General features: G+C 72.0%; 48 protein-coding genes and 1 pseudogene (1 of these 49 running past the window's edge). 29 read left to right on the forward strand and 20 right to left on the reverse strand.

What is annotated here, in order from left to right; translation table 11 throughout:
• Window positions 1–1,259: pseudogene (locus IO29_RS11365) on the reverse strand (hypothetical protein); the annotation flags it as partial.
• A 271-nt stretch (window positions 1,260–1,530) separates the two neighbouring features.
• On the opposite strand from IO29_RS11365, the gene IO29_RS11370 reads away from it, so the two are divergent.
• A complete protein-coding gene (locus IO29_RS11370; protein WP_051707820.1) occupies window positions 1,531–2,658 on the forward strand; it encodes a glycoside hydrolase family 18 protein in 1,128 nt (375 codons plus the stop codon).
• Between the two features lie 10 nt (window positions 2,659–2,668).
• Here the strand turns inward: IO29_RS11370 and IO29_RS11375 are convergent, their stop codons facing one another.
• From IO29_RS11375 to IO29_RS11390, 4 genes are all read right to left on the reverse strand, one after another.
• Window positions 2,669–3,445 carry a succinate dehydrogenase/fumarate reductase iron-sulfur subunit gene (locus IO29_RS11375; protein WP_030381072.1) on the reverse strand — a complete coding sequence of 259 codons (777 nt, stop codon included), beginning with the start codon at window positions 3,443–3,445 and terminating at the stop codon, window positions 2,669–2,671.
• Window positions 3,442–5,400 carry a fumarate reductase/succinate dehydrogenase flavoprotein subunit gene (locus IO29_RS11380; RefSeq protein ID WP_030381071.1) on the reverse strand — a complete coding sequence of 653 codons (1,959 nt, stop codon included), beginning with the start codon at window positions 5,398–5,400 and terminating at the stop codon, window positions 3,442–3,444. Before IO29_RS11380 ends, IO29_RS11375 begins: the two co-directional genes overlap by 4 nt.
• A 69-nt stretch (window positions 5,401–5,469) precedes the next feature.
• The gene (locus IO29_RS11385) at window positions 5,470–6,306 is read right to left on the reverse strand and encodes a hypothetical protein (protein WP_030381070.1); all 837 of its coding nucleotides are present in this window, start codon (window positions 6,304–6,306) and stop codon (window positions 5,470–5,472) included.
• Window positions 6,303–6,575: a hypothetical protein gene (locus IO29_RS11390; protein WP_030381069.1), complete on the reverse strand. Its 273-nt coding sequence runs from the start codon at window positions 6,573–6,575 to the stop codon at window positions 6,303–6,305. Before IO29_RS11390 ends, IO29_RS11385 begins: the two co-directional genes overlap by 4 nt.
• Window positions 6,576–6,912: 337 nt before the next feature.
• Here IO29_RS11390 and IO29_RS11395 point away from each other — a divergent pair, with 337 nt between their 5' ends.
• The 7 genes from IO29_RS11395 to IO29_RS11425 all read left to right on the forward strand — a co-directional run bounded on the left by IO29_RS11395 (window position 6,913) and on the right by IO29_RS11425 (window position 18,009).
• On the forward strand, window positions 6,913–9,132 hold the full coding sequence (locus IO29_RS11395) for an ABC transporter family substrate-binding protein (protein ID WP_030381068.1): 2,220 nt from the start codon (window positions 6,913–6,915) through the stop codon (window positions 9,130–9,132).
• A 446-nt stretch (window positions 9,133–9,578) separates the two neighbouring features.
• The gene (gene typA / locus IO29_RS11400; RefSeq protein WP_030381067.1) at window positions 9,579–11,495 is read left to right on the forward strand and encodes a translational GTPase TypA; all 1,917 of its coding nucleotides are present in this window, start codon (window positions 9,579–9,581) and stop codon (window positions 11,493–11,495) included.
• A 648-nt stretch (window positions 11,496–12,143) separates the two neighbouring features.
• A complete protein-coding gene (locus tag IO29_RS11405) occupies window positions 12,144–13,763 on the forward strand; it encodes a peptide ABC transporter substrate-binding protein (protein ID WP_030381066.1) in 1,620 nt (539 codons plus the stop codon).
• Between the two features lie 162 nt (window positions 13,764–13,925).
• On the forward strand, window positions 13,926–14,858 hold the full coding sequence (locus IO29_RS11410) for an ABC transporter permease (protein WP_030381065.1): 933 nt from the start codon (window positions 13,926–13,928) through the stop codon (window positions 14,856–14,858).
• Window positions 14,851–15,798 (forward strand): ABC transporter permease, encoded by a 948-nt coding sequence (locus IO29_RS11415; RefSeq protein ID WP_030381064.1) that lies wholly within the window; start codon window positions 14,851–14,853, stop codon window positions 15,796–15,798. The genes IO29_RS11410 and IO29_RS11415 overlap by 8 nt, the downstream gene beginning before the upstream one ends.
• Before the next feature lie 11 nt (window positions 15,799–15,809).
• Window positions 15,810–16,868, forward strand: coding sequence for an ABC transporter ATP-binding protein (locus tag IO29_RS11420; protein ID WP_030381063.1), 1,059 nt, complete (start codon window positions 15,810–15,812; stop codon window positions 16,866–16,868).
• A complete protein-coding gene (locus tag IO29_RS11425; RefSeq protein WP_030381062.1) occupies window positions 16,861–18,009 on the forward strand; it encodes an ABC transporter ATP-binding protein in 1,149 nt (382 codons plus the stop codon). The genes IO29_RS11420 and IO29_RS11425 overlap by 8 nt, the downstream gene beginning before the upstream one ends.
• 205 nt (window positions 18,010–18,214) lie before the next feature.
• On the opposite strand, the gene IO29_RS11430 is transcribed toward IO29_RS11425, so the two are convergent.
• From IO29_RS11430 to IO29_RS11450, 5 genes are all read right to left on the reverse strand, one after another.
• A complete protein-coding gene (locus IO29_RS11430) occupies window positions 18,215–19,207 on the reverse strand; it encodes an ABC transporter ATP-binding protein (RefSeq protein ID WP_030381061.1) in 993 nt (330 codons plus the stop codon).
• Window positions 19,204–20,205, reverse strand: coding sequence for an ABC transporter ATP-binding protein (locus IO29_RS11435; protein ID WP_030381060.1), 1,002 nt, complete (start codon window positions 20,203–20,205; stop codon window positions 19,204–19,206). Before IO29_RS11435 ends, IO29_RS11430 begins: the two co-directional genes overlap by 4 nt.
• The gene (locus tag IO29_RS11440; protein WP_030381059.1) at window positions 20,202–21,185 is read right to left on the reverse strand and encodes an ABC transporter permease; all 984 of its coding nucleotides are present in this window, start codon (window positions 21,183–21,185) and stop codon (window positions 20,202–20,204) included. Before IO29_RS11440 ends, IO29_RS11435 begins: the two co-directional genes overlap by 4 nt.
• Window positions 21,182–22,237 (reverse strand): ABC transporter permease, encoded by a 1,056-nt coding sequence (locus tag IO29_RS11445; RefSeq protein ID WP_030381058.1) that lies wholly within the window; start codon window positions 22,235–22,237, stop codon window positions 21,182–21,184. The genes IO29_RS11440 and IO29_RS11445 overlap by 4 nt, the downstream gene beginning before the upstream one ends.
• Before the next feature lie 303 nt (window positions 22,238–22,540).
• The gene (locus IO29_RS11450) at window positions 22,541–24,427 is read right to left on the reverse strand and encodes an ABC transporter substrate-binding protein (RefSeq protein ID WP_078618379.1); all 1,887 of its coding nucleotides are present in this window, start codon (window positions 24,425–24,427) and stop codon (window positions 22,541–22,543) included.
• 402 nt (window positions 24,428–24,829) lie between these two features.
• Here IO29_RS11450 and IO29_RS11455 point away from each other — a divergent pair, with 402 nt between their 5' ends.
• The 6 genes from IO29_RS11455 (at window position 24,830) to IO29_RS11480 (ending at window position 30,936) form a co-directional block, all read left to right on the forward strand.
• Window positions 24,830–26,452, forward strand: a complete 1,623-nt coding sequence (locus IO29_RS11455) for a peptide ABC transporter substrate-binding protein (RefSeq protein WP_030381056.1) — start codon at window positions 24,830–24,832, stop codon at window positions 26,450–26,452.
• Between the two features lie 6 nt (window positions 26,453–26,458).
• Entirely contained in the window at window positions 26,459–27,382 is a 924-nt protein-coding gene (locus IO29_RS11460) for an ABC transporter permease (RefSeq protein WP_030381055.1), read from the forward strand.
• Window positions 27,375–28,403, forward strand: a complete 1,029-nt coding sequence (locus tag IO29_RS11465; RefSeq protein ID WP_030381054.1) for an ABC transporter permease — start codon at window positions 27,375–27,377, stop codon at window positions 28,401–28,403. The genes IO29_RS11460 and IO29_RS11465 overlap by 8 nt, the downstream gene beginning before the upstream one ends.
• Window positions 28,404–28,409: 6 nt before the next feature.
• Entirely contained in the window at window positions 28,410–29,444 is a 1,035-nt protein-coding gene (locus IO29_RS11470) for an ABC transporter ATP-binding protein (protein WP_234307583.1), read from the forward strand.
• Window positions 29,431–30,459, forward strand: a complete 1,029-nt coding sequence (locus tag IO29_RS11475; protein ID WP_078618378.1) for an ABC transporter ATP-binding protein — start codon at window positions 29,431–29,433, stop codon at window positions 30,457–30,459. Before IO29_RS11470 ends, IO29_RS11475 begins: the two co-directional genes overlap by 14 nt.
• Before the next feature lie 234 nt (window positions 30,460–30,693).
• The gene (locus IO29_RS11480; RefSeq protein WP_030381051.1) at window positions 30,694–30,936 is read left to right on the forward strand and encodes a hypothetical protein; all 243 of its coding nucleotides are present in this window, start codon (window positions 30,694–30,696) and stop codon (window positions 30,934–30,936) included.
• 79 nt (window positions 30,937–31,015) lie between these two features.
• On the opposite strand, the gene IO29_RS11485 is transcribed toward IO29_RS11480, so the two are convergent.
• The gene (locus IO29_RS11485) at window positions 31,016–31,921 is read right to left on the reverse strand and encodes an NAD(P)H-binding protein (RefSeq protein ID WP_030381050.1); all 906 of its coding nucleotides are present in this window, start codon (window positions 31,919–31,921) and stop codon (window positions 31,016–31,018) included.
• Between the two features lie 103 nt (window positions 31,922–32,024).
• Between IO29_RS11485 and IO29_RS11490 the strand changes: the two genes are divergently transcribed.
• Entirely contained in the window at window positions 32,025–32,831 is an 807-nt protein-coding gene (locus IO29_RS11490; RefSeq protein WP_030381049.1) for a LysR family transcriptional regulator, read from the forward strand.
• A 183-nt stretch (window positions 32,832–33,014) separates the two neighbouring features.
• On the opposite strand, the gene IO29_RS11495 is transcribed toward IO29_RS11490, so the two are convergent.
• Window positions 33,015–35,147, reverse strand: a complete 2,133-nt coding sequence (locus tag IO29_RS11495) for a S9 family peptidase (RefSeq protein WP_030381048.1) — start codon at window positions 35,145–35,147, stop codon at window positions 33,015–33,017.
• A 177-nt stretch (window positions 35,148–35,324) separates the two neighbouring features.
• Between IO29_RS11495 and IO29_RS11500 the strand changes: the two genes are divergently transcribed.
• Window positions 35,325–35,519 (forward strand): hypothetical protein, encoded by a 195-nt coding sequence (locus IO29_RS11500; protein ID WP_006142165.1) that lies wholly within the window; start codon window positions 35,325–35,327, stop codon window positions 35,517–35,519.
• Window positions 35,520–35,819: 300 nt separating this feature from the next.
• On the opposite strand, the gene IO29_RS11505 is transcribed toward IO29_RS11500, so the two are convergent.
• Both IO29_RS11505 and IO29_RS11510 read right to left on the reverse strand, forming a co-directional pair.
• On the reverse strand, window positions 35,820–37,106 hold the full coding sequence (locus IO29_RS11505) for a VanZ family protein (protein WP_051707818.1): 1,287 nt from the start codon (window positions 37,104–37,106) through the stop codon (window positions 35,820–35,822).
• Window positions 37,107–37,195: 89 nt separating this feature from the next.
• Window positions 37,196–37,789: a TetR/AcrR family transcriptional regulator gene (locus IO29_RS11510; RefSeq protein ID WP_051707817.1), complete on the reverse strand. Its 594-nt coding sequence runs from the start codon at window positions 37,787–37,789 to the stop codon at window positions 37,196–37,198.
• A 175-nt stretch (window positions 37,790–37,964) separates the two neighbouring features.
• Here IO29_RS11510 and IO29_RS11515 point away from each other — a divergent pair, with 175 nt between their 5' ends.
• From IO29_RS11515 to IO29_RS11550, 8 genes are all read left to right on the forward strand, one after another.
• Complete coding sequence (locus IO29_RS11515) at window positions 37,965–38,999, forward strand: aldo/keto reductase (RefSeq protein WP_030381045.1); 1,035 nt, start codon at window positions 37,965–37,967, stop codon at window positions 38,997–38,999.
• Window positions 39,000–39,185: 186 nt separating this feature from the next.
• A complete protein-coding gene (mshB, locus tag IO29_RS11520) occupies window positions 39,186–40,085 on the forward strand; it encodes an N-acetyl-1-D-myo-inositol-2-amino-2-deoxy-alpha-D-glucopyranoside deacetylase (protein ID WP_030381044.1) in 900 nt (299 codons plus the stop codon).
• On the forward strand, window positions 40,082–40,519 hold the full coding sequence (locus IO29_RS11525) for a DUF6113 family protein (protein WP_030381043.1): 438 nt from the start codon (window positions 40,082–40,084) through the stop codon (window positions 40,517–40,519). The genes mshB and IO29_RS11525 overlap by 4 nt, the downstream gene beginning before the upstream one ends.
• A gap of 193 nt (window positions 40,520–40,712) precedes the next feature.
• A complete protein-coding gene (locus IO29_RS11530; protein ID WP_030381042.1) occupies window positions 40,713–43,304 on the forward strand; it encodes a membrane protein in 2,592 nt (863 codons plus the stop codon).
• A 179-nt stretch (window positions 43,305–43,483) separates the two neighbouring features.
• The gene (locus tag IO29_RS11535; RefSeq protein WP_030381041.1) at window positions 43,484–44,434 is read left to right on the forward strand and encodes an ABC transporter ATP-binding protein; all 951 of its coding nucleotides are present in this window, start codon (window positions 43,484–43,486) and stop codon (window positions 44,432–44,434) included.
• Entirely contained in the window at window positions 44,431–45,171 is a 741-nt protein-coding gene (locus tag IO29_RS11540) for an ABC transporter permease (protein WP_030381040.1), read from the forward strand. Before IO29_RS11535 ends, IO29_RS11540 begins: the two co-directional genes overlap by 4 nt.
• A gap of 5 nt (window positions 45,172–45,176) precedes the next feature.
• Complete coding sequence (locus IO29_RS11545) at window positions 45,177–46,481, forward strand: sensor histidine kinase (RefSeq protein ID WP_051707823.1); 1,305 nt, start codon at window positions 45,177–45,179, stop codon at window positions 46,479–46,481.
• On the forward strand, window positions 46,478–47,092 hold the full coding sequence (locus tag IO29_RS11550; RefSeq protein WP_030381038.1) for a response regulator transcription factor: 615 nt from the start codon (window positions 46,478–46,480) through the stop codon (window positions 47,090–47,092). The genes IO29_RS11545 and IO29_RS11550 overlap by 4 nt, the downstream gene beginning before the upstream one ends.
• Before the next feature lie 241 nt (window positions 47,093–47,333).
• Here the strand turns inward: IO29_RS11550 and IO29_RS11555 are convergent, their stop codons facing one another.
• Window positions 47,334–48,194, reverse strand: coding sequence for a transglutaminase-like and tetratricopeptide repeat-containing protein (locus IO29_RS11555; RefSeq protein WP_030381037.1), 861 nt, complete (start codon window positions 48,192–48,194; stop codon window positions 47,334–47,336).
• A gap of 11 nt (window positions 48,195–48,205) precedes the next feature.
• Window positions 48,206–49,261: a GNAT family N-acetyltransferase gene (locus IO29_RS11560; RefSeq protein WP_030381036.1), complete on the reverse strand. Its 1,056-nt coding sequence runs from the start codon at window positions 49,259–49,261 to the stop codon at window positions 48,206–48,208.
• Between the two features lie 140 nt (window positions 49,262–49,401).
• On the opposite strand from IO29_RS11560, the gene fdxA reads away from it, so the two are divergent.
• Both fdxA and IO29_RS11570 read left to right on the forward strand, forming a co-directional pair.
• Complete coding sequence (fdxA, locus tag IO29_RS11565; RefSeq protein WP_030381035.1) at window positions 49,402–49,722, forward strand: ferredoxin; 321 nt, start codon at window positions 49,402–49,404, stop codon at window positions 49,720–49,722.
• 145 nt (window positions 49,723–49,867) lie between these two features.
• Window positions 49,868–51,013 carry a bifunctional succinyldiaminopimelate transaminase/glutamate-prephenate aminotransferase gene (locus IO29_RS11570; protein ID WP_051707815.1) on the forward strand — a complete coding sequence of 382 codons (1,146 nt, stop codon included), beginning with the start codon at window positions 49,868–49,870 and terminating at the stop codon, window positions 51,011–51,013.
• 37 nt (window positions 51,014–51,050) lie between these two features.
• Here the strand turns inward: IO29_RS11570 and IO29_RS11575 are convergent, their stop codons facing one another.
• Entirely contained in the window at window positions 51,051–51,614 is a 564-nt protein-coding gene (locus tag IO29_RS11575; RefSeq protein ID WP_030381033.1) for a helix-turn-helix domain-containing protein, read from the reverse strand.
• Window positions 51,615–51,661: 47 nt separating this feature from the next.
• Between IO29_RS11575 and IO29_RS40000 the strand changes: the two genes are divergently transcribed.
• Complete coding sequence (locus IO29_RS40000; protein WP_267883467.1) at window positions 51,662–52,714, forward strand: epoxide hydrolase family protein; 1,053 nt, start codon at window positions 51,662–51,664, stop codon at window positions 52,712–52,714.
• A gap of 74 nt (window positions 52,715–52,788) precedes the next feature.
• On the opposite strand, the gene IO29_RS11585 is transcribed toward IO29_RS40000, so the two are convergent.
• Window positions 52,789–53,205: a hypothetical protein gene (locus tag IO29_RS11585; protein WP_030381031.1), complete on the reverse strand. Its 417-nt coding sequence runs from the start codon at window positions 53,203–53,205 to the stop codon at window positions 52,789–52,791.
• A 513-nt stretch (window positions 53,206–53,718) separates the two neighbouring features.
• Window positions 53,719–54,687 carry a hypothetical protein gene (locus IO29_RS11590; protein ID WP_051707821.1) on the reverse strand — a complete coding sequence of 323 codons (969 nt, stop codon included), beginning with the start codon at window positions 54,685–54,687 and terminating at the stop codon, window positions 53,719–53,721.
• Between the two features lie 238 nt (window positions 54,688–54,925).
• Here IO29_RS11590 and dapE point away from each other — a divergent pair, with 238 nt between their 5' ends.
• Together dapE and IO29_RS11600 are read left to right on the forward strand one after the other, a co-directional pair.
• Window positions 54,926–56,005, forward strand: coding sequence for a succinyl-diaminopimelate desuccinylase (dapE, locus tag IO29_RS11595; protein WP_030381029.1), 1,080 nt, complete (start codon window positions 54,926–54,928; stop codon window positions 56,003–56,005).
• 82 nt (window positions 56,006–56,087) lie between these two features.
• Window positions 56,088–56,846, forward strand: coding sequence for an LOG family protein (locus tag IO29_RS11600; RefSeq protein WP_030381028.1), 759 nt, complete (start codon window positions 56,088–56,090; stop codon window positions 56,844–56,846).
• Between the two features lie 139 nt (window positions 56,847–56,985).
• Here IO29_RS11600 and folP read toward each other — a convergent pair whose 3' ends face one another.
• Window positions 56,986–57,671, reverse strand: partial view of a dihydropteroate synthase gene (gene folP / locus IO29_RS11605; RefSeq protein WP_030381027.1) — the 3' portion only. It continues 175 nt past the right edge of the window; only the last 686 of its 861 coding nucleotides appear in the window; its start codon lies beyond the right edge, outside the window; the stop codon is at window positions 56,986–56,988.

Genomic DNA, 57,671 nt, shown 5'->3' on the forward strand with positions numbered 1-57,671 from the left:
CAGCGCCACCGTGTGCTCGGGGAGCTGGAAGTTCCCGTCGGGGAGTTTGACCGCGCCCTCCGGGACCGCCGCGCCCTCGGGGAAGTGGAACGTGCCGTCAGGCAGCTTCAGCGCACCCTCCGGCAACGTGAACGCGTTCTCCGGCAGCTTCGGGATCTCGATGTTGCCGACGCCCTTCAGCGCCTTGCTGATGTCGCCGATCTTCGACAGACCCGCCCCGGCGCCCTTCATGACGTACGTCATCGGGTCGATGACCTTGCCCGCCTTGCCCGCCACCGACAGCACCTTGGCGACCGCACCCGCCTTGCCCGCACCCGAAGCCGCGGCGCCCGAGCCGCCGGTGAACACGGTGGTGAGGACGTTGAAGGTGACCGCCCCCGCGGCCCGTGCGGGGTTCTTGCCCCACTCGTCCCACGCCGAATCACGCAGCCAGGAGGGGAGCTTGTCGTCGGGCAGGGTCCAGAAGAGGGTGGAGGCGCCGGGGATGGAGGAGATGACCAGGCCCGTGGCCAGCTGGGCGAGGCCCTTCCACGCCTGGCCCATCGCGTCCCAGCCGCCGAAACCGACCAGCGTGCCCAGACCCTTGATCGTGCCCCACACACCATCGACGATCAGGCCGTCCCACACGAACGACTTCACCCAGTGGCCGACCTCGTACCAGTGGTGCTTCTCCTCCACCGGGTCGCCCCACGGCAGCTTCGCGTTCTTCAGATCCTCCGCGTTGAACCCGTACTGGTCCTTACGGTCCGAGCCGTCGCCCGCGACCATCTGCGTGCCGCCGAAGATCGCCGTGATCTTGTTGTGGCAGGTCCGCTCCGCCGCCCAGAACGCCGCGACCGTCGTCGTGATCTCGTCCCGGAACGCCGCGACCGTCGTCGTGATCTCGTCCCGGATCCCGTTGTGCTCCTCGACCTTGTCCCCGTCGTACTCCCAGTCGTCGTCGTCCTTGACCGAGTTGACGAACGTCGTCGCCTTCGTCTTCAACTCCACCAGCTTCGACACCAGCGGACGGATCTCCGTGGCGTACGACGACAGGGCCGACGAGACCGTCTCCAGGTCCGTCGCGAAATCCTCCGCACGGTCCTTCACCGGCTTCGTCGACGCGAACAACTGCTCCGCCTCCGGAGCCGTGTAGTACGCCGACAACCCCTGGAACCGGTCGTGCGGACGTTGCCCGCGTCCGTCTTCAGCCCCTGATGCGCCAGTTCCAGTTGGAACAGGTCGCCCGTGAACTGCGGTATCTGCTCGGGCTTGATCACGCGTTTTCACCCCCGTGTGTCCGTGGGTCTTCCCGTCGGACAAACTCGCGTCAAGTTCAGACCATCATACAAAGACGTACTGACAGTGCCTCAGGGTTGTTACCGATGGGCCACAAATCTCTTCATGTGTGAGGGACTTGCCCTGGCGCCTCCCGGTTCCCGGCCTGCCCCGTGTGCGGTCTCCGCAACCGGGAGACCCCCACCCGCCGTCCTCCCCCGCAACGCCGGCCACGAGAATCCCCTGGTCGGGACGATCGGAGGGACGGTTCGCGTGGACCAGGTGGGGCAGACGGAACAGACCGAGCAGACCGAGCAGACCGAGCGGAGAGAACAGGCGGAGAGCGCGGGGCACGACAAGGCCCGCAGAAGACCCTGGCTCCGCTGGACCCGGCGCACGCTCCTCGCCCTCGCGCTCCTCCTCGTCCTCCCGCTCCTCGCCATGCAGGCCACGCTCCGCTTCAACTACGCGGGCGACACCGCCGCCGGTACGTACACCCGCGACCGTGACGCCCTCTGGCTCGGTCACGCCTGGGTGGACGGGCGGAAGACCGACGCCGATGTCGCCGCGCTCGCCGGCCGGCTGAAGAAGACCGGTGTCCGCGACCTGTACGTGCACACCGGGCCTCTGGAGCATGACGGGACTCTCCCCAAGTCGCTCTATCCCAGGGCCGGTTGGTTCCTCAAGGCCGTGCACCGCGCGCTGCCGCACGTCCGGGTGCAGGCCTGGCTCGGGGACGTGCTCGCCACCGAGGGGCCGACCGGGATGCGGCTCACCGACGCCGCCACCCGCGACCACGTCGTCGCCTCCGCCCGCCAGATCCTCGACGCCGGCTTCCAGGGCGCCCACTTCGACCTGGAGCCCCTGCACTCCGGTGACCAGGACTACCTCCACCTCCTCGACCGGCTGCACCGCGTCACCGCGGACCACGACGCCCTGCTCTCCGTCGCCGCCCACCAGATCGACCCGCTCCCCGGCTTCCACTCCTTCTGGGGCACGGTCGCCGGGCACCCCAAGTGGTGGTCGCAGGCGTACTTCGGGCAGGTCGCGCGCCGCGTCGACCAGATCGCCGTCATGTCGTACGACACCATGCAGCCGCTGGAGAGCACGTACGGCGGCTATGTCGCCGAGCAGACCTCGCTCGCCCTGGAGGCCACCCCGGCCGGCACCGACCTGCTGATGGGCCTGCCCTTCTACCACGAGAACCGGTTCGGCCACTGGGCGCACGCCGAGACCGTCCCGGGGGCCGTCCGTGGCGTCCGCCTCGGCCTGTCCCGCACCGACGCCGACCGCGCCCACTTCGGCGTCGCCCTGTACGTCGACTTCGCCGCGACGGAGGCGGACTGGAGGGCGTACCAGGAGGACTGGGTGGACGGGGCCCACCCGAACCCAGGCTCCTGACGAGCGGAGATCACGTCCCCGACGACCGCCGCCGGATCTTCGACCCCAGCCACACCAGTGGGTCGTACTTGCGGTCCGCCACCCGCTCCTTCAGCGGGATCAGCGCGTTGTCGGTGATGTGAATGCCCTCCGGGCACACCTCCGTGCAGCACTTGGTGATGTTGCAGTAGCCGAGCCCGTGCTCGTCCTGCGCGGTGCGCTTGCGGTCCAGGCCGGTGTCCTCGGCGGCGTCCAGCGGGTGCATGTCCAGCTCCGCGACCCGCATCAGGAAGCGCGGTCCGGCGAAGGCCGGTTTGTTCTCCTCGTGGTCGCGGACGACGTGGCACGTGTCCTGGCACAGGAAGCACTCGATGCACTTGCGGAACTCCTGCGAGCGGTCCACGTCCTCCTGCATCATCCGGTACTCGCCCGGCGCCAGCTCCGCCGGCGGTACGAACGCCGGGACCTCCCGCGCCTTGGCGTAGTTGAAGCCGACGTCCGTCACCAGGTCCCGTACGACGGGGAAGGCGCGCAGCGGCGTCACGGTGATCGTCTCGGCGCGGTCGAAGACCGACATACGGGTCATGCACATCAGCCGGGGCCGCCCGTTGATCTCCGCCGAGCACGAACCGCACTTGCCCGCCTTGCAGTTCCACCGCACCGCCAGATCGGGCGCCTGGGTGGCCTGGATGCGGTGGATGATGTCGAGGACGACCTCGCCCTCGTTCACCTCCACCGCGAAGTCGGCGAGGCCGCCCCCGCGCACGTCGCCCCGCCACACCCGGAACCGGGCCTCGTAGCCGCTCATTCGTACAGCTCCTCCTCGGCCAGATACTTGACCAGCTCCTCCTTCTCGAACAGGGCGAGCAGGTCCGGACGGATGGGTGTGGTGGTCTCGCGTACGAGCTCGATCTGGCCGCGTACCGGGTCGGTGGCCGCGAGGCCGCCGGTGGGGTCGGCGGGGCGGCACAGCAGGTTGACCGGGCGCCAGGCGTTGTCCATCTCCGGGTGGTCCTCGCGGGTGTGGCCGCCGCGCGACTCGGTGCGCTCCAGGGCCGCCCGCGCCACGCACTCGCTGACCAGCAGCATGTTCCGCAGGTCCAGGGCGAGGTGCCAGCCGGGGTTGAACTGCCGGTGCCCCTCGACTCCGGCCCGCCGGGCCCGTACCCGCAGCTCGGCCAGCTTCTCCAGGGCCCGTTCCATCTCGGCCCGGCGGCGGATGATGCCGACCAGGTCGTTCATCGTCTGCTGTAGCTCCTGGTGGACGCCGTACGGGTTCTCCGGCGGGCGGCCGGCACTCTCACCGCTCTCCTCGCCCGGCTCCGGCCCCTCCGCCGAGAACGGCCGCAGCGCCTCCGCCGCGGCCGCGTCGATCTGGGCGTCGTCCGCCACGGGGCGCGCGTCCGCGTGGGACGCCGCGTGCTCGGCCGCGTGCCATCCCGCCCGCCGCCCGAAGACCAGCAGGTCGGACAGCGAGTTGCCGCCGAGCCGGTTCGAGCCGTGCATGCCGCCCGCCACCTCACCGGCCGCGAACAGCCCCGGCACCCCGCGCGCCGCCGCTGTGTCGGAGTCGACCGCGACGCCGCCCATGACGTAGTGGCAGGTGGGGCCGACCTCCATCGGTTCCGCCGTGATGTCGACGTCCGCCAGCTCCTTGAACTGGTGGTACATCGACGGCAGCCGCCGCCGGATCACCTCGGCCGGCATCCGCGTCGACACGTCGAGGAAGACCCCGCCGTGCGGGGAGCCGCGGCCCGCCTTCACCTCGGCGTTGATGGCCCGCGCCACTTCGTCGCGCGGGAGGAGTTCGGGGGGCCGCCGGTTGTGGTCCGGGTCGTCGTACCAGCGGTCGGCCTCCTCCTCCGACTCGGCGTACTTCTCCTTGAAGACGTCCGGAACGTAGTCGAACATGAACCGCTTGCCCTCGGAGTCGCGCAGCACCCCGCCGTCGCCGCGCACCGACTCGGTGACGAGGATGCCTTTGACCGACGGCGGCCAGACCATGCCCGTCGGGTGGAACTGCACGAACTCCATGTTGACCAGCGGCGCCCCCGCGAGCAGCGCCAGCGCGTGTCCGTCGCCCGTGTACTCCCACGAGTTCGACGTCACCTTGAAGGACTTGCCGATCCCGCCGGTCGCGATCACCACGGCGGGGGCTTCGAGGACGAAGAAGCGGCCCGACTCGCGTTCGTAGGCGAAGACACCGGCGACGTCGCCGTCCGCGTCCTTGAGGATGCGGGTGACCGTGCACTCCTGGAAGACCTTCAGCCGGGTCTCGTAGCCGCCGGTCTCCTTCTTGTCCTCCTGCTGGAGCGAGACGACCTTCTGCTGGAGTGTGCGGATCAGTTCCAGGCCCGTGCGGTCGCCGACGTGCGCCAGGCGCGGGTACTCGTGCCCGCCGAAGTTGCGCTGCGAGATGCGGCCGTCCTGGGTACGGTCGAACAGCGCGCCCCAGGTCTCCAGTTCCCACACCCGGTCCGGGGCCTCGCGGGCGTGCAGCTCGGCCATGCGCCACTGGTTGAGGAACTTGCCGCCGCGCATGGTGTCGCGGAAGTGCACCTGCCAGTTGTCGCCGGAGTTGACGTTGCCCATCGCGGCGGCGATGCCGCCCTCGGCCATCACCGTGTGGGCCTTGCCGAACAGCGACTTGCAGATCACCGCCGTCCGCGCGCCCCGCTCCCGCGCCTCGATCGCGGCGCGCAGCCCGGCGCCCCCGGCACCGACGACCACGACGTCCCACTGCTGCCGCTCCACCACCGTCATCGAAGGTCCCATCCGTCACCGGAGACTCAAAAGCGAAAGAAAGCCAGAACAAGCCAGGAACGAGGAGCATCAGAAGAAGCGCGGATCGTCGAAGACCCCCGACGCCACGAGGTACACATAGAAGTCCGCGACCGCCACGCTCACCAGCGACGCCCAGGCGAGCTGCATGTGCCGGGCGTTGAGCCGCCCCACGAACTGCCACGCCCGGTACCGCACCGGGTGCTTCGAGAAGTGCCGGAGCTTGCCGCCGACGATGTGCCGGCAGGAGTGGCAGGACAGGGTGTACGCCCAGATCAGCGCGATGTTCGCCAGGAAGACGAGGGTGCCGAGCCCCATGTGGCCCCAGGCGTGGTGCGCGTCGCGGAAGGAGAGGACCGTGTCGTAGGTCAGGACGCCCGCGACGAGGATCGCCGCGTAGAAGAAGTACCGGTGGACGTTCTGAAGGATCAACGGGAAGCGGGTCTCACCGGTGTACGTGGCGTGCGGTTCGGCGACGGCGCAGGCGGGCGGGGAGGCCCAGAAGCCGCGGTAGTACGCCTTGCGGTAGTAGTAGCAGGTGAGCCGGAAGCCCAGCGGGAAGATCAGGATGATGATCGCCGGGGAGATGCCCCACCAGCTGCCGAAGAGGTCCCAGTTCGGGCCGGCGTGCATCGGGCGGCACCGCTCGGCCAGGCACGGCGAGTAGAACGGCGAGACGTACGGGGCGGCGTAGTAGTCCGTGTCGGCGAAGGCCCGCCAGGTCGAGTAGACGATGAAGGCCAGCAGCCCGGCGGCGGTGGTGGCGGGCGCCAGCCACCAGCGGTCGGTGCGCAGATGGCGGACGCCGATCGCGGCGCGCGTACCGCCGCGTACGCCGCCGCTGCTCGGACGGGGATCCGTGGCGGGGGGCTCCGTACCGGTCGTCACCTGAGCCCCTCGTCGTCCGAGTCCGTCCACAGGGTGCTGTCGTACGGGGTGTCGGGGATCGTCAACAGCGGTGGGCGGTGCGGGCGTTCGGGTCCGGGGGAGGACTCGCGCAGCAGGGCGACGCTCTCGCGCAGATGGTCGGCGTCGGCCCGGACCCGGCGCATCTCCAGGCCGCCGGAGGAGCCGAGCTGCTGTTCCAGCCGGCGCAGCGACCTGACCAGGTCCTCGACACAGCGCTGAACGGTCGTCAGTTCGTCCTGTACGGACATGGGCGTGACCTCATTTCCGCGGGCCTTCGGGACAGGGCCTGGGGGCGGCACGTACACGCGCCTGCGAGTGTCGCGCGTCACAGTGCGCCCTGGGAACCCGTGTGCACGGATTGACGGCGCGGGCGGTGGTGCCCGGCGCGCGGGGCGGCGTACGAGCCGGGGCGGGCGCGCCGGGCGCGGGGTGCGGTGGGCCGAACGGGTGGGGTTCGGCGGGGGCGGCCGCCGTGTCGCTTGGGCGGGGCCCGGCCCCCGCCATCTGATCGGAGGAGCCGACAAGAACGACAAGAGTGATGAAAGTGCCGAAGTCGAAGACGACGGACCACCGGAGGTGGCAGTGATGTCCCACGACGGCGTCCGGCCGCGCGCCCTGCGGCGCTCGACCGCGTTCCTCCTCGCGGGCGCCCTCACGGTGTCCGCGCTCTCCGCCTGCACCTCCGACGAGAAGGAGAACCGGCCGCCGGCCGGCCAGGACATCGCCCCGGCCGCCCGCGCCCTCGTCGCCGACGGCGGCACCCTGCGCTGGGCGGTGGACGACGTGCCCGCCACCCTCAACACCTTCCAGGCGGACGCCGACGCCGCCACCAGCCGCGTCGCCGGTGCCGTACTGCCGTCGCTGTTCCGGCTCGACGCGCGCGGCCGTCCGCAGCCGAACCCCGCCTACCTGGAGTCGGCGAAGGTGGTCGACACCGAGCCGAGGCAGGTGGTCCTGTACCGGCTCAACCAGCAGGCCGTCTGGAGCGACGGCCGCGAGATCGGCGCCGCCGACTTCGCCGCGCAGTGGCGCGCCCTGTCCGGCAAGGACAGCGCGTACTGGACGGCCCGCAACGCCGGGTACGACCGCATCGCGAAGATCGAGCGCGGCCACGACGACCTCGAGGTGAAGGTCACCTTCGCCCGCCCCTACGCCGACTGGAAGTCGCTGTTCACGCCGCTGTACCCGAAGGAGGTCATGGGTACGCCGGACAGCTTCAACGACAGCGCCCGCAGCAAGCTGAAGGTGACGGCCGGGCCGTTCGCGCTGAAGAAGGTCGACCGCAAGGACGACGAGGTCACTCTCGTGCGCAATCCCCGTTGGTGGGGCTCCCCGGCCAAGCTCGACAAGATCGTGCTGCGGGCGGTGCCGCGCGACGAGCGGATCGAGGCGCTGGCCGGGGACAAGGTCGACCTCGCCGAGGTCGACCCCGACGACGCCGTTGAGATCACCGCCGCGCACGGCACGAGGAGCGGGGCGCCGTCGCAGGGGGCGGCGGGGGCGAAGGCGAAGAAGGACCCGCACAAGAAGAAGGAAGACGGCAAGGCGAAGGGCACGACGGAGGACGAGGCCAGGGCCGAGGAAGGGAGTGACGCAAAGAGCGACGCAAAGGACGAGGCCGAGGCCGCCGCGCGGCGGAAGGCGTTGCGCCGGTACGTCGTCCGCAGCTCGCTCGAACCCGCCTACACCCAGCTCGCCCTCAACGGCTCCGCGGGCGCCCTCGCCGACGAACGGGTCCGCCGGGCCGTCGCCCGCGCCCTGGACCGTACGGAGCTGGCGGCGCTCGTGCTGAAGCCGCTGGGGCTGCCCGCCGTGCCCGTCGGCAGCCATCTCGCGCTGGCCGGGCAGCCGGCGTACGAGGACAACAGCGGCGCGCTCGGCGGTCAGGACGCCAAGGAGGCCCGGGCCCTGCTCGCCGACGCGGGCTGGGTGCTGGGCGGCCCGGTGAAGAAGGAGAAGAAGAAGGACACGGCGGGGGGCAAGGGCGAGAAGGACGACAAGAAGTCCGACGAGGGCGACGACGACGGCACGTACATCGTCGGCGAGGACGACAAGCCCGGCGAGGCGGAGGGCTCCGGGAACGGCGACGGCTCCGGGCGTTCCGAGGAGCGTGCGGCCCGGTCCGCGGACGGCAAGCAGTACCTGGGCGAGCCCGGCACGGCACGGCACGGCGGGGCCCCGGGCGCGTACGCCCCGAAGGGCACCGCGGCCCCGGCCCGCGCGGCCGACGCCGTGCTGGCGAAGGACGGCGAGGCGCTGTCGCTGCGGTTCGTCCTGCCGTCGGGGCCGGGGTCGGCCTCGCTGCGGGCGGTGGGGAAGCGGATCGCGGAGATGCTGCGGAAGGTTGGCATCCGCACGAACATCACCGAGGTGCCGGACGACAGCTACTTCAAGGACCACATCGCGTCCGGCGAGTACGACCTCGCGCTGTACTCCTGGCCCGCGACGGCGTTCCCGGCGACGGACGCGCGGCCGGTCTACGCGAAGCCCGTGCCGGGGGAGGACGGGGAACTGAAGGTCGAGCAGAACTACACGCGGGTCGGGACGGATCAGATCGACCAGCTGTTCGACGAGGCGCTCGTCACGCTGGACCCGGAGAAGGAACGGGAGCTGATGCGCAAGGCGGACTCCCGCATCTGGGCCGGCGCGGCCTCCATCCCCCTCTACCAGCGCCCCCAGCTCACGGCCGCCCGGCCGGACCTGGTCAACGCGGGTGCGTTCGGGTTCCGGACGCCGGTGTACGAGGACATGGGGTACGCGACGAAGACCCCTGATCCGTCGGCGCCGTCCGCCACGTCGTCCTGACGGGTGCGGGTGGGGGCCGGCGGCGGGTTCTCGCCCCCGCCGCCCCTACCCTTCCCGTCCTTGACAAGGGGCTCCGCCCCTTGGACCCCGGAGAGCCCGGGTGGTCGGGGTGCGTTGGCGGGCGCGGGTGTGCGGGGGGTTCTCGCGCAGTTCCCCGCGCCCCTGAAAGCAGGGGCGCGGGGCTGTTTCGCTCTGCGGCTCCGCCGCGTGGGCGCGACCAACCGCAACGACCCCGCACCCGCCAACGCACCCCGGACCCCCGAGCTCCCAGGCGCCCCCGCCCGGAGCGCGTCCGGGGGTCGGAGGGGAGCCCTCCGGGCCCGGACAGCCCGGGCCGGCGCCGGCACGTACCATGGTGTACGGCCGAGGCGTGCAATGCCCGGCATGGCCGGCGCGACTCTGACGGACACGCCGGCCGTCCTCAATCCCGGGAGATACGCCTCACCATGGCTGTGACTGCTACGCGTCACGACATCCGCAACGTCGCCATCGTCGCCCACGTCGACCACGGCAAGACCACCCTCGTCGACGCCATGCTGAAGCAGGCCGGCGCCTTCGCCGCCCATCAGCTCGACCAGGTCGACGACCGGGTCATGGACTCGAACGACCTGGAGCGTGAGAAGGGCATCACGATCCTCGCCAAGAACACCGCGGTGAAGTATCACCCGAAGGACGGCGGGGACCCCATCACCATCAACATCATCGACACCCCCGGCCACGCCGACTTCGGCGGCGAGGTCGAGCGCGGTCTGTCGATGGTGGACGCGGTCGTCCTCCTCGTCGACGCCTCCGAGGGCCCGCTCCCGCAGACCCGGTTCGTGCTGCGCAAGGCGCTTCAGGCCCGGCTGCCCGTGATCCTCTGCATCAACAAGACCGACCGCCCCGACTCGCGCATCGACGAGGTCGTGAACGAGGCCTACGACCTCTTCCTCGACCTGGACGCCGACGAGGAGCAGATCGAGTTCCCGATCGTCTACGCCTGCGCCCGGGACGGCATCGCCTCCCTCACCAAGCCCGAGGACGGCACCGTCCCGCAGGACAGCGACAGCCTGGAGCCGTTCTTCACCACCCTGCTGGCGCACGTCCCGGCCCCCACGTACGACGAGAGCCTCCCGCTCCAGGCGCACGTGACCAACCTGGACGCCGACAACTTCCTCGGCCGTATCGCGCTGCTCCGCGTCGAGCAGGGCGAGCTGCGCAAGGGCCAGACGGTGGCGTGGATCAAGCGCGACGGCACCGTCGCCAACGTCCGCATCAGCGAGCTGATGATGACCGAGGCGCTCACCCGCAAGCCCGCCGAGAAGGCCGGCCCGGGCGACATCTGCGCCGTCGCCGGCATCCCGGACATCATGATCGGCGAGACCCTCGCCGACCCCGAGAACCCGATCGCGCTGCCGCTGATCACGGTCGACGAGCCGGCGATCTCCATGACCATCGGCACCAACACCTCGCCGCTGGTCGGCCGCGGCGGCACCGGCAAGGGCGCCGACGCCAAGGCAGCCGTCAAGGACCGCAAGGTCACCGCCCGCCAGGTCAAGGACCGTCTGGACCGCGAGCTCGTCGGCAACGTCTCGCTCCGCGTGCTGGACACCGAGCGTCCGGACGCCTGGGAGGTGCAGGGCCGCGGCGAGCTGGCGCTGGCCATCCTCGTGGAGACCATGCGCCGCGAGGGCTACGAGCTGACCGTCGGCAAGCCCCAGGTCGTCACCAAGGAGATCGACGGCAAGGTGCACGAGCCGGTCGAGCGCATGACGATCGACGTGCCCGAGGAGCACATGGGCGCGGTCACGCAGCTCATGGGCGTCCGCAAGGGCCGCATGGACAACATGTCCAACCACGGCTCCGGCTGGGTGCGCATGGAGTTCGTGGTGCCCTCGCGCGGTCTGATCGGCTTCCGCACGGAGTTCCTGACGCAGACCCGCGGCACGGGCATCGGCCACTCCATCCACGAGGGCCACGAGCCCTGGTTCGGCACGCTCACCACGCGTAACAACGGCTCGCTGGTCGCCGACCGCGCCGGTGCCGTCACCGCGTTCGCGATGACGAACCTCCAGGAGCGCGGCGTGCTCTTCGTGGACCCGGGCACCGAGGTGTACGAGGGCATGATCGTCGGCGAGAACTCGCGCTCCGACGACATGGACGTCAACATCACCAAGGAGAAGAAGCTCACCAACATGCGGTCGTCCTCGGCCGACTCGTTCGAGGCGATCGTGCCGCCGCGCAAGCTGTCGCTGGAGCAGTCCCTGGAGTTCTGCCGCGACGACGAGTGCGTGGAGGTCACCCCGGAGGCGGTCCGCATCCGCAAGGTCGTCCTCGACCAGCGCGACCGCGCGCGGGCGGCGAGCCGGGCCAAGCACGGCTGACATCCGCCCCCACCGACCGGCGACGCCGGGCACTCCGCGCTGCGGGGTGCCCGGCGTTTCCGTTCGTCCGGGCAGAACGGGGCGCGGGAGGGAATGAGACGAGGGGAACATAGGGAAAACCCTCTGCGACGGGTCCGGACCGGATCAGGGCCCTCCGTTCACCCGTAGCCTTTCGAGTGACCGCCCGGCCCGCGTCCCTCCGGCCGCCGCCGGCGGGCCCGGATGAAGCGCGTCACAGCACGCCCCGCGTCGGCCTCACCTCTGCGAGTGACGGCTCTGCACAGCGGGTAGGGACGCCGCAACCCAATTTCTCCTGTGATCTCCCGTTGAATGTCCGGAATGCGGACGCCCAGTGCCGATAGATGTGTAACAAGTCTGTTTCGGGGTGATCTTTCACCAAACCCTTTGTCCGTATTTCGGAAGAACTGGGCAGTAGGTGTGATCGAACCGAGACCTTTGAGGTGTGGTTCGGTTCCAGCCGATGGCAGATAGTTAGGCGCGTAGATGCTCGGAGCGAAGGGTCACGCGTCGGTAGGCCGGCGGCGACTCGCGAGCGGTGGGGGCACCTGACCATTGCAGGCACCGGTGACGGAGCCATGGCCTGTGCCCCACCATGCGGTGAACCATTGGACTCATGAGGAGGAACCCATGCGCGGTGCCAAGAGCGCCAAGTGGGTCGCGATAGCCGCGGTAGTGGCACTGGGTGCCACCGCCTGCGGTGGTGGCAACGACGACGGCGACAGCAAGGCCGCGGCCGACCCGAACGGCAAGTTCTCGGTCGAGGTGGGTGAGCCGCAGCACCCCTTGCAGCCGGCGAACACCATGGAGTCCAACGGCAGCATCGTTATCAAGTCGCTCTTCTCCGGGCTTGTCGACTACGACTCCAGCGGCAAGATCGTCATGGTCAACGCCCAGTCGGTCGACACGAAGGACAACAAGACCTTCACGGTCAAGCTGAAGCCCGGCTGGAAGTTCCACGACGGCACCCCGGTGACCGCCACGTCCTACGTCAAGGCGTGGAACTGGGCCGCCAGCCCGGCCAACAAGCAGACCAACAGCTTCTGGTTCTCCGACATCCAGGGCTACGACGACGTCGCCCCGGCCAAGGGCAAGGCCAAGGCGGACACCATGTCCGGGCTGAAGGTCGTCGACGACAACACCTTCACCATCACGCTGTCGAAGCCGATCCCGTACTTCGTGTACAAGCTCGGCTACGAGGTCTTCGACCCGCTGCCGGAGTCCTTCTACAAGGACCCCAAGGCCGCGGGCGAGCACCCGGTCGGCAACGGCCCGTACAAGTTCGTCAGCTGGCAGCACAACAAGCAGATCGAGGTCGCCAAGAACGCCGACTACAAGGGTCCGAACGCCGCCAAGAACGGTGGGGTGATCTTCAAGAACTACTCCAAGCTCGAGACGGCCTACCAGGACCTGAAGTCCGGCAACCTCGACGTGATGCGCCAGGTCGCCCCGCGTGACCTGCCGGTGTACAAGCAGGACCTCGGCGACCGTGCCGTGGACCAGTCGTACTCCGCGATCCAGACCATCGCCGTCGCCTTCTACACCAAGCAGTGGAAGGACATCGACCCCAAGGTCCTCCAGGGCCTGTCGATGGCGATCGACCGCGACACCATCACCAAGACCGTGCTCCAGGGCACGCGTGAGCCCGCCACCGGCTGGGTCGCCAAGGGCGTCCTCGGCTACCAGCCGGACGCCGCCGGTGACATCACCAAGTTCGACCCGGCCAAGGCGAAGCAGCTCATCAAGGAGGGTGGCGGCGTCCCGGGCAACAAGATCTCCATCCAGTACAACGCGGACGGCGGTCACAAGGAGTGGGTGGAGGCCGTCTGCGGCTCCATCACCAAGGCCACCGGCGTGAAGTGCTCCGGCGACTCCAAGCCCGACTTCCAGTCGGACACCAACGCGCGTGACAACAAGCAGGTCAAGTCGCTGTACCGGTCCGGCTGGGTGCTGGACTACCCGTTCATCTCCAACTTCATCCGCGACCTGTTCGGCACCAAGTCCGACGGCAACCAGGGCGGCTTCTCGAACAAGAAGGTCGACGACCTGATCGCCAAGGCCGACGCCGCCGGCACGCTGGAGGAGTCGGAGAAGCTGTACCAGCAGGTCGAGAAGGAGCTGGTCAACTACATGCCGAGCATCCCGCTCTGGTACTACAAGGTCAACGCGGGTTACTCGGAGAAGGTCTCGGGCGTCAAGTACGCCCAGGACGGCGACCCGATCCTGACCGGCATTCAGGTCAAGAAGTAACCGCTGACGACAGCGTGAGCCGTGCCGCACCCACGCGGGGTGCGGCACGGTGTCGGCCGGAAGGCCGGGGGGCCCTTTTCGCCGCGTACGTACGGAATCCGTAGGGGAAGCCGCTCGTACGGGGCGAAAGGGGCCTGCCGCTGTAACTGACATGGAGGCACCATGGGGCGCTACGTCGCGCGGCGACTGCTCCAGATGATCCCGGTCTTCATCGGGACGACCCTGCTCATCTTTCTGATGGTCTACGCCCTGCCCGGCGACCCCGTGCGCGGGCTCTTCGGCGACAAGGGCGCCGATCCGGCGGTCCTGAAATCGCTGCGGCACCAGTACGGCCTGGACCAGCCCGTCCTGGTCCAGTACTGGCACTACATGAAGGGCATGGTCCTTCACCTCGACTTCGGCACGGAGATCGCCAGTGGCCGCCCGGTCACCGAGATCCTCGGCGACGCCTTCCCGGTGACCCTGCGCCTGGCCGGCATGGCCTTCGCGATCGAGGCGGTCCTCGGCATCGTGCTCGGTGTCATCTCCGGCATGCGCGCGGGCAAGGCGGTCGACACCGTCATCCTCGTCGTGACGCTGCTGCTGATCTCGATCCCGATCTTCGTGCTCGGCTACATCTTCCAGACGGTGTTCGCCTTCAAGCTGAACCTGCTGGATCCCTCGGTGAGCGACGCCACCAACTACAGTCAGCTGCTGATGCCCGCCATCGTGCTGGCCAGCGTCTCGCTCGCCTACGTGGCGCGGCTGACCCGTACCTCGGTGGCGGAGAACCTGCGGGCCGACTACATGCGCACGGCCATCGCCAAGGGGCTGCCGCGCCGCCGCGTGGTCGGGGTGCACCTGATGCGCAACTCGCTCATCCCGGTCGTCACCTTCCTCGGCACCGACCTCGGCGCCCTGATGGGCGGTGCGATCGTGACCGAGGGCATCTTCAACATCCACGGCGTCGGAGGCACGATCTACCAGGCGATCATCCGCCGTGAGGGCACCACGCTGGTCGGGCTGGTCACCATCCTCGTCCTCGTGTACCTCTTCTGCAGCCTGATCGTCGACCTCCTCTACGCGGTTCTGGACCCGAGGATCCGTTATGCCTGAGCTCACCACATCCGCCGACCAGGCCACGAAGGCCACGGCGGGCGCCGCCGCCGGCGCCCCACTGCCCGAACCCAAGCCGGAGAAGACCCGCAGCCTGTGGGGCGACGCCTGGCAGGACCTGCGCACCAACTGGATCTTCATCCTCTCCGCGGTGCTCATCCTGCTGCTGCTGGTGATGGCGGCCTGGCCCGGCCTGTTCACGGGTGCCGACCCGAACGACAAGGACCTGGCCAACCACTACCTCCAGCACCCGCACTACGGCAGCGTGTTCTCGGCCGACTGGCTGGGCTACGACGCCCAGGGCCGCAGCGTGTACGCCCGCGCCATCTACGGCACCCGTGCCTCGCTGCTCGTGGGCGCCGGCACCACCGTCGTGGTGGTGCTCTTCGGCGGCCTGATGGGCATGATCGCCGGTTACTTCGGCGGCTGGATCGACGCCGTGCTGTCCCGGGTGACGGACATGTTCATGGGCATCCCGTTCCTGCTCGGTGCGATGGTGGCGCTGAACTCCTTCACCGAGCGGTCGATCCCGGTCGTCATCGGGGCGCTCGCCTTCCTCGGCTGGACACAGACGGCCCGTGTGATGCGCGGTTCCGTCATCACCGTCAAGTCGACGGACTACGTCCAGGCGGCCAAGGCACTCGGTGCCGGAACGGGGCGCATCCTCTTCCGCCATGTGCTGCCCAACGCGGTGGCGCCGGTCATCGTCGTGGCCACCATCTCGCTCGGCATCTACATCGGTGCCGAGGCGACGCTGTCGTTCCTGGGCCTCGGCCTGGACGGAGTGTCGTGGGGCAACGACATCTCCGACGGCGGCAACTCGATCCGGGTCGCGCAGTACATCATGCTGTACCCGTCGATCATGCTCAGCATCACGGTGCTGGCATTCATCATGCTCGGTGAGGCCGTCCGCAACGCCCTCGACCCGAAGACACGCTGAGGGAGGCGTACGTGACCACCATCGAAGAGACCACCCCCGTGCCGTCGCCCCGCGACGCCGGGGCCGACGGCGGGCCGCTGCTCGACGTGCGCGACCTGCACGTGGAGTTCCACACCCGCGAGGGCGTCGTCAAGGCCGTCAACGGCGTGAACTACAGCGTCGGCGCGGGCGAGACCCTCGCCGTGCTGGGCGAGTCCGGCTCCGGCAAGTCCGTGACCGCGCAGGCGATCATGGGCATCCTGGACATGCCGCCCGGGAAGATCCCCCAGGGCGAGATCCGCTTCCGCGGGCAGGACATGCTCACCATGTCCGCCGAGGAGCGCCGCAAGATCCGCGGCCGCCGGATCGCGATGATCTTCCAGGACGCGCTGTCCTCGCTCAACCCGGTGCTGACCGTCGGCTACCAGCTCGGCGAGATGTTCCGCGTCCACCAGGGCATGTCCAAGAAGGACGCCAAGGCCAAGTCGATCGAGCTGATGGACCGGGTCAAGATCCCCGCCGCCGCGGCCCGGATCAACGACTACCCGCACCAGTTCTCCGGCGGTATGCGCCAGCGCATCATGATCGCCATGGCGCTGGCCCTGGAGCCCGAGCTGATCATCGCCGACGAGCCGACCACGGCCCTCGACGTGACGGTCCAGGCCCAGGTCATGGACCTGCTCGCGGAGCTCCAGCGCGAGTTCAACATGGGCCTCATCCTGATCACCCACGACCTCGGCGTCGTCGCCGACGTCGCGGACAAGATCGCCGTGATGTACGCGGGCCGGATCGTCGAGCAGGCGCCCGTGCACGAGCTGTACAAGCGCCCGGCGCACCCGTACACCCGCGGCCTGCTCGACTCGATCCCGCGCCTGGACCAGAAGGGCCAGGAGCTCTACGCGATCAAGGGCCTGCCGCCCAACCTGCTGCGCATCCCGTCCGGCTGCGCCTTCAACCCGCGCTGCCCCAAGGCCCGGGACATCTGCACCACCGAGGTGCCGCGCCTGTTCCAGGTCACCGAGCAGGACGGCACCGAGCTGCCGGGCCGCGCCTCGGCGTGCCACTTCTGGGAGGAGACGATCCATGGCTGAGCTCAGCAAGAACGACGAGCGGGCGGACGCCACGCCGAACGTCTCCAAGGTCGAGACGGCGAACGCGCACTCCGAGGCGGAGTCCGTCGCCGCGCTCGAGGCGCCCGTCGGGCGCGGCGAGCCGATCCTTCAGGTGCGTGACCTGAAGAAGCACTTCCCGCTGACCCAGGGCGTCCTGTTCAAGCGGCAGATCGGCGCGGTCAAGGCCGTCGACGGCGTCTCCTTCGACCTGTACCAGGGCGAGACGCTGGGCATCGTGGGCGAGTCCGGCTGCGGCAAGTCCACGGTGGCCAAGCTCCTGATGAACCTGGAGCGGGCCACGGCCGGCGAGGTCTTCTACAAGGGCCAGGACATCACCAAGCTGTCGGGGCGCGCGCTGACCGCCGTGCGCCGCAACATCCAGATGGTGTTCCAGGACCCCTACACCTCGCTCAACCCCCGTATGACGGTGGGCGACATCATCGGGGAGCCCTTCGACATCCACCCGGAGGCGGCACCCAAGGGCGACCGCCGCCGCCGGGTGCGCGAACTGCTGGACGTCGTCGGCCTCAACCCCGAGTACATCAACCGCTACCCGCACCAGTTCTCCGGCGGCCAGCGCCAGCGCATCGGCATCGCCCGCGGCCTCGCGCTCAACCCGGAGATCATCATCTGCGACGAGCCGGTCTCCGCGCTGGACGTGTCCGTCCAGGCGCAGGTCATCAACCTGATGGAAGCGTTGCAGGACGAGTTCAACCTGTCCTACATCTTCATCGCGCACGACCTGTCGATCGTCCGGCACATCTCGGACCGGGTGGGCGTGATGTACCTCGGCCGGATGGCCGAGATCGGGACCGACGAGCAGATCTACGAGCACCCGACGCACCCCTACACCCAGGCGCTGCTCTCCGCGGTGCCGGTGCCGGACCCCGAGGAGCGGGAGGGCCGCGAGCGGATCATCCTCACCGGTGACGTCCCCTCGCCGGCCAACCCGCCCTCCGGCTGCCGCTTCCGCACCCGGTGCTGGAAGGCCCAGGACAAGTGCGCCGAGCAGGAACCGCTGCTGGCGGTGCCCGAGCGCTTCAAGGGCGCGGACACCCCGGCCGCGCACGAGTCGGCCTGCCACTTCGCCGAGGAGAAGGACATCGTGGGCGCGGCCTGACGGCTCGCCTGTCCACGGCCCGGTTCCCCGCGCCCCCGGTGAGGGGCGCGGGGCCGTGTCTTTCGCGCGGCTTCGCCGCGGGGGCGCCGAGGGGCCGCGCCCCTCACTGGGGGCGCGGGGAACTGCGCGAGCAACCACGACGTGCCCGTACCCGCCGTACAATCCACGCCCCCCGAGTTCTGAGGCGCCCGGCGCCAACCCCGCGTCACGCCGGGGTCTGCGCCCGCGCCCAATGGCAGGCGACAGCCGCCCCCGGACCGCCGCCCAGGACCCCCGGGTCCTGCGTACGACACGCCTCCGCCACCCCTGCCCGCCCGGCTTCGCCGCTCCTCAGCACCGGACACCGCGGATGGAACCGGCACCCGCCCGGCACCTGCGAGGGATCCGGGGCCTCCCCGGCGAGAACCACGGGCTCGCCGGGGGAGTCCGGCAGCACGGACAGCAGCGCCCGCGTGTACGGGTGCCGCGGCGCCGACAGCACCTGCTCGACCTCCCCCGTCTCCACGATCCGCCCGAGGTACATCACCGCCACCCGGTCGGCGATGTTCCACGCGAGCCCCAGATCGTGCGTCACCACCAGCGCCGACAGCCCCAACTCCGTGCGCAGCCGCAGCAGCAGCGCGAGGATCTCCCCCCGCACCGACGCGTCCAGCGAGGCCACCGGCTCGTCGGCGACGATGAGTTCGGGCTCCAGGACGAGCGCCCCCGCGATCACCACCCGCTGCCGCTGCCCCCCGGACAGCTCGTGCGGATGGCGCAGCAGGAACCGCTCGGGCGGCCGCAGCCCCGCCCGGGACAGCGCCCCGGTGACGGCAGCCCGCTCGTCCCCGGCGTACCCGTGGATGCGCAGCCCCTCGGCGACCGCGTCGTACACCGTGTGCCGCGGATTGAGGGAGCCGGAGGGGTCCTGGAGCACGAGCTGCACCCGCCGCCGGTACGCCTTCAGCGCCCGCGAGGAGTACGTGAGCGGCGCCCCCGCGAACGTGACCTGCCCGGACGTCGGCCGGACCAGGCCGAGCAGCGCCCGCGCCAGCGTCGTCTTGCCGCACCCGGACTCGCCGACGAGGGCCACGATCTCCCCGGCCCCGATGTCCAGTTCGACGCCGTCCACCGCGCGGGCCGGGGCGGCCCCGTGCCGTCCGGGGAAGGTGACGTGCAGCCCCCGTGCGCCGAGCAGGGGCGGGGCAGTCGTCGTCATGTACCGCTCCTCGTCTCCCCGGCGACCGGAGCCGCGGGCCCCGGCACGGCAGGCCGAACGTGCACGCACGCGGCCCGGTGTCCCGGCGCCGCCTCCCGGGGCGCCGGGTCCTCCCGCGCGCACCCCGCCAGCGCCACCGGACAGCGCGGATGGAACGCGCAGCCACCGGGCAGCGCGGCCGGGTCGGGCGGGTCACCGGCCAGACCGCGCGGGGCGAACCGGGAGGCCGGGTCGCCGATGCGCGGGAAGGCCGCCGACAGCGCCTGGCCGTACGGATGCCGGGCGTGCTCGTGCACGGTCCGCGCGGGCCCCTCCTCGACCACCCGGCCCGCGTACATCACCGCCAGCCGGTCGCAGGTGTCGGCGAGCACCGCCAGATCGTGACTGATCATGATGAGCCCCACGTCCTGCTCGGCGACCAGCCCTTCGATCAGCCGCAGCACCTGCGCCTGGATCATCACGTCCAGCGCGGTGGTCGGCTCGTCGGCGACGATCAGCCGCGGATCGCAGGCCAGCGCCATGGCGATCATCACGCGCTGCCGCTGCCCGCCGGACAGCTCGTGCGGATACGCCGAGGCCCGCGCGGCCGGCAGCCCCACCTGTTCGAGCAGCTCGCCCGCCCGGCGCCGGGCCGCGGCCCCGCTCTCCTCGCGGTGCAGCAGGATCGGCTCGGCGATCTGGTCGCCGATGCGGTGTACGGGGTTGAGCGAGTGCATCGCCCCCTGGAAGACGATCGAGGCACCGGCCCACCGCACCGCCCGCACCCGCCCCCACCGCATCGTCAGCACGTCCTCGCCGTCCAGCAGGACCTCCCCGGTGACACGGGTCCCGGCGGGGAGCAGCCGCAGCAGGGCGAGCGCCAGTGTGGACTTGCCGGAGCCCGACTCGCCCGCGACGCCGAGCTTCTGCCCCGCCTCCAGGGCCAGGTCGACGCCCCGTACCGCGGCCGCCCCGCCCGGATACGTCACCCGCAGGTCCCGCACGTCCAGCAGCGTCAACGTGTCACTCCCAGCCTGGGGTTGAGGACGGACTCCACCGCGCGCCCGCACAGCGTGAACGCCAGCGCCACCACGGCGATGGCGATGCCCGGCGGCACCAGGTACCACCAGTCGCCGGAACTGACCGCGCCCGCCTCGCGCGCGTCCTGGAGCAGCCCGCCCCAGGACACCACCGACGGATCGCCGAGCCCGAGGAAGGCCAGCGTCGCCTCGTTGAGGATGGAGAGGGACACCATCAGGGTCGTCTGTGCGAGCACCAGGGGCATCACGTTCGGCAGCACGTGCCGGGACATGACGTGCCAGTGCCCGCCGCCGAGCGCCTTCGCGCGTTCGATGTACGGCCGCGACTCCACCGCCAGCGTCTGGGCGCGGACGAGGCGTGCCGTGGTGGGCCAGGACGTGACGCCGATCGCGAGGACCACCGTGCCGAGCGAACGGGACATCACGGTGGCGAGCGCGATGGCGAGTACGAGCGTGGGCATCACCAGGAACCAGTCCGTGACGCGCATCAGCACGGTCGCCCACGCGCCCCGGAAGTGCCCGGCGGTGATCCCCACGAGAGCGCCGATCGCCACCGACAGCACCGCGGCGAGCAGCCCCACAAGGAGCGAGACCCGCGAACCCCACACGACCAGCCCGAGCAGATTGCGGCCGTAGCGGTCGGCGCCCAGCGGGAACGCGCCGCTCGGCCCCTGGAGCGGCCGGCCCGGGGCGTCGGTCACGCTCGACACGTCGGAGCCGACCGTCAGCGGCGCGGTCAGCGCGACCAGTGCGAACAGCACGAGCACGGCCAGGCCGACCAGCCCGGAGCGGTGGGTGCGGTACTGGCGCCAGAACCGGGCGGCGGCCCGGCGCCGACGCTGCCAGGCGAGCGCGCGCGGACCGGCGCCGAGGCCGAGGCCGGGGCCGGTGGCGGCGCCGGGTTCGGGCCCGGGCTCGGGGTCCGGCCCGGCGGCCGGGGGAGTGGCTTCGGTCGTCATCGGCCCACCCGGGGGTCGAGCAGCGGATACACCAGGTCGGCCAGCGTGTTCATGACGATCACCGCCGAGGCGAAGAAGAGGAACAGCCCCTGGACCAGCGGGAGATCGGGCACGCTCAGCGCCTGGTAGAACAGGCCGCCGAGCCCCGGCCAGGAGAACACCGTCTCGACGAGGATCACCCCCGCGACCGTCCGGCCGAGGTTGACGAAGACCAGGGTCACGGTCGGCAGCAGCGCGTTCGGCACCGCGTGCCGGCGTCGTACCAGGTCGTCCCTGAGTCCCTTGGCGCGCGCGGTCGTCAGATAGTCGCTGCCCATCTCGTCGAGCAGCGCCGAGCGGGTGACCAGCAGCGTCTGCCCGTACTCGACGGCGACGAGCGTGACGACGGGGAGGACGAGGTGGTGGGCCACGTCCAGGACGTGGCCCAAGCCGTGGGTGCCGGCCGACTCCATGCCGCCGGTCGGGAAGAGCCCCGGGACCGGGCCGGCGCCGACCGAGAACACGATGATGAGCAGCAGGCCCAGCCAGAACGACGGCACCGAGTACAGGGTCAGGGCGAGGCCCGTGTTCAGGCGGTCGCCGAGGCGGCCGTGGCGCCAGGCGGAGCGGGTGCCGAGGGTGATGCCGAGGGCGGTGTAGAGGACGAAGGCGGTGCCGGTGAGGAGGAGGGTGTTCGGGAGGGCCTCGGTGATCTTGTCGAGCACCGGGGTGCGGAACTGGTAGGAGGTGCCGAGGTCGCCGGTGAGGGCCTTGCCGCAGTAGTCGGTGAACTGTTGCCAGAGGGGGAGGTCGAGGCCGAACTCGCGGCGGTACGCCGCCAATTGCTGGGCCGACACCGGGCGGCCGCCGGTCATCGTCTTGACCGGGTCGCCGGGGATGAGGCGGAAGAGGAAGAAGCCGGTGACGAGGACGGCGAGGAGGGAGACGAGGGCGCCGGCGAGTTTTCCGGTGACGTAGCGGAGGTAGGCGGTGGGGGTGGTCGCGCTGCGCGCGGGCTTCGTCGTGGGGGTGTCGGTGTCGCGGACCGGTACGGGGCCGGTGCCGGCGCTCACGGTCGCCTCCCGGCGGGGGTGGAGGGTTGTGCCGCCGGGATTTTCCTCGCCCCCGCCGCCCCTACCCTTCCCGTCCCCGGGGGCTGCGCCCCCGGACCCCCGTGGGGTGGGTTGTCGGGTGCGGGTGGGTGGGGGTTTCTCGCGCAGTTCCCCGCGCCCCTTTCAGGGCGCGGTTCGTCGCGCCCGTGCGGCGGAGCCGCAGATCGATACAGTCCCGCGCCCCTTTCGGGGCGCGGTTCGTCGCGTCCGTGCGGCGGAGCCGCAGATTGATACAGTCCCGCGCCCCTTGCGGGGCGCATCGCGCTACTCACGGTCCTCTGCCGTAGCCCGGCGGCGTACGGCTACGAACGCGCCCAGGGCCACCAGGACCACGACTCCCGCGACCACCCCGATGACGACCCCCGTCGAAGAGGAGCCGTCCGACGAACCGTCGGACTTCGCCGGTTTCGCCGACCACCAGCTCCAGTAGCCGTCCTGGCCGTAGATGTTGCCCGCCTTGGCCGGCATCGTCCGGATCCCGGCGATCTGGTCGGTCCGGTAGGCCTCCACGGCGTTGGGGTACGCCATGACGTTCATGTACCCGAGGTCGTACAGCCGCGACTCCATCCGCTTGACGAGGTCGGCCCGCCGTGCGGGGTCGTACTCGGCGAGCTGGCGGGCGTAGAGGGAGTCGTACGTCTTGTCGCAGATGAAGTTGTCGGTCGCGCCGGTCTCCTTCGGCGTGGCCGGCAGCGCGCCGCAGGTGTGGATGGACAGCACGAAGTCCGGGTCGGGGTTGACGGACCAGCCGTCGAACGCGAGATCGTACGTGCCGGCCAGCCACGGGTCGGACACGTTGTCGAGGCAGTCGAGCGTCACGCCGATGCCGAGCTTGCCCCACCACTCCTTGAGGTACTGGCCGACCGCCTTGTCGTTCGGGTCGGTGGCGTGGCACAGGAGCCGGTAGCTCAGCGGCTTGCCGTCCTTGCCGAGCCGCTTGCCGGCGCCGTTCTTCTTGTAGCCGGCCTCGTCGAGGAGGCGGGCGGCCTTCGCCGGGTCGTAGCCGAGCTCCTGGTCCGCCGACGGCTTCCAGAAGTACGTGGAGAAGCGCGGGGGTATGTACCCCGCCCCCTCGACCGCGTGGCCCTGGAACACCTTGTCGACGAGCGTCTCGCGGTCGACCGCCCGGAACAGCGCCTGGCGTACCCGCAGGTCGCGCAGCGAGGGGTCGCCGTCGCCCATCGGCGTGCCGTCCTTGGCGCGGGCGCCGGGGTTGACGGCGAGGGCGTAGAAGCGGCGCCCCGGCGCGTCGTTGACCTTGATGTCCGGCTGCCGCGCGAGCGAGGCGGACTGCGCGGGGGTGAGGCCGCTGACGAACGACACCTCGCCTTTGCGCAGGGCCGCGACCGCCGCGTCACCGTCCTTGTAGTACTTGAAGACCAGCTCGTCGAATTTCGGGGCCCCGCGCCAGAACGTCTTGTTGGCCTTCATGCGTACATAGCTGTCGGCCTTGTAGCCCGTGAGGACGTACGGGCCGTCGCCCACGACCGGGAACGTCTTGTCGTTGTTGAACTTGGCGAGGTCCCCGACCTTGGACCAGACGTGCTCCGGCACGATCGGCACGTCCAGCGCGGTCATCGTGGCCTGCGGTTTCTTTAGCTCGACGACGAGCCGGGTGGGGCTCGGTGCCGTCACCTTCCGGAAGTTGGCGACGAAGCTGCCGTTCGCGGTGGCCGCCGCCTCGTCGGTCATCATCTTGTCGAACGTCCAGGCCGCGTCCTTCGCGGTGACCTTCTGTCCGTCGGACCACTTCGCGTCGGAGCGGATGGTGTACGTCCAGGTCAGCTTGTCCGCGGAGGGCGACCACTTGGTGGCGAGGCCCGGGACGGCGTGCGCGTCCCCCGGGTCGTAGTCGGTCAGGTATTCGTACATCAGCCGGTTGATGCTCGTACTGGACAGGCGCGTCGCCAGGAACGGGCTCAGCGAGTCGACGCTCTGCGCCACCGCGACCGTGAGGACCCTGTCGCCCCCCTCCTTCGCCTCGGCCCGCTGGGGCGAGGGATTCAGGGGCGTGACGAGCGCGGCCGACAGGGCCAGGGCGCTCGCTCCGGTGAGCGCGGCGAGCCGCAGCACCGCCGGGCGTGCGGCCCGCCCTCCCCGTGTGCCCGGCGGTTCCCGGTGCCCTCTGCCGTGTCGGACTCTCGCGCTCATGGTTGTGACCTCATGTCATCACTCGCACAGGAACGGCTGGTTGGACTGTGTTCGGTCTCCGTCGGGAGGGTGGCGGCGGCTGGGTCGATGAGTGTGTCTATCAGCGCCGCTCCGGGCCCGTCAACGGTGCGTGAACTGCCTATGTGGCCTGCGGAAACGCCGAGTTGACGGTCGCGTCGCGGACATTGGTTCAGACCGTTGAAGCGTTCCTGGTGGAGCCGTGACGGATGGTGCGCGTGAGGTCGCGTCGGGGCGGTGCGCCTGCGGCGTCCATGGGCCGGACGGGGGACGCGTAACTCGTACAGGCGGGCTGAATGTGCGTGATGTCCTATAAGAGGAAAAGGTGGCGGGTGAAGCGCCGCACGCCGGTGTCGGCGCCCGGCGCGTACCCGAGGAGGCACCATGCAGGGAGCCGCACCCGTCCGCTGGACCGCCGCCCTCGCCGTTCTCCTGCTCACCGCGACCGGCTGCGGCTCCCCCGCCGCCGCCGACGGCGGCCCCGGTGTGCTCAGCTCCTCCTGGGGCGACCCGCAGAACCCGCTGGAACCGGCCAACACCAACGAGGTGCAGGGCGGCAAGGTGCTCGACATGATCTTCCGCGGCCTCAAGCGGTACGACCCGAAGACCGGCGCCGCCGAGAACATGCTCGCGGAGCGGATCGAGACCAAGGACTCCCGCACCTACACCGTCACCGTCAAGGACGGCTGGACCTTCAGCAACGGCGAGAAGGTCACCGCCCGCTCCTTCGTCGACGCCTGGAACTACGGCGCGAGCCTGAAGAACAACCAGAAGTGCGCGTACTTCTTCGGCTACATCGACGGCTACGACAAGGTCCACCCCGAGTCCGGCAAGCAGACCGCCGACACCCTCTCCGGACTGAGGATCACCGGCCCGCGCACCTTCACCGTCCGCCTCAACCAGAGCTTCTCCGGCTTCCCCGACACCCTCGGCTACGCCGCCTTCGCCCCGCTGCCCCGCGCGTTCTTCACCGACCACGCCGCCTGGCTGGAGAAGCCGGTCGGCAACGGGCCCTACCGCGTGAAGTCGTACGTCAGGGGCGCGCAGATGTCGCTGCGCACCTGGAACGCCTACCCCGGCCCCGACAGGGCGAAGAACCGCGGCGTCGACCTCAAGGTGTACACCGACAGCAACACCGCCTACACCGACCTGATGTCCGGCAACCTCGACCTCGCCGACGACATCCCCGCCGCCCAGCTCAAGAACGTCAGGAGCGATCTCCAGGGCCGGTACATCAACGTCCCGGCCGGCATCCTGCAAACCCTCGCCTTCCCGTTCTACGACGGGAAATGGGACAAGCCCGGCATGGCGAAGGTCCGCACCGGCCTGTCCATGGCCATCGACCGCGACCAGATCTCCCGCACCATCTTCCGGGGCACCCGCACCCCCGCCACCGACTGGACCTCACCCGTCCTCGGCACGGAGGGCGGCTACCAGGAGGGCCTGTGCGGCGACGCCTGCCGCTACGACCCGAAGCGGGCGAAGGCGCTGGTCAAGGAGGGCGGCGGACTGCCCGGGGGGCAGCTGAGGCTCACGTACAACGCGGACACCGGCTCCCACAAGGCGTGGGTCGACGCCGTCTGCCACTCCATCAACAACGCGCTCGACGACGACCGGGCCTGCGTCGCCAACCCCGTCGGCACCTTCGCCGACTACCGCAACCAGATCACCCAGAAGAAGATCGCCGGACCCTTCCGGGCGGGCTGGCAGATGGACTACCCGCTCATCCAGAACTTCCTCCAGCCGCTCTACTACACGGGCGCCTCCTCCAACGACGGCAAGTGGTCCAGCGAGACGTTCGACGACCTCGTCGACCGGGCCAATGCCGCCGTCGACCAGGCCACCTCCGTGAAGCTGTTCCAGCAGGCCGAGGAGGTGGTCCGGGACCAGATGGCCGCCATCCCGCTCTGGTACCAGAACGGCAGCGCGGGCTACTCGGGCCGGCTCTCGGGCGTGGCACTCAACCCCTTCAGCGTGCCGGTGTACGACCGGATCGAGGTGAGCTGACCAGCCATGGGCCAGTACGTGCTGCGGCGACTGCTGCAAATGATCCCCGTCTTCGTCGGGGCCACCCTGCTGATCTTCCTCATGGTCAACGTCATGGGGGACCCCGTAGCCGGACTCTGCGGCGACAAGGCGTGCGACGCCGCCACCGCCGCCCGGCTCAGGGCCGAGTTCGGCCTCGACCGCCCCGTGTGGCAGCAGTACCTGACCTACATGGGCAACGTCTTCACCGGCGACTTCGGCACCGCGTTCAACGGGCAGGAGGTCACCGCGCTGATGGCCGCGTCCTTCCCGGTCACCGCGCGGCTCACCCTCGTGGCGATCGTCTTCGAGGTCGTCCTCGGCGTCACCCTGGGCGTGGTCACCGGGCTGCGGCGCGGCCGGCCCGTCGACACCGGGGTGCTGATGTTCAGCCTCGTCGTGATCTCCGTCCCCACCTTCGTCACCGGGCTGCTGCTGCAACTCCTGCTCGGCGTCCAGTGGCACTGGATCACCCCGTCCGTCTCGCTCGCGGCGAGCTACGACGAGCTGATCGTGCCCGGCCTCGTCCTGGCCTCCGTCTCCCTCGCCTATGTCACCCGGCTCACCCGCACCTCGATCGCGGAGAACCTGCGGGCCGACCACGTCCGCACCGCCGTCGCCAAAGGGCTGCCGCGCCGCCGGGTGATCGTCCGGCATCTGCTGCGGACCTCGCTGATCCCCGTGGTCACCTTCATCGGCTCCGACATCGGGGCGCTGATGGGCGGGGCGATCGTCACCGAGCGGATCTTCAACATCCACGGCGTCGGCTTCCAGCTCTACCAGGGGATCCTGCGCCAGAACACGCAGACCGTCGTCGGCTTCGTGACGGTCCTGGTGCTGGTCTTCCTCGCCGCGAACCTGCTCGTGGACCTGCTGTACGCCGTACTCGACCCGAGGATCCGCTATGCCTGAGCGACCTTACGAGCCGTACGAGGCCTTCGAGCCGGGCGGGGCGGACGGCACCGTCGCGGGTACGGGCCCCGGCGGCGCCGTCGCCCCGACCGGCACCGGCGGCACGATGGACCTCGCGGTGGGCGAGGCGGCGACACTCGAGCCCTCCCCGGAACCGCCGTCGGAAAAGACGGCGAAGCCCCGCTCCCTCTGGTCCGACGCCTGGCACGACCTGCGGCGCAACCCCGTCTTCCTCATCTCCGCGCTCGTCATCCTCTTCCTCCTCGTCATCTCCGTGCGCCCCTCGCTCATCGCCCCCGGCGACCCGCTCTCCTGCGACCTGGCCAACGCCCAGGAGGGCTCCCGCCCGGGGCATCCCTTCGGCTTCGACGGCCAGGGCTGTGACGTCTACGTCCGGACGGTGTACGGCACCCGGATCTCCATCGGCGTCGGGGTGCTCGCCACGGCCGGGGTCGCGCTGCTCGGGTCGGTGCTCGGCGGGCTCGCCGGGTACTTCGGCGGGGTCGGGGACGCGGTCCTGTCCCGCCTCACCGACGTGTTCTTCGCCATCCCGGTCGTGCTCGGCGGCCTGGTCCTGCTCTCCGTCGTCACCAGCGACACCATCTGGCCCGTCGTCGGCTTCATGGTGCTGCTCGGCTGGCCGCAGATCTCCCGGATCGCCCGCGGCTCGGTCCTCACCGTGGGGCGGCACGACTACATCCAGGCAGCCCGCGCGCTCGGCGCCTCCCACACCCGGCTGCTGCTGCGGCACATCGCGCCCAACGCCGTCGCCCCCGTGATCGTCGTCGCGACCATCGCGCTCGGCACGTACATCGCGCTGGAGGCGACCCTGTCGTACGTCGGCGTCGGGCTCCGGCCGCCCACGGTGAGCTGGGGCATCGACATCTCCGCCGCCTCCCCGTACATCCGCCAGGCCCCGCACATGCTGCTGTGGCCCGCCGGAGCGCTGGCGCTCACCGTGCTGGCGTTCATCATGCTCGGCGACGCGGTGCGCGACGCCCTCGACCCGAAGCTGAGGTGAGCCGCCGTGCGACGTGACGCGAACGCGAGGCCCGCGCCGGGAACGGCGGACGAGGCCGCCCCGCTGCTCGACGTACGCGACCTGCACGTGGAGTTCCGCACCCGGGACGGCGTCGCCCGCGCCGTCAACGGTGTGAATCTGCGGGTGGCGGCGGGGGAGACGCTGGCCGTGCTCGGCGAGTCCGGCTCCGGGAAGTCCGTCACCGCACAGGCCGTCATGGGCATCCTCGACACCCCGCCGGGCCGCGTCACCGGCGGCGAGGTCCGCTTCAAGGGGCGTGACCTGCTCACCCTTCCGGAGGAGGAGCGCCGCAGGCTGCGCGGCGCGGAGATGGCGATGATCTTCCAGGACGCGCTCTCCGCCCTCAACCCCGTCCTCACCGTGGGCGACCAGCTCGGCGAGATGTTCACCGTCCACCGCGGCATGTCCCGGCGCGACGCCCGCGCGAAGGCCGTCGAACTGATGGACAGGGTCCGCATCCCGGCCGCCGCCCAGCGCGTACGGGACTATCCGCACCAGTTCTCGGGCGGCATGCGCCAGCGCGTCATGATCGCGATGGCGCTCGCGCTGGAACCCGCGCTGATCATCGCCGACGAGCCGACGACCGCACTCGACGTCACCGTGCAGGCACAGGTCATGGACCTGCTCGCCGAGCTGCGGCGGGAGTACGCGATGGGGCTCGTCCTCATCACCCACGACCTCGGCGTCGTCGCCGACGTGGCCGACCGGATCGCCGTGATGTACGCGGGCCGGATCGTCGAGGAGGCCCCGGTCCACGACCTCTACAAGGCCCCGGCCCACCCGTACACCAGGGGCCTGCTCGACTCGATCCCCCGTCTGGACCACAAGGGCGCCGAGCTGCACGCCATCCGGGGCCTGCCGCCGAGCCTCACCGACATCCCGCCGGGCTGCGCGTTCCACCCGCGCTGCCCGCGCGCCCGCGACGTGTGCCTGACCGACGAGCCGCCGCTGTACGAGGCAGGCGAGGACCGGGGCAGCGCCTGCCACTTCTGGAGGGAGTGTCTGCATGACGCCACCTGAACCGGTGTCCGAGCCGATCCTCGAGGTGACCGGGCTGGCCAAGCACTACCCGCTCACCCGGGGCGTACTGCGCCGCCGGGCGGCCGGCGCGGTACGGGCCGTCGACGGCGTCGACCTCGTGCTCGGCGCGGGCGAGACCCTCGGCGTCGTCGGCGAGTCCGGCTGCGGCAAGTCCACGCTCGCCCGCCTCCTCGTCCACCTGGAGCGCCCCACCGCCGGCCGCATCCGCTACCGCGGCGAGGACGTCACCGGACTGTCCGGCCGCGCGCTCAAGGCGGTCCGCCGCAACGTCCAGATGGTGTTCCAGGACCCCTACACCTCGCTCAACCCCCGTATGACGGTGGGCGACATCGTCGGAGAGCCGTACGAGATCCATCCCGAGGCGGCCCCGAAGGGCGAACGGCGCCGGAAGGTACGGGAGTTGCTGGACGTGGTCGGCCTGAACCCCGAGCACGTCAACCGCTATCCGCACCAGTTCTCCGGCGGCCAGCGCCAGCGCATCGGCATCGCCCGGGCGTTGGCGCTGCGCCCGGAGATCGTCGTCGCCGACGAACCGGTCTCCGCGCTCGACGTCTCGGTCCAGGCCCAGGTGATGAACCTGCTGTCCCGCCTACAGGGGGAGTTCGGCCTCTCCTACGTCTTCATCGCGCACGACCTGTCGGTGGTACGGCACCTCTCGGACCGGGTCGGCGTGATGTACCTCGGCCGCATCGTGGAGACGGGCACGGACACGGAGATCTACGACCACCCGACCCACCCGTACACCCAGGCCCTGCTCTCCGCGGTCCCGGTCCCCGACCCGACGGCCCGCGCCCGCCACGACCGCATCATCCTCACGGGCGACGTCCCGTCCCCGGCGAACATCCCCACGGGCTGCCGCTTCCGCACCCGCTGCTTCAAGGCGGAGGCGCGCTGCGAGACGGAGTCCCCCCTGCTGGAACTCCACGGCACAACGCCGATGCCCCATCCCTCGGCGTGCCACTTCGCGGCGGAGCGCACGGCGGTCGCGCCGTAGGGCGCCGGGAAGCGGGGGCTCGCCACGACGGTGTTCGGCCGCCGGAAGGCGGGCGGCCCACTGCCGTTCACCTCCGCCGCACGTCACCCTCGCGGTACGGGCCAAGAGTGCGACTTTTCCGGCCCAAGATCGACGGCCGGGACCGCGGAAGCCTGTTCCTCGGTAGCCTCGTCCGGCAACCATCCCCCCAGTCACGCCAGTTCATCGGTGACGTGCGTTCAGGAGTGTTTTTCCATGCTCAAGAAGTTCTTCGTGTCCGCGGCGCTTGCCGCCACCGCCGTGGGCGGCATGGGCCTCGGCGCCGGTACGGCCTTCGCCGGCGACAACAACCCGGACGTCGCCGCCGGCGTCTACCCGTCGTACCAGGCCTGCATGGACGCGGGCTACGCCGGCGTCCCCCAGGACCGTTGGATCTCCTGGCGCTGTGACCCGGTGGCCGGTGGCCAGTACCTGCTCTGGGTCGGCGGGACGCGCTGACCGATGTCACCGGCGGTGGAACGCGGGCGCCGCGTTCCACCGCTCGTCCGTCCCCGCCGAACGGCAGGCCCCCGGGCTGTCAGGCGCCCAGCACCGCCGGCCGCAGGACCTCCTCGCACCACGTCCGGAACGACGTCGTCCCGACGAAGGTCTCCGCGTCCGTACGGGAGACCCCCTCGTCCAGCCCCTCGTTCCGCGCCCGCATCATGTCCACCATCCCCGAGGTGAACGCCTCCGGCACGCCACGGGACGTGAACACGGCCGCGTAGTCCTCCAGCGACACCTGCTCGTACCGCACGGGCCGGCCGAGCACCTCGGAGGCGATCCGTGCCCGGTCGGTCGCCGTCAGGTCCTCGGGGCCGAGGACCGGCACCTCGCCCGTGCCCGTCCACGTCCGGTCCAGCAGCAGCCGCACCGCCGCCGCCGCGATGTCCGCCGTGGCGACCGGCGGCTCCGGCCGGTCCGCGGGCACCGTGTCCGTGAAGGCGCCGCGCTCACGGATCGGCCCCGCCTGCCGCAGCAGGTTGTCGATGAACGTCGCACAGGCGAGCGCCCGGTAGGCGACCCCCGAGCCCGCGATCAGGTCGTCCATGGCCAGCGAGGCTGTGACGAGCCCCGCGCGGCCGGCGACGGGCGTACCCCGCCCGACCGACGACACGGCGACCACCCGCCGCACCCCGTGCGCGGCGAACGCCTTCGCCGCGGGCCGCGTGAACCCGGAGTACGCCTCCTCCAGGCTCGCCGCCAGCGGATTCGGGGGCACGACCCAGAAGACCGCGTCGACCCCGTCGAACGCGCGGTCGACGACCTCGGCGTCACCGTGCGAGCCGACGACGACGTCGACCCGGTCGCGGACGTCGTCCGGGAGCTTCGCGGGGTCGCGCACGATCACCCGCAGGTCCTCGCCCCGCGCGGGGGCTTCGTCGAGGAGTTTGCGCAGCACCTGGCTGCCGATGGCGCCCGTGGGCGTGGTGATGAGGATCATGCGGTCAAGTCTTCGCGCGCCCCCGCCCGCGCGTCCAATACCCTTCCCCGCCGATTGATGCCCTTGGGGTATCAATGCGGGGCCTCATTGATACCCTTCAGGTATGGACCTCGATCTGCGCAAACTGCGCTACTTCGTCGCGGTCGCCGAGCACCGCCACTTCGGCCGCGCGGCCGAGCAGCTCTACATCGCCCAGCCGGTCCTCAGCCGGCAGATCCGCGCCTTCGAGCACGAACTGGGCTGCGCGCTCCTCACCCGCACCACCCGCAACGTCGAGCTGACGCCCGCGGGGGAGCGGCTGCACGAGGAGGCGCGCCGGGTCCTCGGCACCGTCGACGCGGCGGTCCGCCGGGTGCACGAGGCCGACCGGGGCGTCGCCCGCCTCGCCGTCGCCTTCGCCCCCGGACTGCACGTCTCGGAGGCGGTCCGCGCCTTCACGGCGGCCCGCCCCGGCGTCCAGATCGACCTCGTCCCGTTGCAGTGGTACGACCAGCACGCCCCGCTCCGCGACGGCCGCGCCCACGTCGGCTTCCTGCGCAGACCGTTCGACGACGACGGGCTGCGCACGCTCCCCATCGGTCACGAGCCGAAGGTCGCGTGCCTGCCCGCGGCCCACCCACTGGCCGGCCGCACCTCGCTGACCTGGGCTGATCTGGCGGGCGAGAAGATCCTCGACGCGCAGCAGCGCCGTACGGCCTCCGTCGAGGAGAAGTTCGAACTCATCGCCGCCGGCTACGGCATCGGCCTCGGCCCGCTGAGCGTGGCCCGCACCTACTCCCGTCCCGATCTCGTCGCCGTCCCGATCACGGACGCCGAGCCGTACGAGACATGCCTGGCGGCCCCCGAGGGCAGCCGGGACGAACGCCTGCGCGACTTCCTGGAGATCGCGACGAAAGTCCTGCGCGGGTAGCGCACGGCGCGCCCCGCAGCTTCGCACGCCCCGCACCCTCGCACGCCGTACCCTCGCACCTTCGCGCGCCCCGCGCTCGCGCCCCCGCCCCCTCGTGCGCCCCGCCCCCCCTCGCGCGGCGTGGGCGGGCCGCTCCGGTGCCGTGAGCGGCCCGCCCGTCGTGCGGTTTGCGTCAGGGGCCCCCTAAGCGATCCCCAACGACCGTCGCAGGAAGTCCAGTTGCAGCCGCAGCAGGTTCTCCGCGACCGTCTCCTGCGGGGTCATGTGCGTGACCCCTGACAGCGGCAGCACCTCGTGCGGCCGCCCGGCGGCCAGCAGGGCCGACGACAGCCGCAGGGAGTGCGCGACGACGACGTTGTCGTCCGCCAGCCCGTGAATGATCATCATCGGCCGGTGCGGGCCCTCCGCCGCGTCGACCAGCCCCGCGTCGTCGATCAGCGAGTTGCGCCGGTAGACCTCCGGCTGCTCGCCGGGCAGGCCCAGGTACCGCTCCTGGTAGTGCGTGTCGTAGAGCCGCAGATCGGTGACCGGCGCGCCGACCACCGCCGCGTGGAAGACGTCGGGGCGGCGCAGTGCGCCGAGTGCGGCGAGGTACCCGCCGAAGGACCAGCCGCGGATCGCGACCCGGTCCAGGTCGAGCGGGAACTCCTCGGCGAGCGCGTGCAGCGCGTCGACCTGGTCCTGGAGGACGACCTCCGCGAGGTCGTCCCGCACGGCCTTCTCCCACGCGGGGGAGCGGCCCGGCGTGCCCCGCCCGTCCGCGACGACCACCGCGAAGCCCTGGTCCGCGAACCACTGCGAGGTGAGGTGCGGGTTGTGTGCGGCCAGCACCCGCTGGCCGTGCGGACCGCCGTAGGGGTCCATGAGCACCGGCAAACGGGGACCGCCGGTCTCACGGGGGTAGTCCGTAGGCATAAGCACGGCGCATGGGATTTTCCGTGCGCCCCCCTCTACGAGGCTCACGCACGGGGAGAAATTCGGACTTTCCGCGTACGACGCCACGGTCGTCGCCGGCTTGCCGCCGCGAAGTACCTGCACACGGGGGCCCGGCCGGTCCGGCACCGCGCTGACCAGCACGGTCACGCCCCCGGCGCGCACCGCCGAGTGCACGCCGGGCTCCTGCGAAACGCGCTCCACCCCCAGCTCGTTCACCCGGTAGACGTGCACCTCGCCGAGCTCCGGCTCGGCCGCGCCCGCCCCGGCGGAGGCCGAGACCAGGACGTCGTCGGCGGTGACGTCAAGTACCGCCCGCACATGCAACTGCGGCCCGGTCAGCGGGCGTTCGCCGACCGCGAGGACCCGCGCCCCGCCCTCGTCGGCGATCCGCACGAGCTGTCCGGAGGGGCTCCAGCACGGCACACCGGGGAAAAGATCGAGCCAAGTTGGATCTTCGTCGGCGTGCACCATCCGGGTCGCTCCGGTGTTCGGATCCACGGCCAGGATGAGCTGACTGCGCTGGTCGCGGGCCTGTACGAGGATCAGTGGCGCACCCGCCGCTGACCAGTGCACTCGCGCCAGATAGGGGTAGCCGGCGCGGTCCCAGACCACCTCCGTGCGCACCCCGTCCAGGCCGAGCACGAACAGCCGTACGTCCGCGTTGTCCGTACCCGCCGAGGGGTACGCCACGGGCTGCGGGGCCCGGCCCGGATGCGCCGGGTCGGAGATCCACCACCGCTGTACGGGGGCGTCGTCCACCCGCGCGACCAGCAGCCGGTCCGAATCGGGGGACCACCAGAACCCGCGAGAACGGGACATTTCCTCGGCCGCGACGAACTCCGCGAGACCGTACGAAACGCCCTCCGACTCCGGTGCGAGCAGCGCCCGGTCGTCCTCGCCCTCCGCGCCCACGACCCGCAGCGCGCCCCCGGCGACATAGGCGACATGCCGCCCGTCGGGGGACGGGCGGGGGTCGATCACCGGCCCGGCGGCGGGCAGTTCGCGCGCCGTACCGGCCCGCAGCTCGGCCGCGAACAGCCGCCCTGACAAGGCGAAAGACGCCAACTCGACGGCGCCGTCGGTGGCGTAGCCGACGATGCCCGCGCCCCCCTCGCGGCTGCGCTCGCGCCGGGCGCGCTCCTCCGGCGGCAACTGCTCGTCGGCGCCCGCGAGCAGGGCCGCGGGGTCGGCCGCGAGCCGTTCCGTGCCTCCCTCCAGGTCGAGAACCCACAGCTGCTGCACCCGGTCGGTCCCGGACGCGGACCGCAGGAACGCGACCCGCGACCCGTCCGGCCCGACCGTGAACGCACGGGGCGCGCCGAGGGTGAAGCGTTGGGTACGCGCGTGTTGGCGCGGGAAGGAAAGTGGCTCGGTCGTCATGCCCCGACCATATTGGCCATGCGCCCCCTTGTGCGGCCGTGCGCGGGACGATGCGCGCGCCCGGATAGTTATGATCACAAGCGCATAGTGGGTATGAACCCGCTGGCTGCTGTACGGATATGTCTGCCCCCATAGTCCGACCCCCCGCGTCCCTGGGATCTTTGGAGGTGAACCGCCGTGGCACTCTCGATTTCGGCGGTGGTGCTGCTGGCGATCATCGTCGTTCTGCTGATCAGGAAGTCAGGCCTGAAGGGCGGACACGCGGTGGTCTGCGTGCTCCTCGGCTTCTACCTCGCCTCCTCGACGATCGCCCCGACGATCAACGACCTGACGACGAACATCGCGGGGATGATCGGCAGCATCAAGTTCTGACGCAGGGGTCCCGCGCGCCTTCGCGCCCCCGGGACCCACGGAACAGGGCGGGGCACGGGCTCCGGACGCGAGGTCCGAAGCCCGTGCGGTGACCTTCCCGAGGTCCGGCTGCCCCGGATGCGACGGTGTACGCGTCGCAGCCCGGTTCTTTCACACCTCCGACGCGAACGGTACGAAGCCGGCCCGGGCGGAGGGGGCGAAGGCGAGAAGGGGGCCTTCGGCGTTCGTGGAGTCGCGCACGAGTCGCGCACGTGGACGAACACCACCCCCTCCGCAACTACGACGGCCGCGAGGGGGTGTTCAGGGGGCCCGCAGGTCGCTGCCGCGACGGTGCCGGCTGGCGGTGTCCGCGGCGACGGTCACCGACTCGGCGTCCGGGGCCACGCGTATGGCTCGCGGCCGTGTGGTGTGCGGCAAAGCTTCGTTCCGTACACCGGACAGCACCTCGTGGGGGCCCAGGCCCTCGGGGTGCCGGCGGACCGCGCGTATCCACCAGGCGACGACGGCCAGGCAGGCGCCGGGGACGAGGAAGCCGGCCGTCGTGGTCGCCGGGTCGGCCGCCAGGGCGTACGCCACGTCCCGGTAGCCGACGTCCCGTACGGCCTCCGTTCCGGCGGAGGCGGCGCGGAAGGCGACGTCGGGCAGGGCGGTGCCCGCGACGAACCACATCAGGGCGAAGGGGAGGCCGAGCAGGGCGGCCCGTAGCGACAGCGCGCCGGTCCCCGGCCTGTCGCCGCTCCCCGTGACCAGCTTCAGCAGCAGCGCGTGCTTGCCGGGGGTCGCGCCGCTCCAGCGCGGCACCACCACGAACCAGACCAGCCAGACGAGAAGCGGGACCCATGGCACCGGGTCCGGGCCCAGGACGAGGAACACCAGCACGGCGGCCGACCCGGACAGCAGGACGACGCCCGTCACGTCGAGCAGCAACGCGACCAGCCGCCGGCCGAAGGGAACCTTCAGCGGATCGAGGGCGCGCGCGTCCAGCGTGCTCAGCTCCGGCAGCGCGCGGGCCAACGGCCCGGCCAGCGCCCAACCGAGCGCCGCACCCGCCGTGTTGGCGAGCAGATCGTCCACGGCGAAGAGACGGTACGGGCACGCGTAGAGCCCGTACAGCCCCGTGTACTGCGTGACCTCGAAGAAGAGCGACCCGGCGAAGCCCGCCAGGGTGGCGGCCACCGGCCCCCGCCGGGCGTGCACGCGCACGAAGACCCCGAGCGGGAGCAGCAGGGCCAGGTTGAACACCGTCTGCCAGACCGCCGGGTTGCCGAGCACCAGGTCGTGGAAGGTGACGCGATGGTGCGCCTCCTTCCAGATGTCGCCGACGAAACTGCCGGGCATCCACTGCGGGTGCGCGAACGAGGGGTGTGCGGCGCACACGTCCACCGACGCGGACGGCAGCGGCACGATCGTCAGACAGAACGCGGTGAGCCCGTAGTACACGCCCCCGAACAGCGAGAACGTGCGCCAGCGGGTCATCACCCCGTGCCGCCGGTACACGACCACGGCCATCGGTACGAGCAGCAGCATCGCGAGCCCCGGGAAGAGCAGGGCAGCGGTACGTATGGGCAACAGATAGGAGTCCGTCACGGCTCGCACTATACACAGCGCGTATACATGCGCTGTATAGATCTTGGTGCGAGGCCGTGCGAGGCCGTGCGGGCCGGGGGTGCCGGAGGCTAGGCGGGCCGCAGGCCGTCGAAGAGGACGCGGAGCATGCGGGCGCGGGAGGGCGGGGAGTCCGCCGAGGCCGCGGCGATGCCGTAGACCAGACGCAGGATGTCGCGGGTCTCGATGTCCTCGCGGACCGAGCCCGCCTCCTTCGCCGCGCCCACCAGCGTCTCCGTCGCGGCCATGAACCGGTCCTTGTGGTGCAGGAGGATCTCGGGGGTCCCGGCCAGGGCGAGGGCCGTTCTGAACGTCGTCGCGATGCCGCGCTGTTCGAGTGCGTCGACGAGGTGTTCGCGCACCCAGCGCTCCAGTGCCGTGCCCGGCGTCTCCTGCTCGGCGAGCTGCGCCGCGTGGTCCGCGAGCGCCGCGATGTCCGGTCCGTAGACCGCGGCGACCAGGGTCTCGCGGGTGGGGAAGTGCCGGTACAGCGTGCCGGGGCCCACTCCGGCGCGGCGGGCGACGACGTCCAGCGGTGCCTCCACGCCCAGTTCGGCGAAGGCCTCGCGCGCGGTCGACACGATGTGGTCGTAGTTGCGGCGCGCGTCGGCACGCATCGGCCGCGGCTGTGGCTGTGGTTGTGGCTGCGACGGTGCGTCGTCCATCGGGACCTCCTTCACGGGTGCCTCCACGGAGCACGGAAACGGACGCATTCTCCGCTTGGCTGTGCCCAAGCGGAGACTTTCTCCGTATAGTCGTCGTCGCGAGCAAGCGGAGAAGCTCTCCGTTTGCTGCCTCCTGCTCTTCCTGCTTCCTGTTTCCTCTCCGGGAGATCGTCCCATGCGCTACCGCACCCTCGGCCGCACAGGCATCCAGGTCAGCCCCTATGCGCTCGGCACCATGAACTTCGGCGCCCTCGCCAACGCCGACCACGACGAAACGGTCCGCATCATCCACAAGGCGCTCGACGCCGGCATCAACCTGATCGACACGGCCGACAACTACTCCCACGGCGAGTCGGAGCGGATCGTCGGGAAGGCGCTCAAGGGGCGCCGCGACGACGTCGTCCTCGCCACCAAGTTCTCCAACCCCATGGGGGACGGGCCGAACCGGCGGGGCGGTTCGCGCCGTTATCTCATGACCGCCGTCGAGGACTCGCTGCGGCGGCTGGAGACCGACTACATCGATCTGTACCAGTACCACTACCCCGACGACGAGACCGATCTGGAGGAGACGCTCTCCGCGCTCACCGATCTCGTCCGGGCCGGGAAGGTGCGGGCGATCGGCACCTCCAAGCAGCCCGCCTCGGGGCTCGTCGAGGCGCACTGGATCTCCGAGCGGCAGGGGCTGGCGCGCTTCCGCAGCGAACAGCCGTACTACTCGATACTCAACCGGGGCATCGAGCGTGAGCTCCTCCCCGTCACCCAGCGGCTCGGCATGGGCACGCTCGTCTGGAGCCCGCTGGCGCAGGGACTGCTGACCGGGCGCGTACGCAAGGGGCAGGCGTCGACGCTGAGCCGGAGCGGGCCGTGGTTCGCGCACCTTGAGGACGCCCGGCGCATCGACGCGGTGGAGCGGCTGGTGCCGGTCGCGGAGGAGGCGGGCGTTTCGCTGACGCACATGGCGGTCGCCTTCGTGCTGGCGCATCCGGGGGTGACGGCGGCGCTCCTCGGGCCGCGCACGGAGGAGCAGTTCGACGATCTGCTGGCGGGGGTGGGCGTCGAGCTGAGCGACGACGTGCTCGACCGGATCGACGAGGTGGTGCCGCCGGGGGAGGACGTCGGGGCCATCCAGATGGGGTACCGGCCGTCGGCGTTGCTGCGGGCGGGGCTTCGGAGGCGGGGGGCGGGGGAGCGGGCGGCCGCGGAGGGCTGAGCGGGGAGGGGTTCCGCCCCCGCCGCCCTGCTCTTCCCGTCCTTGACAAGGGGCTCCGCCCCTTGGACCCCGGGGTGCGTTGCCGGCGTGCGGCCGGCGGGGCTTCTCGCGCGGTGCCCCGTGCCCTCGCGGTGCCCCGCCCCCCGAGGGGCGCGGGGTACGCCGCCCGCCTCGTAGGGTGGGGCCATGACCGATCTGCCCGACCGGCGTCTTCTGCTCGTGCACGCGCACCCGGACGACGAGTCGATCAACAACGGCGCGACCATGGCCCGGTACGCCGCCGAAGGGGCGCACGTCACCCTGGTCACCTGCACCCGCGGCGAACGCGGCGAGGTGATCCCGGACGCGCTGGCCCACCTCGCCGGCGACCCCGACCTGCTCGGCGCCCACCGGCTGCGCGAGCTCGCCGCCGCGATGGGCACCCTGGGCGTGACGGACGTACGCCTGCTCGGCGGCCCCGGCCGCTACCGGGACTCCGGGATGATGGGGCTGCCCGACAACGAGGACCCCGACTGCCTCTGGCAGGCGGACCTCGACGAGGCCGCCGGACACCTCGTCGAGGTGATCCGCGAGGTACGCCCCCAGGTCCTCGTCACCTACGACGACAACGGCGGCTACGGCCACCCCGACCACATCAAGGCCCACCGCATCGCCATGCGCGCCGCCGAACTCGCCGCCGACGCCACCGCCTTCCCGGCGGCGGGGGAACCCTGGGAGATCGCCAAGGTCTACTGGAACCGGGTGCCCCGGCCGTACGCCGAGGACGCCTTCGCCCGGCTCGCACAGGCGCTTCCCGAGCTCCCGTTCGACTCGGCGGCGAGCATCGCCGACGTCCCCGGGGTCGTGGCGGACGAGCGCGTCACCGCCGCCATCGACGGCACCGCGTTCGCCGTCGCGAAGGCCGCCGCGATGCGCGCCCACGCCACCCAGATCGACGTCGCCGAACCCTGGTTCGCCCTCTCCAACCACCTCGCGCAGCCACTGTTCACCACCGAGTTCTACGAGTTGGCGCGCGGCGAGCGGGGTACCGGTGAGCGCGGTGCCGAGCGGGAACGGGACCTGTTCGAAGGAGTGAGCGAGGCATGAGTACACGTACGCCGGGCGGACCGGGCCCTGGCCCCGGCAGCGGGCTCGCGCAGCCGCTGTCCATGCCGTCGCCCGGGCGGGCCGCCGCCTACCTGGGGCTGTTCGTCCTCGGCGCGGTCGTCGGCGCCGCCGGTACGCTCGTGCAACCGGGCTGGTTCCCCGGCGGGTTGCTGCTCGCCCTGGCCGGAGCCGCCGGGCTCTTCCTCGGCGGTTCGCGCGCCCTGAACACCCGCGCGGGAGCCGTCGCGCCGGCCGCCGGCTGGATGATCGCCGTCATCCTGCTCACCGCCAGCCGGCCCGAGGGCGACTTCCTGTTCGGCGCCGGGATCGGCTCGTATCTCTTCCTGCTCGGCGGCATCGTCGTCGCTGTGATGTGCGCCACGCTTGCCCAGGGACGGCAACCCGACGGGCCCCGTGCCCGACTTGCCAAGTGACGTACCACTTCGCCGCTTCCTCTCCGTGCGGGTCCCGTGGGAGTTTCCCCGGTGGACGCGCTCGGGGGACCTGAAGCGGCCAGTATCGTGGTGCGCGCCGCCGCGCCTGCCCCGGGCGCTCGCTCCCGTGCGAGCAGGGGGACTCCCACTGTGAGGTCGCGGCCGGCGGTGAAGCCAACCGGGAGAACCTGCCTTGAGTCGTGAAACTGACAGTTCGTCCGCCGGGCGCAACGGGCGCAACGGGCGCGGTGGTGCCGCGTACCCGTCGGGGACGCCGCCGTACGGCACCCCCACGGCTTCCGAGGACGGCGCCGACGCGGGCCGCGGCGGAGCGCGGCCGGAGGAGCGCAAGACCGAGACGACGCTGACCACGCGCATCCGCATCAACATCCCCGGATCGCGGCCCATTCCGCCGGTCGTGATGCGTACGCCGGTGGCCGGTGACGCGTCCGCGGCGACGGGCGGCGCCGAGGACGGGGGCTCCGGTTCCGCTTCCGCGTCCGGCCCCGCCGCCGACGACCTCGGCGGCTCGGCCGATCCGGAGACCACCGGGTCGATGCGGGCGCTCGGCGCGTACGACGGGGCGGGGAGCCCCGGCGTCCCCGGAGGCTCCGGTGGCGCGGGCACGGCCGAGTTCCCTGCCGTGACGCCGCAGTCGTCCCCGGCCCCGGCCGAGGAGAAGGAGAAGACGAGCGACTGGTTCGCCCCGCGCAAGTCCTCCGGCAGCCCGGGGACGTCCGGGACGTCAGGAGCCTCTGGGACGTCCGGGACCTCCGGGGCGTCGGGGAGCAGGGCGCAGCAGGGCGGCGGGGCGCTGCCCGCCGGTCCGGCCGCCGGTGGACCGGCAGGGGCCGGCCCCGGCAACGGCGGTGCGCGGCCCGGCGGTTCCGGCGGCCGACCCGGTTCCGGCTCCCGCCCGGGCTCCGGCGGTACGAACGGCGCCGGGCTCCCCGGTGCCACCGGCGGCCCCGTCGCCCCGGGCCACGGCGGCGGCACCGGTTCCTTCGACGTCTCCGCGGCCCTCGCCGCGGCCTCCCTGCGCGGCGACGCGGACGCCGACGCCGTGGACCCGTCGGCGGGCGCCTACGGTCCCGACGGCGAGGCGTACCCCTCCTCCCCGGAGGACACCGGCTCGTACGCCGTCGGCGGCGGTGAGACGTACGGCGGTGAAACCTACGGTGGTGAACCGTACGGCGGGGGGACGTACGCCGGTGAACCGTACGGCGGCGAGCCCTTCGGAGCCCCCGCGGCCCCCGGCGGCCCCTACGCGACCGGCTCCCCGGAGGACACCGGGTCCTTCCCGGTGGGCGGCGCACCCGACGCCGGCCTGCCGCACCCGGACGAGCTCCCGTACTTCTCCCAGGCCGGCGGCCCCCGCACCGACGGCGGCGCCCCGGCCGGGCCGACCACCGGACCGGTCACGGGCGACACCCCGCTCGCAGGCCTGCCGGTCCGGCGCGCGCCCGGCGGTCCCGGCCGGCAGGGCGTGCCCGGCGCCCCGGCGGGCCAGGGTGTGCAGGGCGGTCAGGGCGACCGGGCCGCCGCACAGGGCGCGCTGCCCGGCGGCGGGCTCAGTGACGACACCGCCGTGCTCACCCCGCAGCACCCCGTCCCCGGCGGCCAGGGCTACGGGGCCGGCGACAACGTCTCCGGACACACCCTGACCAGTGGCATCCCGGTCATCCCGTCCGACGGCCAGGGCGGTCGGCCCTTCGGCGGCCCGGGCGGCGGCGAGCCCTCGGGCCCGCACACCCCCCCGAAGCTCCCGGACGCGCCCCAGCCGAAGCCGGCCCCCTCCGGGCAGGGCGCGAACGCCAAGGCCGCCGCCAAGCCGGCCAAGAAGAAGGGCCGCAGCAAGACGGCCCTGCTCATCGGCGTGCTCGTCTTCGCCGGCGGCGTCGCGTACGGCGCGGGCCTGCTGATGAACCACTCCGACGTGCCCAAGGGCACCACCGTGCTCGGTGTCGACATCGGCGGCGGCACCCGCGACGAGGCCGTCCAGAAGCTGGATGCGGCGCTCGGCGACCGTACGAACAAGGCGATGAAGCTGAGCGTCGGCGGCGACACCGTCAGCCTCAAGCCCGACCAGGCGGGCCTCCAGCTCGACAGCAAGGCCACCGTGGCCGACGCCGCGCACAGCGACTACAACCCGGTGTCGGTGGTCGGTTCGCTGTTCGGGCAGAAGCGGGTCGTGGAGCCGGCCATGCCGGTCGACGAGGAGAAGCTGCGGGCGGCGCTGGAGCAGGCCGCGGGCAGCGCCGGCGCCAACGACGGCACGATCAAGTTCGAGCCGGGCAAGGCGGTCCCCGTGTACGGCAGGAGTGGCCAGGGCATCGACGTCGCCAAGTCGACGCAGGCCGTCCAGCAGGCGTACCGGACCCAGGTGGAGACGGGCACGGCGGCCACGGTCAAGGTGCCGACGACGGCCAAGGAGCCGACGGTCACCAAGGCCGAGGTGGACCGCGAGATGAAGGCGTTCGCGGAGCCGGCGATGTCGGGGCTCGTGACCGTGAGGACGGCCGACGGCCTGCACCAGGTGTCGTTCAGCCCGGAGAACTCCCTGTGGAAGTTCCTCCGGGTCAAGGCCGTCGACGGCAAGCTGGTCGACTACTACGACCGGTCGGCGCTGAAGAAGCTGTACGGCGACACGTTCGACGGCGTGCTGATCACCCGCGGTTCGGGGCAGAAGAAGGCGGTGACGGTGGAGGACGTCATCAACACCCTCCGCCCGGCCCTGCTGAGCAAGACCAACCGGGTCGCGGTCATCGACACGAACCCGAACTGAGGCGGGCGGTTCACGGTCAGGGGGGCGGTCTCCCGGCGGCACTTCGGTGCCCGTCGGGAGGCCGCCCCTCACACATGCGGCACGGCAGGCCCGGCACGACATGACATCTGTCATCGCATAGTCGGGATGCGCGGCACTGCCGCCGGCGCGTTCCGCCCGGGAGCATTGCACGCATGACGATGACAACGGGGGCGTCGGCCCAGCAGGACGTCGCGGTGGGGTTCGACCGCGTCAGCAAGGCGTACGGTGACGTACGCGCCGTCGACGGGCTCAGCCTCACCCTGCACCCCGGCGAGACCGTGGCCCTCCTCGGCCCGAACGGCGCCGGCAAGTCCACCACCCTGGACCTCCTCCTCGGCCTCAAGCACCCCGACTCCGGCACGGTCCGGGTCTTCGGCACCGGTCCCCGCGAGGCGATCGTCGCCGGCCGCGTCGGCGCGATGCTCCAGAGCGGCGGGCTGATGGACGAGGTGACCGTCGCCGAACTCGTCACGCTGGCCTGCGCGCTGCACCCGAGGCCGTACCCGGTCTCGGACGTGCTCGCCCGCGCCGGCGTCACCCAGATCGCCGACCGCAAGGTCAACAAGCTCTCCGGCGGCCAGGAACAACGCGTCCGCTTCGCGCTCGCCACCGCCGGCGACAGCGACCTGATCGTCCTCGACGAGCCGACCACCGGCATGGACGTCACCGCCCGCCAGTCCTTCTGGGCCACCATGCGCGACCAGGCCGACCAGGGCCGCACGGTCCTGTTCGCCACCCACTACCTGGAGGAGGCCGACGCGATAGCGGACCGCGTCCTCGTCCTGCACCGCGGCCGGCTCCTCGCGGACGGCACCGCCGCCGAGATCAAGGCCAGGGCGGGCGCCCGCCGGATCTCCTTCGACCTGGACGGCGAGATCGACGAACCGGCGCTGCGCGCGCTGCCGTTCCTCACCACGCTCACGGTGTCCCACGGCGGCTCCGCCGCGGGCTCGGGAGGGACCGTCCGCATGCAGTCCACCGACGCCGACGCCACCGTGCACGCCGTGTACGGACTCGGCCTCTACCCCCGCAACCTCGAAGTCGCCGGCCTCGGACTCGAGCAGGCCTTCGTCGCCCTCACCACCGCCGAGGAGGCCAAGCAGTCGTGAACAGTCTCATCAAACTGGAACTGACCCGCGCCCTGCGCAACCGCAAGTTCCTGTTCTTCTCCGTCGTCTACCCGTCCGTGCTGTTCCTGCTCATCGCGGGCAGCGCCGACGACACCACCAAGGTCGACGGCACGGGACTGACCCTGCCGACGTACATGATGGTCTCGATGGCGTCCTTCGGCGCGCTCACCGCCGTCCTGATGGGCAACAGCGAACGCATAGCGAAGGAGCGGGAGAACGGCTGGGTGCGGCAACTGCGGCTGACCACCCTGCCCGGGCGTGGCTACGTCCTGGCCAAGACCGCCGGTGCGGCCGTCGTCAGCCTGCCGTCCATCGTCGTCGTCTTCGCCGTCGCCGCCGTCGTGAAGAACGTGCGGCTGGACGCCTGGCAGTGGCTCGCGCTCACCAGCGCGATCTGGGCCGGCAGCCTCGTCTTCGCGGCGCTCGGCGTCGCCATCGGCTACCTCGCGAGCGGGGACGCGGTCCGCCCGATCACGATGATCGTCTACTTCGGCCTGTCCATACTCGGCGGCCTGTGGATGCCGACGACCACGTTCCCCCAGTGGTTGCAGGACATCGCCAAGTGGGTGCCCACCCACGCGTACGCTGCCCTGGGACAGGCGATCGAGCAGAGCCAGGCCCCGCACGCCAAGGACATCGTCGTCCTCGCCGTCTTCTTCGCCCTGTTCACCGGCGGTGCGGCCTGGCTGTACCGGAAGGACACGCTGAAGGCGTGAGCACGATGACGGACAACCCGCCGTACGACGACGAGGCAGAGCCGGACCGCCTGGTGCGCATGGGGCAGTCGCCCCGCAACCGGCGCGAGCTGCTGCGCAAGGCCCTCTGGATCGGTATCTGGCTGGTCTTCCTCAACTCCCCGTTCGCGGACCTCTTCTCCGGCGGCCACAGCACCGCCGGGACGGTGGGCGGGTGGCTCGGGCTCGCCGTGTTCGTCGGCCTCTACCTGGCGCTGGTCTCCCGGAACATGGGAGGCAGACCGTTCCCCCGGTGGCTGGTCGGCGGCATCATCGTCGCCCTCGGCGCGCTGGCGGCCCTGCTGCCGCTCGCGCTCGGTCCGGACTGGGTCGGGCTGTTCGTCTATGTCTCCGTCGCCTGCGGGATGGCGCTTCCGCTGCGCACGGCGTACTGGGCGATCCCGGGGACGGCCGCGCTGATGGCGCTCGTCGTGGCATACGTGGACCGGGGCCAGCTCAGCGAGATGGTCCTGCTGACGCTGCTGATCGGGTTCGCGATGACCAGCGTCAGCCAGCTGGTGCGGACCACGATCGAGCTGCGCCGGGCCCGCGCCACGGTCGCCCAGCTCGCCGCGAACGAGGAGCGGCTGCGGCTCGCCCGCGACCTGCACGACCTGCTCGGGCACTCGCTGTCCCTGATCACCCTCAAGAGCGAGCTGGCGGGCCGGATGCTGCCGGCCCACCCCGACAAGGCGGCCCAGCAGGTCGCCGACATCGAGAGCGTCAGCCGGCAGGCGCTGGTCGATGTGCGCGAGGCGGTCAGCGGCTACCGGCGGCCCCGGCTGGCGGCGGAGCTCGCGGGCGCGCAGGTCGCGCTGGCGGCGGCGGGCGTCACCGCGGACCTGCCCGCCGAGCCCGGTCTCGACGGTGTCCCGGAGGAGAGCGAGTCGGCGCTGGCCTGGGCGCTGCGCGAGGCGGTCACCAACGTCGTACGGCACAGCGGGGCCCGGCGGTGCGTGGTCTCCCTGGTGCGGCGGCAGACGCTGGACGGGCCGGTGCTGGAGCTGTCCGTCGAGGACGACGGACCGGGCGGTGTCGCCGGCGCGGCCGGTGCGGCGTCCTCCGGCGGCGGGCACGGCAACGGGCTGACGGGGCTGACCGAACGGCTCCAGAAGGCGGGCGGTTCGCTGGAGGCGGGCCGGGTGGGCCGGTCGGGGCAGGCCGGTCCGGGGCAGGCGGGCAAGGCGGCCGGGCGCGGTTTCCGGCTGGTGGCCCGGGTGCCGGCGGGGGTCCTGGCGGACGCGGCCGGGGGAACCGGCGGGGCCGGGGACACCGTAGGATCCGGGGCATGAGCCGCACGATCAAGGTCCTGCTGGCGGAGGACCAGTCCATGGTCCGCGAGGCGCTGGCCGCGCTGCTGGGGCTGGAGGAGGACATCGAGGTCGTCGCCCAGGTGGCGCGCGGTGACGAGGTGCTGGCGGCGGTGCGGGAGCACGCCGTGGACGTGGCGCTGCTGGACATCGAGATGCCGGGGGCCACCGGGATCGAGGCGGCGGCACGGGTGCACCGGGAGCTGCCGGGGGTCAAGCTGGTCGTCCTCACGACGTTCGGACGGCCCGGGTATCTGCGCAGCGCGATGGAGTCGGGCGCGGACGCGTTCCTGGTCAAGGACGCGCCGGCGGCGCAGCTCGCGGAGGCGGTGCGCAAGGTGCTGGCGGGGGAGCGGGTGATCGACCCCACGCTCGCGGCGGCGGCCCTCGCGGAGGGCGCGAACCCGCTGACCGACCGGGAGCGGGAGGTGCTGCGGGCGGCGGCCGACGGGGCGACGAACGCGGAACTGGCGACGGCGCTGCACCTGTCCCAGGGGACGGTACGGAACTATCTCTCCACGGCCATCCAGAAATTGACCGCCCGCAACCGGACGGAGGCGGTCCGGATAGCCCGTGAGAAGGGCTGGCTGTAGGCCGGGGGCGCCTAGTAGCTCGGGGGGTTGGCGGGTGCGGGTGCGTCGTGGCTTGTCGCGCAGTTCCCCGCGCCCCTAAAAGCCGGGGGGCGCCCCCTGCTTTCAAGGGGCGCGGGGAACTGCGCGAGCAACCACACTTCGCCCGCACCCGCCAACGCACCGCACCCCCCGAGCTCATTCGCGCCCCTGCGCCCCTGCGCCCCGCGCCCCCGCGCCCTTCGGGCGCCGACGGGGGCGCGCCTCAGTTCAAGCGGGCCCTAGCCGCCCGCGCCTCCGCGCGGACGGCCCGGGCCGCGGGCCCGTCCATCACCCGCACCACCTCCGCGTACGCCTCCAACTCCGCCGCCCCCGCGAGGAACTCCCCCCTGAGTACGAGCGTGCGCGCGTACTCGTAGCGCAGGCGGGCCGGATGCGACGGCAGGCACAGCGACAGCCGCAGCGCCCACAGGGCGACATCGGACCGCTCCGGCCGCGCCGCCGCCCACGCGCGGACGTTGTTCAGGACGCGGAGCACGATGTCCAGCGGATCCGCCGGCGTCAGCATCGCCGGATCGAGCACCGCCCCCGTCGCCCCGGCGACCAGCAGCTCCGCGTCGTCGCCGGTCAGCACGTGCCCCCCGGCGAACGGATCCACCAGCACCTGCTCGGCGCCCGACCCGAACCCGACCACGAAGTGCCCCGGCAGCGCCACGCCGTACACCGGCGCGCCGGCCCGCCGGGCGACCTCCATCCAGAGCACCGACAGCAGGATCGGCAGCCCGCGCCGGCGTCGCAGCACCTCGTGCAGCAGGGACGACTCCAGCCGCTGGTAGTCGGCCGGTGCCCCGGCGAACCCGTGGCGCCCGCCGAGGAGTTCGGCCAGGGCCGTCGCCCAGGAGCGCGGCCCGCCGGGCCGGAACGGCAGTTGCCCGGCCAGCTCGTCGAGCCGGATCCCGACGGCGTCCATCCCGGCGTCGTCCAGCGTGCCGTCCGCCGCCGCGCCCACGAGCAGGCAGAGCGCGGCGAGGTCGGGCCGCTCGGCCCGGGCCTCCTCCGCGAACCGCCGCCGTACCTCCTCGCTCCGCTCCGGCCCCGGCGGAACCGGCCGCACCGTCGGCCACATGCCCGCCACGCTCAGCCGGCCCGGCCGGGGGCGCCGTCACCGGCGGGCTCCCGGAAGTGGTGGTACGAGTGGTGCGCGGCGAACCCGAGCCGCCGGTAGAGCGCGCGGGCACCGTCGTTGTCCGACTCCACCTGGAGCCAGGCCGCCGAGGCGCCCTCCTGGAGCGCGCGCCCGGCCAGCGCGGCCATCACCGCCGTGGCGAGCCCGCGCCGGCGCAGCGCGGGGTCGACCTCGACCGCCGCGAACCCGGCCCACCGCCCGTCCACGACGAGCCGCCCGATCGCGGCGGGCGTCGCGCCCCCCGCACCGGAGTCACCGGCCCCGTCACCGGGAACCGTCGCGAACCACACCGACGGCCCGCTCCCGAGCACCCGCAGCGCGACCTCGTCGATCCCCTTGCGCTGGTAGCGCCGCAGCCATGCCCCGTCGGCCGTGCGGGACAGCAGGACGTCCTCGGGCGCCGTCGGCCCCGGCTCGCGGTCGACGAGCGGGGCGAGCGCGCCGGTCCACAGCTCGGCCGTCACCTCGCGCCGCCAGCCGCGTTCCGTCAGCTCGGCGCGCAGCGCCTCCTGTGTGCCCTCGCCGCCGGTCGCCGCCTGCACGTACGCGGGCAGCCCACGCGCCGCGTACCAGCGCCGTACGGCCGCGAGCGTGTCGTCGAGCGGCAGCCCGGGGTCGCCGAGCGGCAACGCCGAGTTGGCCCGGCGGGTGAACCCGGAGGCCGCCCGCAGCTCCCACTCGCCGAGCCGCTCCCGCTCCACCGGCTGCCAGGCCCTCGCCGCGACCCGCGCCAGCTCCCCGTACGACGCGGCGGGGCCCCGGCGACGCGCCCGGGCGGCCGGTACGACCTTGCCCGCGACCAGCGTCTGAGCCGCGATCCGGACGGTCTCGCCGTCCCGCCGTGTGATCAGCAGCACACCGTCGTCCCATGATGTGAGAACGCCAACCGTGTCGGTGAACTTCTCACTCTCGGCGGCATGTTCGGTCCTGCGTCGCACCGAGACGCGTTTGCCCACGTCAGCGGCGGTGATGCGGACCTCGAGCCGCCCGCCCGCAGAGATTTCCACAGGTCGGTCCACCCCTCCTGTTCGGATCATGCCCAGGAACGGAGATACTAGGTGCGGGCATCGACGACGCCGCGCTCCCGCGCGCCAGGCGGCGGAGCCTGAGGAGGCCCGCCAGCGCCCAATCGAGGAGGAACGACAGCGTGACCTACGTCATCGCAGAGCCTTGTGTCGACGTCAAGGACAAGGCGTGCATCGAGGAGTGCCCGGTCGACTGCATCTACGAGGGCAAACGGTCCTTGTACATCCACCCGGACGAATGCGTCGACTGTGGAGCCTGTGAACCGGTCTGCCCGGTCGAGGCGATCTTCTACGAGGACGACACTCCGGAGGAGTGGAAGGACTACTACAAGGCGAACGTCGAGTTCTTCGACGAGCTCGGCTCGCCCGGCGGGGCCAGCAAGCTGGGTCTGATCGAGCGCGACCACCCGTTCGTCGCGGCGCTGCCCCCGATGAACCAGTAGCCGTCGCAGGCACAACGCGTCGCGGCACGCACGCACCATCCGCGGGCGTGCCGCCCCGGTCCCGTACGGCGCCCGCCGCGCCGTGCGGGACCGAGGCGTTCGGGGCCCCGCCCCGAGCAGGCAGAGAAGAAAGAGAGCCGATCCCGTGTCCGCAGCCTCCGGCCCCCCTCCCGCCGCCCGCCACCGCCCTTCCGCGGAGTCGCTTCGCGACCGCCTTCCCGCCTTCCCCTGGGACAAGCTCGCGCCGTACAAGGCGACGGCCGCCGCGCACCCGGACGGGATCGTCGACCTGTCCGTCGGCACCCCGGTGGACCCGGTTCCCGACCTGATCCAGAAGGCGCTGGTCGCCGCGGCCGACTCGCCGGGCTACCCGACGGTCTGGGGTACGCCCGCGCTGCGTGACGCGATCATCGGCTGGGCGGAGCGCCGGCTCGGCGGCCGGGACCTGACCGACCGCCATGTGCTGCCGGTCGTCGGCTCCAAGGAACTGGTGGCCTGGCTGCCGACCCAGCTGGGCCTCGGCCCCGGCGACACGGTCGCCTACCCGCGCCTGGCGTACCCCACGTACGAGGTCGGCGCCCGGCTGGCCCGCGCCGACCACGTGGCGTACGACGACCCCACCGAGCTGGACCCGGCCGGTCTGAAGCTGTTGTGGCTCAACTCCCCGTCGAACCCGACGGGGCGGGTGCTGGCCAAGGAGGAGCTGGCCCGGATCGTGGCCTGGGCCCGGGAGCACGGTGTGCTCGTCGTCTCCGACGAGTGCTACCTGGAGCTGGGCTGGGAGGCCGACCCGGTCTCGGTCCTGCACCCGGACGTGTGCGGCGGCTCCTACGACGGCATCGTCGCCGTCCACTCCCTGTCCAAGCGGTCCAACCTGGCCGGCTACCGCGCGGCGTTCCTCGTCGGCGACCCGGCGGTGCTCGGACCGCTGCTGGAGATCCGCAAGCACGGCGGCATGATGACCCCGGCACCGACACAGGCCGCGGTGGTCGCCGCGCTCTCCGACGACGCGCATGTGCGCGAGCAGCGGGAGCGGTACGCGGCACGGCGCACGGCGCTGCGCGGGGCGCTCCTCGCGCACGGCTTCCGGATCGAGCACAGCGAGGCGAGCCTGTACCTGTGGGCGACGCGCGACGAGTCCTGCTGGGACACGGTCGGCCACCTCGCCGGCCTGGGCATCCTCGTCGCCCCCGGCGACTTCTACGGCCCCGCCGGCGCCCAGTTCGTCCGCGTGGCCCTGACCGCCACGGACAACCGCGTCACCGCCGCGGTCGCCCGCCTGCGCGGCTGACGGGGAGCGGCCGCCGGCCGCGGGGCCGCGGGTGCCCTCACCCGCCGTCGGCGAGGCGCTGGATGGTGGCGCCCAGCCAGGCCTCCAGCTCGGCGGGGTCGCCGAGCGCGGAGCGCAGGACCCGGCGGCGGGTCGAGACGCCGAGCACGAACGCGTCGATCGCCGCCGCCCGGTCGCGGGCCTCGGCCTCGTCCAGGCCGCTCGCGTGCAAGTACCGGTGCAGCGGCTCCAGCGACTGGGCGTCGAGAAACGCGGCCAGCGCCTCCGCCGCCTCCGGGCGCTCGCCGGACGCGCGCTGCAACACGAGCAGCGGATCCTCGCCGGGCGCCCCGGACCAGCGCCGTACGATGCTCGCCGCGAGGCGCGCTCCGAGCGTGGAACGGTCCCCGTCGAAGGAGTCCGAGACCGGGATCTCCACCCGCGTCGCCGCCAGGAACAGGCCCTCCTTGCCGCCGAAATAGCGCGTGATCAGGTTGGGCGACACCCCCGCCGCGTCGGCGACGCCCTTCACCGCGACCGCGCCGTATCCGTGCCGGGCGAACTGACGCCGGGCGTGCTCCAGAATCCGCTGCTTGGTGGCGGCCGCGTCACGAGAACTCATGGGGACGACCATACACACGATGTGTACGGCGATACACAATGATGTGTATGGTCGTACACATGATCGACGAACTGCGAGAGCGCCTCCGGCGGACGCGACGCGTGGGAACCCCGTGGAGCGCGGACGCGACGCGCGGCCTCACCGGCTCCCGCCTCGACGCCCTGCTCGACCACTGGGCGAACGGCTACGACTGGACCGTGCACGAGCGCCGCATCGACGCGCTCCCCTGGGAGACGGTGCGGACCGGCGACACGGAGCTGCGCCTGATCCACCAGCGGTCCGCCGACCCCGGCGCCCCGGTCGTCGTTCTGCTGCACGGCTGGCCGGACTCGGTGCTGCGGTTCGAACGCCTCCTGCCGCTGCTCACCGACCTGCACGTGGTGGTGCCCGCGCTGCCGGGCTTCCCCTTCGCGCCCCCGCTCACCACGCCCGGCATGTCGGCGAACCGGATCGCCGGAGTCGTCGCGGACGCGCTCGCACAGCTCGGTCACCCGCGTTACACCGTCTCCGGCGGCGACGTGGGCGGCACCGTCGCCGAACTCCTCGCCGCCGCACACCCGGACCGGGTGACGGCTCTGCACCTGACGAACGTCGCCCCGCAGCACGCCTTCACGGCGGACCCGGCGCGGCTCGCGCCCGACGCGGCGGCCTACCTGGAACGGGCGGCGCGGTGGCTCCGGACCGAGGGCGGGTACATCGCGGAGCAGTCCACGCGGCCGAACACCCTCGCCGTCGCCCTCGGCGACTCGCCCGCCGGACTCGCGGCATGGCTCGTCGAGAAGCTGGAGTCCTGGTCCGACGCGTCGGCCTTCACCCCCGACGAGCTGCTCACCTGGGTCACCGCCTACTGGGTCACCGGCACCATCGGTACGTCCTTCGCCACCTACACCGAACCGGCCGAGCTCCCCGCACGCATCGGCACGCCCACCGTTCTCTCCGTGTTCCCGCACGACACCAAGCCCGAGCCGCGCAGCTACGCCGAGGCGTTCCTGAACGTGCGCGCCTATGTGGAACACCGCGCCGGCGGCCACTTCGCGGCCTGGGAACAGCCGGAGGCCTACGCCGCCGACCTGCGCCGCGCGGTCGCGCTGGACGGCTGAACCGACAGGCGGCCGCGCGCACGGAGAAACCCCCGGGTCCGGGACCCGGGGGCTTCGTGCGGTGCGAGGCGGTGTCAGTGGAGCGGCAGGCCGTCGACCGGGAGGCCGCCGGCCGGGGCCGCCTTCGTGGCGGACGACGCCACGTCGCCCAGCGCGCCGCCGGCCTGGCCCGCGGCCTCGCCCGCGGTCTTCTGCGCCACCGGGACCGCCGTCTTGACGACCTTGCCACCGGCCTTGCCCGCGGCCGGCACCGCCTTCTTGACCGTCTTGCCGCCCGTGTCACCCGCCATGCCGGTGACGTGCTGGGCGGTGGCGTCGACGTTGTTGGCGACGTGCGCACCGTCCAGCGCGGTCACACCACCGAGGTCGGGCGTGGCGGGCAGGGCCGTCGTCGCCGCGCTGGCGGAACCGGCCGCACCGACCACGGGCGCCGCTCCGGCTGCGACGATCAGCGCGGCACGGGCGATCCGACGGGTCAGGGGGAGGGACATGTTGCTCCTTCGGACGGAAAAAAACGGTGGGGAGCCGGTGCGATTCGGCAGTTGATCGCCCCGGGTCGGACGCAGTGACTACCGCTTCAGGGCCCTGAAGGTTGCGGCGGAACACGGTAAAGAGTTGGCAATGCATCGCATTATCGGGCGGGCGGAAATGCGGGCAAAAGAGTCATCGGGAAAGGGGTGCGGATTCCCCGTATCCCTTTCCCCGCAAGGGATTTCAGCGGTGCGCGGCGGGCGCGCCCAGGGCCCTCCGGCAACCCGTCGTCACCCGCCGGCGTGACCCCGCCGTGTCGCTCCCAGGGCTGAAGACCCGTACGACTGCCCGAGACGGGCGCACGGCCCGGTGGCGGCCGGCTCCCGGGCGTCCGGGCCGCCGTCGGTCCCCGGGTGGCCGAACTGCCGTCGGTTCCCGGGCGGCCGGACTGCCGTCGGTCTCCGGGTGGTCGAACTGCCGTCGGTCTCCGGGTGGTCGGGCTCCCAGTCGGTCCCCGGCCGACCGCTCCGTTCTCAGTCCCCGGTGGCGATCCGGACGACCCCCGCCACCGAACCGCCCGCTGCCCCACCCCCGTTCTTCGCGTCCTCCCCGACCCCGGCGCCCTGCCGGGGTCTTCCGACCGTCCGCCACTCGTCGGCGGAACCGCCGCGCGACCACTCCCGGCCCGCGTAGGACACCTTGGCGATGTGCAGGGACGAGGAGTTGGCCACCGCCCAGTGCGCCAGCTCCCAGCCCTCCCGCCGCGTACCGCCGGACGGTGCCCCGCGCGGCACCGGCACGGTCACGGAGGCGGGCGCGTGCCGGGCACCCCGGCCGGCGGCGGCCGGGGTAGCCGTGACGGAGGCCCGCACCTGTGCCGCCGCCGGCCGGAGCACGTCCCGCCCGAAGTCCCGTACGAGCGCCGCGCGGACCGCGTCCGGGCCGCCGTACGGGGTCGGCGCCGGGCGCCCCTCGCAGGTGAGCGCGGCCGCCGAGTGGCCGGTCAGCGCGGTGGCGAGCACTCTGGCGTCCGGTTCGTGCCTGGCGTACGCGCGGGGGAAGCCGCTGCGCTGCACCCGCTGGGCGGCCACCGTCAGCGGCAGCTCCGCGTACCCCGGCACCTCGACCAGGTGGTCGTAGAACGCGCCCGCCGCGTACGCCGGGTCCATGATCTGTCTCTTCGTCCCCCACCCCTGTGAGGGGCGTTGCTGGAACAGGCCGAGCGAATCCCGGTCCCCGTGCCCGAGGTTGTGCAGCCCCGACTCCTGCAACGCGGTCGCCAGCGCGATGGTGACCGCCCGCTCCGGCAGGCCCCGGGCGGTGCCCACGGCGGAGATCGTCGCCGCGTTCTCCGTCTGCTCCGGCGTGAACTCGTACGACTTCCCGCTGCCGTGCCCCGCCACCACCCGGCAGCGGGGCGCGCCCCCGCCCCCGGCCAGGTACTGCACGGTCAGATAGCCCGCGAGAGCGGTCAGCACGGCGAGCGCCGCCCCCCAGCGCAGGAGCCGGCCACGCCGGAGGAAGCCGGGGGAGGGACGGTGGCCGGGAGCGGCCGGGCGGGCCGGGGAACGGGCTGAGGAGAGGGCCGGGGAGGGGGATGGGGAGAGGGACGGTTCTGACACGGCGTACAAGGTACGCGACAGTACGCAGTCACGAGGGAGCCTGTGGACAACTTCCGGAACGGTCCGTTCCGCCGGTCGCGGCAACGGCCCGCGCCGTCGCCCGCGTTAGGGTCGGGCCATGCACGACACCCCGCTCGACCTCACGCTGGACGCCGCGCGGCTCACCGCGCGACTCGTCGACTTCCGCTCCGAGAGCGGCACCGAGAAGCCGCTCGCCGACGCGGTCGAGGCCGCGCTGCGCGCCCTGCCGCACCTCACCGTCGACCGTCACGGCAACAACGTCGTGGCCCGGACGGAACTGGGCCGCTCCGAGCGTGTCGTCCTCGCGGGCCACATCGACACCGTCCCCATCGCCGACAACGTCCCCTCGCGGCTGGACGAAGACGGCGTGCTGTGGGGCTGCGGCACCTGCGACATGAAGTCGGGCGTGGCGGTCCAGCTGCGCATCGCCGCGACCGTCCCGGACCCCAATCGCGATCTGACCTTCGTCTTCTACGACAACGAGGAGGTCGCCGCCCACCTCAACGGCCTCCGGCACGTGGCCGAGGCGCGCCCCGACTGGCTGCGCGGCGACTTCGCCGTACTGCTGGAGCCCTCCGACGGCCAGGTCGAGGGCGGCTGCCAGGGCACCCTGCGGGTGCTGCTCAAGACCTCCGGCGAGCGCGCCCACTCCGCGCGCGGCTGGATGGGCTCCAACGCCATCCACGCCGCCGCCCCGATCCTGGCCCGGCTCGCCGCCTACGAGCCGCGCTACCCGGTGATCGACGGCCTGGAGTACCGCGAGGGCCTCAACGCCGTCGGGATCTCCGGCGGCGTCGCCGGCAACGTCATCCCGGACGCGTGCGTGGTCACCGTCAACTTCCGCTACGCGCCCGACCGCAGCGAGGAGGAGGCGCTCGCGCACGTGCGGGAGGTCTTCGCGGACTGCGGGGTCGAGGAGTTCACCGTCGACGACCACAGCCCCGGCGCACTGCCCGGCCTCTCGCACCCCGCCGCGGCCGCCTTCATCGAGGCCGTCGGCGGCACCCCGCAGCCCAAGTACGGCTGGACGGACGTCTCCCGCTTCAGCGCGCTCGGCATCCCCGCGGTCAACTACGGCCCCGGCAACCCGCACTTGGCCCACAGGCGCGACGAACGCGTCGACACGGCGAAGATCCTCGCCGCCGAGGAGCGCCTGCGCGCGTGGCTGACGGCATGACCGGACATGCGTGGGTCCCCCGCCGGTAACCCGTGTGGATCTAGGCTGAAGTGGTACGACCGGTCGAGCGGAGGGAGCGCGTATGCCTACCGGCAACCCCGAGGGCAAGAAGGTGCCACCGGACGAGACGCGTGAGGGACCGGTGCTCCGCAGGCGGGGCCAGGTGCAGGAGAGCACCACGGACCAGCGGCTGCTGGACGAGCGCGCGCCGACCGACTGGGTCCACACCGACCCCTGGCGGGTCCTGCGGATCCAGTCGGAGTTCATCGAGGGCTTCGGCACCCTGGCCGAACTGCCGCCCGCGATCAGCGTGTTCGGCTCGGCCCGGACCCCGGTGGACTCACCGGAGTACGAGGCGGGCGTACGGCTCGGACGGGGCCTGGTGGAGGCCGGCTTCGCGGTGATCACCGGGGGCGGGCCCGGGGCGATGGAGGCGGCCAACAAGGGCGCCTGCGAGGCGAAGGGCGTCTCGGTCGGCCTCGGCATCGAGCTGCCCTTCGAACAGGGTCTGAACCCGTACGTCGACGTCGGCCTCAACTTCCGCTACTTCTTCGTGCGGAAGATGATGTTCGTCAAGTACGCCCAGGGCTTCGTGGTCCTCCCCGGCGGCCTCGGCACCCTCGACGAACTCTTCGAGGCGCTCACCCTCGTCCAGACCCGGAAGGTCACCCGCTTCCCGATCGTCCTCTTCGGCAGCGCGTACTGGGGCGGCCTCGTCGACTGGCTCCAGAACACCCTCATCGCCCAGGGCAAGGCCTCCCAGACAGACCTGACCCTCTTCCACGTCACGGACGACGTGGAGGAGGCGGTGGCACTGGTGTCGAAGGAGGCGGGAAGGTAGCAGCGCCCTGAAGAGGGGCGCGGGGAACTGCGCAATCCTTTACGGGGGTCCGGGGGGGCGCAGCCCCCCGGGGACGGGAAGGGCAGGGGCGGCGGGGGCGAAAAAATCCGCCCCCGGGAACCGGCCCCCGGCGGAGCCGTCAGGCAAGCCCCCGCCGCGCAACCGCCGGTTCCGCCCACCCGGCGATCGCGGACACCATGTCCAGCACCTGCCGCGTCTCCGCCACCTCATGCACCCGGTACACCCGCGCCCCCAGCCACGCCGACACCGCCGTCGTCGCCAACGTCCCCACCACCCGCTCCTTCACCGGCCGGTCCAACGTCTCCCCCACGAAGTCCTTGTTGGACAACGACACCAGCACCGGCCACCCCGTCTCCACCATCTCCCCCAGCCGCCGCGTCGCCTCCAGACTGTGCCGCGTGTTCTTCCCGAAGTCGTGCCCCGGGTCGATCAGCACCGACTCCCTCGGCACGCCCAGCGACACCGCCCGCTCGGCCAGCCCGAGCGTCACCCGCAGGATGTCCGCCATGACGTCGTCGTACGTCACCCGGTGCGGCCGCGTGCGGGGCTCGGCACCCCCCGCGTGCGTGCACACCAGCCCCACCCCGTACCGCGCCGCGACCTCCGCCAGCCCCGGATCGACGCCGCCCCACGCGTCGTTGAGCAGATCCGCCCCCGCTTCGCAGACCGCCTCGCCGACCTCGGCCCGCCAGGTGTCGACGCTGATGACCACGTCCGGGAAGCGCCGCCGCACCTCCGCGACGAAACCGACCGTCCGCCGGGCCTCCTCCTCCGCCGTGACCTCCTCGCCGGGACCGGCCTTGA

Source organism: Streptomyces sp. NRRL F-6676 (assembly GCF_000725625.1).
Lineage (GTDB): Bacteria > Actinomycetota > Actinomycetes > Streptomycetales > Streptomycetaceae > Streptomyces.

Excerpts from the sequence above, each read along its gene's own strand:
- IO29_RS40000 (WP_267883467.1), top strand. The coding sequence starts at position 51,662 with ATGGTCGTACACATGATCGACGAACTGCGAGAGCGCCTCCGGCGGACG.
- IO29_RS11485 (WP_030381050.1), bottom strand. The coding sequence starts at position 31,921 with ATGATCCTCATCACCACGCCCACGGGCGCCATCGGCAGCCAGGTGCTG.
- typA (WP_030381067.1), top strand. The coding sequence starts at position 9,579 with ATGGCTGTGACTGCTACGCGTCACGACATCCGCAACGTCGCCATCGTC.
- IO29_RS11490 (WP_030381049.1), top strand. The coding sequence starts at position 32,025 with ATGGACCTCGATCTGCGCAAACTGCGCTACTTCGTCGCGGTCGCCGAG.
- IO29_RS11415 (WP_030381064.1), top strand. The coding sequence starts at position 14,851 with ATGCCTGAGCTCACCACATCCGCCGACCAGGCCACGAAGGCCACGGCG.
- IO29_RS11575 (WP_030381033.1), bottom strand. The coding sequence starts at position 51,614 with ATGAGTTCTCGTGACGCGGCCGCCACCAAGCAGCGGATTCTGGAGCAC.
- IO29_RS11510 (WP_051707817.1), bottom strand. The coding sequence starts at position 37,789 with ATGGACGACGCACCGTCGCAGCCACAACCACAGCCACAGCCGCGGCCG.
- IO29_RS11515 (WP_030381045.1), top strand. The coding sequence starts at position 37,965 with ATGCGCTACCGCACCCTCGGCCGCACAGGCATCCAGGTCAGCCCCTAT.
- IO29_RS11475 (WP_078618378.1), top strand. The coding sequence starts at position 29,431 with ATGACGCCACCTGAACCGGTGTCCGAGCCGATCCTCGAGGTGACCGGG.
- IO29_RS11480 (WP_030381051.1), top strand. The coding sequence starts at position 30,694 with ATGCTCAAGAAGTTCTTCGTGTCCGCGGCGCTTGCCGCCACCGCCGTG.
- IO29_RS11405 (WP_030381066.1), top strand. The coding sequence starts at position 12,144 with ATGCGCGGTGCCAAGAGCGCCAAGTGGGTCGCGATAGCCGCGGTAGTG.
- IO29_RS11450 (WP_078618379.1), bottom strand. The coding sequence starts at position 24,427 with ATGAGCGCGAGAGTCCGACACGGCAGAGGGCACCGGGAACCGCCGGGC.
- IO29_RS11535 (WP_030381041.1), top strand. The coding sequence starts at position 43,484 with ATGACAACGGGGGCGTCGGCCCAGCAGGACGTCGCGGTGGGGTTCGAC.
- IO29_RS11440 (WP_030381059.1), bottom strand. The coding sequence starts at position 21,185 with ATGACGACCGAAGCCACTCCCCCGGCCGCCGGGCCGGACCCCGAGCCC.
- IO29_RS11390 (WP_030381069.1), bottom strand. The coding sequence starts at position 6,575 with ATGTCCGTACAGGACGAACTGACGACCGTTCAGCGCTGTGTCGAGGAC.
- IO29_RS11380 (WP_030381071.1), bottom strand. The coding sequence starts at position 5,400 with ATGACGGTGGTGGAGCGGCAGCAGTGGGACGTCGTGGTCGTCGGTGCC.
- IO29_RS11375 (WP_030381072.1), bottom strand. The coding sequence starts at position 3,445 with ATGAGCGGCTACGAGGCCCGGTTCCGGGTGTGGCGGGGCGACGTGCGC.
- IO29_RS11600 (WP_030381028.1), top strand. The coding sequence starts at position 56,088 with ATGCCTACCGGCAACCCCGAGGGCAAGAAGGTGCCACCGGACGAGACG.
- IO29_RS11465 (WP_030381054.1), top strand. The coding sequence starts at position 27,375 with ATGCCTGAGCGACCTTACGAGCCGTACGAGGCCTTCGAGCCGGGCGGG.
- IO29_RS11585 (WP_030381031.1), bottom strand. The coding sequence starts at position 53,205 with ATGTCCCTCCCCCTGACCCGTCGGATCGCCCGTGCCGCGCTGATCGTC.
- IO29_RS11460 (WP_030381055.1), top strand. The coding sequence starts at position 26,459 with ATGGGCCAGTACGTGCTGCGGCGACTGCTGCAAATGATCCCCGTCTTC.
- IO29_RS11425 (WP_030381062.1), top strand. The coding sequence starts at position 16,861 with ATGGCTGAGCTCAGCAAGAACGACGAGCGGGCGGACGCCACGCCGAAC.
- IO29_RS11455 (WP_030381056.1), top strand. The coding sequence starts at position 24,830 with ATGCAGGGAGCCGCACCCGTCCGCTGGACCGCCGCCCTCGCCGTTCTC.
- dapE (WP_030381029.1), top strand. The coding sequence starts at position 54,926 with ATGCACGACACCCCGCTCGACCTCACGCTGGACGCCGCGCGGCTCACC.
- IO29_RS11525 (WP_030381043.1), top strand. The coding sequence starts at position 40,082 with ATGAGTACACGTACGCCGGGCGGACCGGGCCCTGGCCCCGGCAGCGGG.
- IO29_RS11495 (WP_030381048.1), bottom strand. The coding sequence starts at position 35,147 with ATGACGACCGAGCCACTTTCCTTCCCGCGCCAACACGCGCGTACCCAA.
- IO29_RS11545 (WP_051707823.1), top strand. The coding sequence starts at position 45,177 with ATGACGGACAACCCGCCGTACGACGACGAGGCAGAGCCGGACCGCCTG.
- mshB (WP_030381044.1), top strand. The coding sequence starts at position 39,186 with ATGACCGATCTGCCCGACCGGCGTCTTCTGCTCGTGCACGCGCACCCG.
- IO29_RS11430 (WP_030381061.1), bottom strand. The coding sequence starts at position 19,207 with ATGACGACGACTGCCCCGCCCCTGCTCGGCGCACGGGGGCTGCACGTC.
- IO29_RS11395 (WP_030381068.1), top strand. The coding sequence starts at position 6,913 with ATGTCCCACGACGGCGTCCGGCCGCGCGCCCTGCGGCGCTCGACCGCG.
- IO29_RS11555 (WP_030381037.1), bottom strand. The coding sequence starts at position 48,194 with ATGTGGCCGACGGTGCGGCCGGTTCCGCCGGGGCCGGAGCGGAGCGAG.
- IO29_RS11410 (WP_030381065.1), top strand. The coding sequence starts at position 13,926 with ATGGGGCGCTACGTCGCGCGGCGACTGCTCCAGATGATCCCGGTCTTC.
- IO29_RS11550 (WP_030381038.1), top strand. The coding sequence starts at position 46,478 with ATGAGCCGCACGATCAAGGTCCTGCTGGCGGAGGACCAGTCCATGGTC.